This is a genomic window from Hymenobacter armeniacus (assembly GCF_014699055.1).
GTDB classification, from domain to species: Bacteria; Bacteroidota; Bacteroidia; order Cytophagales; family Hymenobacteraceae; genus Hymenobacter; species Hymenobacter armeniacus.
The window spans coordinates 228,721-284,802 of sequence record NZ_JACXAC010000003.1 but is presented as its reverse complement, the minus strand read 5'-3'; the positions used below and the strand labels follow the sequence as shown (position 1 = coordinate 284,802).

Annotated in this window: 51 protein-coding genes and 2 tRNA genes (2 of these 53 cut by a window edge); 37 read left to right on the top strand and 16 right to left on the bottom strand. The window is 64.6% G+C overall.

Features of this window, described 5'->3' with window-relative positions; translation table 11 throughout:
- Both IC234_RS09610 and dinB read right to left on the bottom strand, forming a co-directional pair.
- A protein-coding gene (locus IC234_RS09610; RefSeq protein ID WP_190923890.1) for a carboxy terminal-processing peptidase crosses the window boundary here: on the bottom strand, positions 1 to 1,891 show its 5' portion. It extends 245 nt beyond the left edge of the window; 1,891 of the gene's 2,136 nt are visible here — the first part of the coding sequence; it begins with the start codon at positions 1,889 to 1,891; the stop codon falls past the left edge of the window.
- A gap of 275 nt (positions 1,892 to 2,166) precedes the next feature.
- Positions 2,167 to 3,246 (bottom strand): DNA polymerase IV, encoded by a 1,080-nt coding sequence (dinB, locus tag IC234_RS09605; RefSeq protein WP_190923888.1) that lies wholly within the window; start codon positions 3,244 to 3,246, stop codon positions 2,167 to 2,169.
- A 367-nt stretch (positions 3,247 to 3,613) separates the two neighbouring features.
- On the opposite strand from dinB, the gene IC234_RS09600 reads away from it, so the two are divergent.
- Both IC234_RS09600 and IC234_RS09595 read left to right on the top strand, forming a co-directional pair.
- A tRNA-Asp gene (locus IC234_RS09600) sits at positions 3,614 to 3,689 on the top strand.
- Between the two features lie 143 nt (positions 3,690 to 3,832).
- Positions 3,833 to 4,615, top strand: coding sequence for a GDSL-type esterase/lipase family protein (locus IC234_RS09595; protein ID WP_190923886.1), 783 nt, complete (start codon positions 3,833 to 3,835; stop codon positions 4,613 to 4,615).
- Between the two features lie 51 nt (positions 4,616 to 4,666).
- Here IC234_RS09595 and IC234_RS09590 read toward each other — a convergent pair whose 3' ends face one another.
- A complete protein-coding gene (locus IC234_RS09590) occupies positions 4,667 to 5,302 on the bottom strand; it encodes a sce7726 family protein (protein ID WP_190923884.1) in 636 nt (211 codons plus the stop codon).
- A gap of 250 nt (positions 5,303 to 5,552) precedes the next feature.
- Here IC234_RS09590 and IC234_RS09585 point away from each other — a divergent pair, with 250 nt between their 5' ends.
- The 10 genes from IC234_RS09585 (at position 5,553) to IC234_RS09540 (ending at position 14,655) form a co-directional block, all read left to right on the top strand.
- A complete protein-coding gene (locus tag IC234_RS09585) occupies positions 5,553 to 6,629 on the top strand; it encodes a glycosyltransferase family protein (protein WP_190923882.1) in 1,077 nt (358 codons plus the stop codon).
- A gap of 125 nt (positions 6,630 to 6,754) precedes the next feature.
- Positions 6,755 to 7,561, top strand: a complete 807-nt coding sequence (locus IC234_RS09580; RefSeq protein ID WP_190923880.1) for a cytidylyltransferase domain-containing protein — start codon at positions 6,755 to 6,757, stop codon at positions 7,559 to 7,561.
- 36 nt (positions 7,562 to 7,597) lie between these two features.
- On the top strand, positions 7,598 to 8,455 hold the full coding sequence (locus tag IC234_RS09575) for a transketolase (RefSeq protein ID WP_190923878.1): 858 nt from the start codon (positions 7,598 to 7,600) through the stop codon (positions 8,453 to 8,455).
- Between the two features lie 137 nt (positions 8,456 to 8,592).
- The gene (locus tag IC234_RS09570; protein WP_190923876.1) at positions 8,593 to 9,546 is read left to right on the top strand and encodes a transketolase family protein; all 954 of its coding nucleotides are present in this window, start codon (positions 8,593 to 8,595) and stop codon (positions 9,544 to 9,546) included.
- 127 nt (positions 9,547 to 9,673) lie between these two features.
- The gene (locus tag IC234_RS09565; protein ID WP_190923874.1) at positions 9,674 to 11,008 is read left to right on the top strand and encodes an aminotransferase class III-fold pyridoxal phosphate-dependent enzyme; all 1,335 of its coding nucleotides are present in this window, start codon (positions 9,674 to 9,676) and stop codon (positions 11,006 to 11,008) included.
- Positions 11,009 to 11,011: 3 nt separating this feature from the next.
- Positions 11,012 to 11,818: an SDR family oxidoreductase gene (locus IC234_RS09560; RefSeq protein WP_190923872.1), complete on the top strand. Its 807-nt coding sequence runs from the start codon at positions 11,012 to 11,014 to the stop codon at positions 11,816 to 11,818.
- A gap of 101 nt (positions 11,819 to 11,919) precedes the next feature.
- Positions 11,920 to 12,810 carry an N-acetylneuraminate synthase family protein gene (locus IC234_RS09555; RefSeq protein ID WP_190923869.1) on the top strand — a complete coding sequence of 297 codons (891 nt, stop codon included), beginning with the start codon at positions 11,920 to 11,922 and terminating at the stop codon, positions 12,808 to 12,810.
- A 147-nt stretch (positions 12,811 to 12,957) separates the two neighbouring features.
- The gene (locus IC234_RS09550; protein ID WP_190923867.1) at positions 12,958 to 13,953 is read left to right on the top strand and encodes a sterol desaturase family protein; all 996 of its coding nucleotides are present in this window, start codon (positions 12,958 to 12,960) and stop codon (positions 13,951 to 13,953) included.
- 35 nt (positions 13,954 to 13,988) lie between these two features.
- Positions 13,989 to 14,321 carry a DMT family transporter gene (locus IC234_RS09545; RefSeq protein WP_190923865.1) on the top strand — a complete coding sequence of 111 codons (333 nt, stop codon included), beginning with the start codon at positions 13,989 to 13,991 and terminating at the stop codon, positions 14,319 to 14,321.
- A gap of 97 nt (positions 14,322 to 14,418) precedes the next feature.
- Positions 14,419 to 14,655, top strand: coding sequence for a hypothetical protein (locus tag IC234_RS09540; protein WP_190923862.1), 237 nt, complete (start codon positions 14,419 to 14,421; stop codon positions 14,653 to 14,655).
- A 79-nt stretch (positions 14,656 to 14,734) separates the two neighbouring features.
- Here IC234_RS09540 and IC234_RS09535 read toward each other — a convergent pair whose 3' ends face one another.
- From IC234_RS09535 to IC234_RS09520, 4 genes are all read right to left on the bottom strand, one after another.
- Positions 14,735 to 15,097: a hypothetical protein gene (locus tag IC234_RS09535; RefSeq protein WP_190923860.1), complete on the bottom strand. Its 363-nt coding sequence runs from the start codon at positions 15,095 to 15,097 to the stop codon at positions 14,735 to 14,737.
- A gap of 92 nt (positions 15,098 to 15,189) precedes the next feature.
- Complete coding sequence (locus IC234_RS09530) at positions 15,190 to 15,396, bottom strand: hypothetical protein (protein ID WP_190923857.1); 207 nt, start codon at positions 15,394 to 15,396, stop codon at positions 15,190 to 15,192.
- 416 nt (positions 15,397 to 15,812) lie between these two features.
- Positions 15,813 to 16,163 carry a hypothetical protein gene (locus IC234_RS09525; protein ID WP_190923854.1) on the bottom strand — a complete coding sequence of 117 codons (351 nt, stop codon included), beginning with the start codon at positions 16,161 to 16,163 and terminating at the stop codon, positions 15,813 to 15,815.
- A gap of 511 nt (positions 16,164 to 16,674) precedes the next feature.
- Positions 16,675 to 16,748: transfer RNA gene (locus tag IC234_RS09520), tRNA-Ile, on the bottom strand.
- A gap of 99 nt (positions 16,749 to 16,847) precedes the next feature.
- Between IC234_RS09520 and IC234_RS09515 the strand changes: the two genes are divergently transcribed.
- The 7 genes from IC234_RS09515 to IC234_RS09485 all read left to right on the top strand — a co-directional run bounded on the left by IC234_RS09515 (position 16,848) and on the right by IC234_RS09485 (position 22,246).
- On the top strand, positions 16,848 to 17,507 hold the full coding sequence (locus tag IC234_RS09515; RefSeq protein ID WP_190923851.1) for an HAD family hydrolase: 660 nt from the start codon (positions 16,848 to 16,850) through the stop codon (positions 17,505 to 17,507).
- On the top strand, positions 17,470 to 18,693 hold the full coding sequence (locus tag IC234_RS09510) for a site-2 protease family protein (RefSeq protein WP_317173351.1): 1,224 nt from the start codon (positions 17,470 to 17,472) through the stop codon (positions 18,691 to 18,693). The genes IC234_RS09515 and IC234_RS09510 overlap by 38 nt, the downstream gene beginning before the upstream one ends.
- Before the next feature lie 60 nt (positions 18,694 to 18,753).
- Positions 18,754 to 19,392 (top strand): hypothetical protein, encoded by a 639-nt coding sequence (locus IC234_RS09505; protein WP_190923849.1) that lies wholly within the window; start codon positions 18,754 to 18,756, stop codon positions 19,390 to 19,392.
- Positions 19,393 to 19,472: 80 nt separating this feature from the next.
- The gene (locus IC234_RS09500; protein WP_190923846.1) at positions 19,473 to 19,853 is read left to right on the top strand and encodes a hypothetical protein; all 381 of its coding nucleotides are present in this window, start codon (positions 19,473 to 19,475) and stop codon (positions 19,851 to 19,853) included.
- Positions 19,854 to 19,978: 125 nt separating this feature from the next.
- Positions 19,979 to 20,812: an MbnP family protein gene (locus tag IC234_RS09495; protein ID WP_190923843.1), complete on the top strand. Its 834-nt coding sequence runs from the start codon at positions 19,979 to 19,981 to the stop codon at positions 20,810 to 20,812.
- A gap of 10 nt (positions 20,813 to 20,822) precedes the next feature.
- Positions 20,823 to 21,827 (top strand): hypothetical protein, encoded by a 1,005-nt coding sequence (locus tag IC234_RS09490; protein ID WP_190923841.1) that lies wholly within the window; start codon positions 20,823 to 20,825, stop codon positions 21,825 to 21,827.
- A 68-nt stretch (positions 21,828 to 21,895) separates the two neighbouring features.
- The gene (locus IC234_RS09485; RefSeq protein ID WP_190923838.1) at positions 21,896 to 22,246 is read left to right on the top strand and encodes a hypothetical protein; all 351 of its coding nucleotides are present in this window, start codon (positions 21,896 to 21,898) and stop codon (positions 22,244 to 22,246) included.
- A 90-nt stretch (positions 22,247 to 22,336) separates the two neighbouring features.
- On the opposite strand, the gene IC234_RS09480 is transcribed toward IC234_RS09485, so the two are convergent.
- From IC234_RS09480 to IC234_RS09450, 7 genes are all read right to left on the bottom strand, one after another.
- The gene (locus IC234_RS09480; protein WP_190923835.1) at positions 22,337 to 22,801 is read right to left on the bottom strand and encodes a hypothetical protein; all 465 of its coding nucleotides are present in this window, start codon (positions 22,799 to 22,801) and stop codon (positions 22,337 to 22,339) included.
- 120 nt (positions 22,802 to 22,921) lie between these two features.
- A complete protein-coding gene (locus IC234_RS09475; RefSeq protein ID WP_190923832.1) occupies positions 22,922 to 28,534 on the bottom strand; it encodes an Ig-like domain-containing protein in 5,613 nt (1,870 codons plus the stop codon).
- 85 nt (positions 28,535 to 28,619) lie between these two features.
- Entirely contained in the window at positions 28,620 to 29,321 is a 702-nt protein-coding gene (locus tag IC234_RS09470; RefSeq protein ID WP_223827585.1) for a phage tail protein, read from the bottom strand.
- A gap of 41 nt (positions 29,322 to 29,362) precedes the next feature.
- Entirely contained in the window at positions 29,363 to 30,070 is a 708-nt protein-coding gene (locus IC234_RS09465; RefSeq protein WP_223827584.1) for a phage tail protein, read from the bottom strand.
- Positions 30,071 to 30,118: 48 nt separating this feature from the next.
- A complete protein-coding gene (locus IC234_RS09460) occupies positions 30,119 to 30,841 on the bottom strand; it encodes a phage tail protein (RefSeq protein ID WP_190923830.1) in 723 nt (240 codons plus the stop codon).
- A 233-nt stretch (positions 30,842 to 31,074) separates the two neighbouring features.
- Complete coding sequence (locus tag IC234_RS09455) at positions 31,075 to 32,265, bottom strand: phosphoglycerate kinase (RefSeq protein ID WP_190923828.1); 1,191 nt, start codon at positions 32,263 to 32,265, stop codon at positions 31,075 to 31,077.
- Between the two features lie 168 nt (positions 32,266 to 32,433).
- On the bottom strand, positions 32,434 to 33,291 hold the full coding sequence (locus tag IC234_RS09450) for an N-acetylglucosamine kinase (protein ID WP_190923825.1): 858 nt from the start codon (positions 33,289 to 33,291) through the stop codon (positions 32,434 to 32,436).
- A gap of 69 nt (positions 33,292 to 33,360) precedes the next feature.
- Between IC234_RS09450 and IC234_RS09445 the strand changes: the two genes are divergently transcribed.
- The 5 genes from IC234_RS09445 to IC234_RS09425 all read left to right on the top strand — a co-directional run bounded on the left by IC234_RS09445 (position 33,361) and on the right by IC234_RS09425 (position 40,778).
- The gene (locus IC234_RS09445) at positions 33,361 to 34,377 is read left to right on the top strand and encodes a N(4)-(beta-N-acetylglucosaminyl)-L-asparaginase (RefSeq protein ID WP_190923824.1); all 1,017 of its coding nucleotides are present in this window, start codon (positions 33,361 to 33,363) and stop codon (positions 34,375 to 34,377) included.
- On the top strand, positions 34,374 to 35,081 hold the full coding sequence (locus IC234_RS09440) for a copper homeostasis protein CutC (RefSeq protein WP_190923821.1): 708 nt from the start codon (positions 34,374 to 34,376) through the stop codon (positions 35,079 to 35,081). The genes IC234_RS09445 and IC234_RS09440 overlap by 4 nt, the downstream gene beginning before the upstream one ends.
- 58 nt (positions 35,082 to 35,139) lie before the next feature.
- Complete coding sequence (locus IC234_RS09435) at positions 35,140 to 37,842, top strand: D-alanine--D-alanine ligase family protein (RefSeq protein ID WP_190923818.1); 2,703 nt, start codon at positions 35,140 to 35,142, stop codon at positions 37,840 to 37,842.
- Between the two features lie 137 nt (positions 37,843 to 37,979).
- Complete coding sequence (locus IC234_RS09430) at positions 37,980 to 38,741, top strand: PASTA domain-containing protein (RefSeq protein ID WP_190923816.1); 762 nt, start codon at positions 37,980 to 37,982, stop codon at positions 38,739 to 38,741.
- 72 nt (positions 38,742 to 38,813) lie between these two features.
- The gene (locus IC234_RS09425; protein ID WP_190923813.1) at positions 38,814 to 40,778 is read left to right on the top strand and encodes a hypothetical protein; all 1,965 of its coding nucleotides are present in this window, start codon (positions 38,814 to 38,816) and stop codon (positions 40,776 to 40,778) included.
- 68 nt (positions 40,779 to 40,846) lie between these two features.
- On the opposite strand, the gene IC234_RS09420 is transcribed toward IC234_RS09425, so the two are convergent.
- Complete coding sequence (locus IC234_RS09420) at positions 40,847 to 41,353, bottom strand: fasciclin domain-containing protein (protein ID WP_223827622.1); 507 nt, start codon at positions 41,351 to 41,353, stop codon at positions 40,847 to 40,849.
- A gap of 445 nt (positions 41,354 to 41,798) precedes the next feature.
- Between IC234_RS09420 and IC234_RS09415 the strand changes: the two genes are divergently transcribed.
- Entirely contained in the window at positions 41,799 to 43,409 is a 1,611-nt protein-coding gene (locus tag IC234_RS09415; RefSeq protein ID WP_190923809.1) for a sensor histidine kinase, read from the top strand.
- Positions 43,387 to 44,439, top strand: coding sequence for a response regulator (locus IC234_RS09410; RefSeq protein WP_190923806.1), 1,053 nt, complete (start codon positions 43,387 to 43,389; stop codon positions 44,437 to 44,439). Before IC234_RS09415 ends, IC234_RS09410 begins: the two co-directional genes overlap by 23 nt.
- A 141-nt stretch (positions 44,440 to 44,580) precedes the next feature.
- On the opposite strand, the gene IC234_RS09405 is transcribed toward IC234_RS09410, so the two are convergent.
- Positions 44,581 to 44,970: a group III truncated hemoglobin gene (locus IC234_RS09405; protein WP_190923803.1), complete on the bottom strand. Its 390-nt coding sequence runs from the start codon at positions 44,968 to 44,970 to the stop codon at positions 44,581 to 44,583.
- A gap of 297 nt (positions 44,971 to 45,267) precedes the next feature.
- On the opposite strand from IC234_RS09405, the gene IC234_RS09400 reads away from it, so the two are divergent.
- The 11 genes from IC234_RS09400 to hemF form a co-directional block, all read left to right on the top strand.
- Positions 45,268 to 47,706, top strand: a complete 2,439-nt coding sequence (locus IC234_RS09400; protein WP_317173349.1) for a heavy metal translocating P-type ATPase — start codon at positions 45,268 to 45,270, stop codon at positions 47,704 to 47,706.
- Between the two features lie 132 nt (positions 47,707 to 47,838).
- Positions 47,839 to 48,000: a cbb3-type cytochrome oxidase assembly protein CcoS gene (ccoS, locus tag IC234_RS09395; RefSeq protein ID WP_190923801.1), complete on the top strand. Its 162-nt coding sequence runs from the start codon at positions 47,839 to 47,841 to the stop codon at positions 47,998 to 48,000.
- Between the two features lie 90 nt (positions 48,001 to 48,090).
- A complete protein-coding gene (gene ccoN, locus IC234_RS09390) occupies positions 48,091 to 50,313 on the top strand; it encodes a cytochrome-c oxidase, cbb3-type subunit I (protein WP_190923798.1) in 2,223 nt (740 codons plus the stop codon).
- 156 nt (positions 50,314 to 50,469) lie between these two features.
- Positions 50,470 to 50,673, top strand: a complete 204-nt coding sequence (locus IC234_RS09385; protein ID WP_190923796.1) for a cbb3-type cytochrome oxidase subunit 3 — start codon at positions 50,470 to 50,472, stop codon at positions 50,671 to 50,673.
- Complete coding sequence (locus IC234_RS09380) at positions 50,667 to 50,993, top strand: hypothetical protein (protein WP_190923793.1); 327 nt, start codon at positions 50,667 to 50,669, stop codon at positions 50,991 to 50,993. The genes IC234_RS09385 and IC234_RS09380 overlap by 7 nt, the downstream gene beginning before the upstream one ends.
- Complete coding sequence (locus IC234_RS09375) at positions 50,990 to 51,862, top strand: cbb3-type cytochrome c oxidase N-terminal domain-containing protein (RefSeq protein WP_190923791.1); 873 nt, start codon at positions 50,990 to 50,992, stop codon at positions 51,860 to 51,862. Before IC234_RS09380 ends, IC234_RS09375 begins: the two co-directional genes overlap by 4 nt.
- A 132-nt stretch (positions 51,863 to 51,994) precedes the next feature.
- Positions 51,995 to 53,404: a cytochrome c oxidase accessory protein CcoG gene (gene ccoG / locus IC234_RS09370; protein ID WP_190923788.1), complete on the top strand. Its 1,410-nt coding sequence runs from the start codon at positions 51,995 to 51,997 to the stop codon at positions 53,402 to 53,404.
- Between the two features lie 21 nt (positions 53,405 to 53,425).
- The gene (locus IC234_RS09365) at positions 53,426 to 53,899 is read left to right on the top strand and encodes a FixH family protein (RefSeq protein ID WP_190923786.1); all 474 of its coding nucleotides are present in this window, start codon (positions 53,426 to 53,428) and stop codon (positions 53,897 to 53,899) included.
- Between the two features lie 74 nt (positions 53,900 to 53,973).
- Complete coding sequence (locus IC234_RS09360; RefSeq protein ID WP_190923783.1) at positions 53,974 to 54,699, top strand: sulfite exporter TauE/SafE family protein; 726 nt, start codon at positions 53,974 to 53,976, stop codon at positions 54,697 to 54,699.
- An 89-nt stretch (positions 54,700 to 54,788) separates the two neighbouring features.
- Entirely contained in the window at positions 54,789 to 55,712 is a 924-nt protein-coding gene (locus IC234_RS09355; RefSeq protein ID WP_190923781.1) for a universal stress protein, read from the top strand.
- A gap of 94 nt (positions 55,713 to 55,806) precedes the next feature.
- Positions 55,807 to 56,082: the start of an oxygen-dependent coproporphyrinogen oxidase gene (gene hemF / locus IC234_RS09350; RefSeq protein ID WP_317173348.1), read on the top strand. 693 nt of this gene lie beyond the right edge of the window; the window shows 276 of its 969 coding nt (coding positions 1–276); it begins with the start codon at positions 55,807 to 55,809; its stop codon lies beyond the right edge, outside the window.

Here is a 56,082-nt window from a genome sequence, read left to right as displayed (position 1 = left end):
TTTGCTTGCGGCGCTCGGTGGCCCGCTGGGCGGCCTCGGTGATGAGACGGAAGCCGGGGCTGACGGCCACGCGGGCGGCGCTGGCGGCCTTCAGCTTATCCAGGGCCGGGAGCGAGTTGGTGGGCTGATACGTAGCGGGCGCAATCTCGTCCCACTGCAGCGGGTATTCGGCTTCCTTCTCGCCCTTGGCGTAGGAACTCAGCGCGTCGGGCACGGTGATGTCGGGCGTCACGCCCTTGAACTGGGTCGAGCCACCGTTCACGCGGTAAAACTTCTGAATGGTGAGCTTCACCGAGCCCAGCGGCTTGAGGGCGGCCACTTCCGGCGACACGGCGTTGTCCAGGTCGAACACCTGCTGCACCGTGCCTTTGCCGTAGGTGGGGTTGCCCAGCACCACGGCGCGCTTGTAGTCCTGCATGGCGGCGGCCAGAATCTCCGAGGCCGAGGCGCTGTACTTGTTCACCAGCACCACCAGCGGGCCGGCGTACTGCACCTGCGGGTCTTCGTCGGCCACGGGCTGGGGCTTGCCGCGGTTGGTTTTCACCTGCACCATGGGGCCGCTGGGCACAAACAGGCCGCCCATGTCCACGGCGTCGCGCAGGGAGCCGCCGCCGTTGTAGCGCAGGTCGAGCACCACGCCGGCCACATTTTCCTTGCCCAGCTTGGCCAGCTCGTTCTTCACGTCGGCGGCGCTGCTGCGGCCGCCCTTGCCGCTGAAGTCGGCGTAGAACGTGGGCAGGTGGATGTAGCCGTAGTTCTTGCCGTTTTGCTTGATGACGGCCGACTGGGCGTAGGTTTCCTCAATCACCACCACGTCGCGGATGATGGGGATGACCACCGTGGCGCCGTCGGGCTTGCGCACCGTGAGGCGCACTTCGGTGCCCTTGGGCCCGCGAATGAGCTTCACGGCTTTGTCGAACTTCATGCCTTCCACGCTCACCGGCTCGGCGGCGCCCTGGGCCACGCGCAGAATGATGTCGCCCACCTTCAGCTCGCCCTGCCGGGCCGAAGCGGAGCCCGCCACAATGTCGGTCACCTTCAGGTGGCCTTCTTCGGCTTGCAGCAGCGCGCCCGTGCCCTCCAGCCGCCCCGACATGGTGATGTCGAAGTTTTCGCGCACGATGGGGGCGAAATAGTCGGTGTGCGGGTCGTAGGTGTTGGCAATGACGTTGGCAAACTCGGCCAGGCGGTCATTGGCGTCGGTTTTCAGCTGGTCGTCGAAGTACTCGTCGTAGTATTTCAGCACGCGTTTGCGGGCCTCGGCCTCCAGCTCCGTGGCCGTGCGGGGCCGGTCGGAAGTGGTAGAGGCCGCGGCGCCGGCTTTGGTGGCGGCCAGGGGCTTGTCCTTTTTGCGGGCTTCCTCGTCCATCAGCTCCGAAAGCTGGGCCAGGGTCTGGTACTTCAGCAGCTTGCGCCACTGCTCGCGCTGGGCGGCCGGGGTGGCGGCGTAGGTGGCCTTGGCGGGGTCGGTTTCCCAAGTTTCCTGCACCGAAAAGTCGAAGGGCTTGGCCAGCAGCTGGCGGTACAGGCTTTGAATTTCGAGGGTGCGCTTGCTCAGCAGCTGGCTGGTGGCGTCCAGAAACTCGTGGGTGCCGCCGCGCAGCTCGTCGTCAATCTTGGTTTGGTACTGGCGCAGGTTGGCCACTTCCGGCGCCAGCAGAAACTGCTTGTTCACGTCCACGCGCTTGAGGTAGAGGTCGAACACGCGCTGCGAAAACTGGTCGTCAATCTTTTCGGGCTGGAAGTGCAGCTGCGACAGGCCCTGCAGCATCACGCCCAGCACCACCTGGTCGCGCGGGGGCGTGCCCTGGTACACCGAGAAAGAAGCCAGCCCCAGCAGGGCCAGCACCGAAGTGGAATACACTCCAAGCTTAAAGCGGGAAAAATTCATGCGAGGGAGATGGTTAGAAGTCAGGTAGGGTTGCCCGGACCAGCCAAAAAGCGGCCCGGTGCGCGAAAGAAGGCCAGAACCTTGCCAAAATCAAGCTGGCCAAGCGGCTAAGGTCGGCAAGGTAATCGGTTGGGTTGCGGAAATGAATACCGCCACGGGTAGAAAGCGCGACTATATTTTCTACTACAATTTTTTTGGGCTTTTGAGTCACTTTTCCAGCACTTGCCGCACAAAAACCCAATGCACAACCCCGCACGTGGCGTGCTCCAGCCTTCTCAAAAGCTCAGCGTGAGCTGGCGCCCGGCGGCGGGCTGGCCCGTGTCCAGGTTCGAGAGCGTGACGCCCAGCAGCCGCACGCCCTTGGGCAGCGGGAAAAGCCCTTCCACCAGCTCGCGGCAAATGCGCTCCAACACGCCCTGGTTGGGGATGGGCCCCACGGCGCTGCGGCTGCGCGTGATTTGCTGGAAGTCGGCAAACTTCACTTTCACCGTCACGGTGCGGCCCAGAATGCCCGAGCGCTGGCAGTACTCCCACACTTCCTCAATGGAAGGGCGCAGGCCGTCGAGCAGGTCGGCGAAGGCGGTGAGGTCGCTGGCAAAGGTGGTTTCGGAACCCACCGACTTGCGCAGGCGGTCGGCCTCCACCGGCCGGTGGTCTTCGGCGCGGGCAATGGCGTGGTAGTAGCGCCCGGCTTTGCCAAAGTGCTGCTGCAAAAACTCCACGGGCTGGGCCCGCAAATCGGCCCCGGTGAAAATGCCCAGCTGGTTCATCTTGGCCGCCGTGACCGGCCCCACGCCGTGAAACTGCCCCACCGCCAGCCCCTCCACAAAGGCCAGCCCCTGCTCGGGCCGCACCACAAACTGGCCGTTGGGCTTGCGGTAATCGGAGGCCAGCTTGGCCAGGAACTTATTGTAGGAAATGCCCGCCGAGGCCGTAAGCTGGGTTTCAGCCAAAATTTTGGCCCGGATTTCGCGCGCAATCTGGGTGGCCGAATCCAGCCGCTTGAGGTTGTGCGTCACGTCGAGGTAGGCCTCGTCCAACGACACGGGCTCGATGAGCGGCGTGTATTCGGCAAAAATGGCCCGAATCTGGCGCGACACCTCTTTATACACCGCGAAGCGGGGCGGCACAAACAGGAGTTCCGGGCACTTGCGCAAGGCCGTGACCGAGGGCATGGCCGAGCGCACCCCAAACGCGCGAGCTTCGTAGCTGGCCGCCGCTACCACGCCCCGCTCCCGGGCCCCGCCCACGGCCACGGGCCGGCCGCGCAGCTCGGGGTTGTCGCGCTGCTCCACCGAGGCATAAAACGCATCCATGTCAAGATGGATGATTTTACGGAGGGGAAAGGTGCTCATCGACGGGCGGCTTTTTGGGCCCGCGAAGATACCAACCGCTCCCGCCGGCGGCCCACACTCGTTTTCGCCAAACCCGGCAAACTTGTTTATTGAACATATCACGCAAAGGATTTTGTCTTTTCAAGAAAAACAAAATTGGGGGTGCTTTGCAGAAATGCTACTTTTGGCCTTAGTCCGAATGAAAAACAACAATGACGCTGCGCCGGGCTTAATGTTGGATTCGGACTAAATAGCGGGGTTTGCGCCGCTGAAAAACGAAGCCGTTTTACTCGCATTTTTACAAGATGCGTGAGTACTCACAAAAATTTATTTCAGCCAACTATTTGCCTTTCAACCAATTATTGCCTTAAATTTGCATCGTCAACACTGTGGGGTGGCGGAATTGGCAGACGCGCTAGCCTATCTCGCTAGTACAATTAGAGGTTCGAGTCCTCTCTTCACAGCCTGAGTCCCGGTCGATTACGACCGGGACTTTTTGTTTTGGCCCAGCAGGCCAGCGGCCGCATCGTGTGTTGTGGCTTGTGCTTGGCCGCAATGACAATTAGGCCCCGAATGCTAGTTTCGGGCAGTTCAACACCACGTACCCATGCCTTCCTTCACTGCGTCCCTGCCGGCCTGGCTGCTGGCGGCCGCCCTGCTGTTGCCCTTGGCCGCCCGTGCCCAGCAGCCCGCCGCCCCCGATGCGGCCAAAAAAGCGGCCGACGAGGCCTACGCCCGCCAGCAGGACTACCTGCTGCGCAACGACTGGGCCTACCTGCAGCGCTACGCCGCGGCCAACCAGCGCCTGCCCGCGCCCACGCCCGGCGTGCCCCGCGTGGTCATCATCGGCAATTCCATCACCGAAGGCTGGGTGAAGGCCGACTCGGCTTTTTTTGGCGGCAAGCCCTATGAGTACGTGGGGCGCGGCATCAGCGGGCAAACCTCGAGCAAGCTGCTGGTGCGCTTCCGGGCCGACGTGCTGAACCTGCGCCCGGCCGTGGTGGTCATCTTGGGCGGCATCAACGACGTGGCCGAAAACAGCGGCCCCTACTCCCCGCAAACCACCCTCAACAACCTCATGACCATGGCCGAGCTGGCCCGGGCCCACGGCGTTCGGGTGGTGCTGGCCTCGGTGACGCCGGCCGCCGACTTCTGGTGGCGCAAAGGCCTGCAGCCGGCCCCAAAAATCGTGGCCCTCAACCGGCAAATCAAAGCCTACGCCGACCAGCAACGGTTTGTGTACCTGGATTTTCACACCGCCCTTGCCGATGAGGCCCAGGGCCTGAAAAAAGCCTACGGCCCCGACGGCGTGCATCCTAACCTGGCCGGCTACCGCGTGATGGAGCCCCTGCTGAACCAGGCCGTGGCCGCCGCCCTGAAAAAGAAGTAGCCAGGGCCACCGCGACGGCGGTTCGCCGGGTCCTGCCGGCAGCTCGCGGGGCTACACGGCGCGGGCTTTTTTCTTGGCGGCCGGCTTTTTGCGCCGGGCTTTGGGCTTGCGGCGCGGGGGCAGGCGCTCGCGCTCGGCCTTGCGCTCGGCGCGCATGAGCAGGCGCTCGGGCAGGCGGGCCATGAGGCGCTCGCGCACGTACTGCGCCAGCGCCGAGAGCGGCACCAGGTTGGTGGTGCGCAAAAACCGGCCGATTTCGGCCCCGCGCAGGGTGCTGGCCCCGGCCAGGCCCCGCGCCAGCAGAAACTGCTTCACTTCCTCCAGCAAAATCAGCTTCGCGAGCGGGGCCGGGGCCACCGTGGCGTTGTAGCAGGCGGCCCGGTGCACGCGCAAGCCCCCGGGCGCGGCCACGTGCACGCCCACCCACTCGGGCAGCAGCGGCAGCAGCTTGGCCAGGTGCTTTTCGGTGACGATGAAGGTGACAAAATCGTAGACTTCGCCGTAGCAGCGCAGCTGGTTGGCCACGCGCTGCAGGGTGTCGCCGTCGCCCTTCACCTCGTAGCCGTGCATGAAATGCTCGGTGATGTGCACCACGTCGGCCCGGGTGGTGCCGGTGGGCAGCTCGTTGATGTGCACGCCCCCCGTGAGGAGCGGGTAGAGCAGGGCGCGGATTTCCGGGTCGTTCATGGCAACTTCAAAGATAAACCCGCCCCCGAGCCCGCCAAAGCAAGGACGACTTGCCGCTGCAATTGCGTCGGCAAAACCGCTTCTGGTCGTCACGGGCGCGCACTTATTTTGCCTCCGGCGCTGTACCTTGCCTCGTCCCTGTTTCGGCCGCTACGCGGCAAATTGCCCTTCGGAACCGGCTGCCCCGGGCCCGGCCGCCGGGCGTGGGCGGGGGCATGGTACCGGTTTGGCCGCTTCATCTGTTTCCTGCATGTCCCGAAAAAAAGCGTTGTTCCTCATCGGCTCGCCCAACCAAACCACGCAGATGCATCAAATTGCGCAGCTGCTGGACGACGAGTTCGACCCCTACTTCAGCCAGCTGTACTACGACGGCTGGCAGCGCCCTTTCTACAAGTTTCTGCTCTGGACGGGCGGGCTCGATAAAACCATCGTCACGGGCAAAATCAAGGACAAGGCCGATAAGTACCTGGCCGAGCACGGCCTGAAAAACGATTTTGAGGCCCGCGTCTTCCACAACCAGTACGACCTCGTCGTGTGCTGCTCCGACGTGATTGTGCCCTGGCCCCTGATTCGGCGCACCAAAACCGTGTTTGTGCAGGAGGGCATGACCGACCCGCTCAACGTGTGGGCCCGGCTGGTGAAGCGCTTCACGCGCTACCCCATTCTGGCCATCGGCACGGCCCTGAACGGCATGAACAACTGCTGCGACATTTACTGCGTGGCGTCGGAAGGCTATGCCAAACACTTCGAGCGCGTGGGCGTGGACCGCGGCAAGCTCGTGGTGACGGGCATTCCCAATTTCGACAACATCGAACAGGTGCGCCAGAATGACTTTCCGCACCGCGGCTACGTGCTGGTGGCCACCTCCGACCTGCGCGAAACCTTCACGCCCGAAAACCGGCCCAAGTTCATTCGGGAGTGCGCCCGCATCGCCAACGGCCGCCCGCTGGCCTTCAAGCTGCACCCCAACGAGGAACTGCCCCGCGCCGTGGATGAAATCAAGGAGCACGCCCCGCCCGGCACGCTCATCTTCACCGACGGCAACACCGACCACATGATTGCCAACTGCGTGGAGCTCATCACCCAATACTCGACCGTGGTGTACGTGGGCCTGGCCCTGGGCAAGCCCGTGCACTCCTACTTTGACGTGGACGACCTCCGGCGCAAGCTGCCCTGGCAGAACGGCGGCACCTCGGCCCGGCGCATTGCGGCCATTTGCCGGGGCTTTAGCCGGTTTGAAGGCAGCGGGCCGGCCTTTCTGCGGCAGCACGATGCCGAGGCCTTTGCCGCCACCGCGCCGGCGGCGGCCTCCCCGGTAGCGGGCTAGGCACGGGCGGCACTATTTTAATATTTTATTAGCCAAGCACTTGCCCGGACGGGCGCATTTTGTCCGGCTAATTTTAGCGTATTTCCGTTTGCTGACCGCCTACGCGGTAGCGTAACTGCTGTTCTATGCCCCTTCCCAAAATTCTGACCGTCGTACAGGCCCGCATGGGCTCGTCGCGCTTGCCAGGCAAGGTGCTGCTGCCGCTGGCCGGCGAGCCGCTGCTGCTGCGCATGGTGCAGCGGGTGCAGCGCGCCCGCCTGGCCGGCACCGTGGCAGTGGCCACCACCGCCGATGCCGCCGACGATGCCATTGCCGAGCTGTGCGCCGCCCACGGCCTGGAGTGCTTCCGCGGCGACGCGCTGGATTTGCTCGACCGCCACTACCAGGCCGCCCGCCACTACGGCGCCGACGTGGTGCTGAAAGTGCCGTCGGACTGTCCCCTCATCGACCCGGCCGTGATTGACGAAGTGGTGGGCTTCTACCTTGATTTCACTGAGCGCTACGACTTTGTGAGCAACCTGCACCCGGCTACTTTCCCCGATGGCAACGACGTGGAGGTGATGCCCATGACCGTGCTCGAAACCGCCTGGCGCGAGGCCCAGCGGCCGCTGGAGCGCGAGCACACCACCCCGTTTATGTGGGAAAACTCCGGGCGGTTTAGCGTCGGCAACGTGGAATGGGACGCCGGCCTCGACTACTCGATGAGCCACCGCTGGACCATTGACTACCCGGAAGATTACGATTTCATAAAGGCCGTGTACGAAGCGCTGTACCCCACAAACCCGACCTTTGGCCTGTCGGATATTCTGGCCCTGCTGGAAAAACGGCCCGACATCGCCCAGCTCAATGCCCGCTACGCCGGCGTGAACTGGTACCGCAACCATTTAGATGAGCTGAAAACCGTGGACTCCTCACAAACCCGAACCCTGTAGCACTTGCTTCGGCTTGAGCTGCTCCCAATGCCCCTTATGACTCCCGAGACCCAACAGAAACTAGAGAAAATGGCCCTCAAGGTGCGCGAGCACATCGTGCGCCTGAGCACCGACGGCGGCTGCTTCACCGGTGCTTCGCTGAGCTGCGCCGATTTGCTGGTCTACCTCTACAGCGAGTTTTTGAACGTGCGGCCCGACAACCTGCAGGACCCCACGCGCGACTACCTGTTCCTGAGCAAGGGCCACGACGTGCCGGCCCTCTACGGCACCTTCGTGGAGCTCGGCTTCCTCGACAAGGTCCGCCTCGACCAGCACCTGAGCACCGACGACCACATTTACTGGCACCCCAACCGCCACGTGCCGGGCGTGGAATTCCATTCGGGCTCGCTGGGCCACCTGCCCAGCGTGGCCCTGGGCGTGGCCATGGACTGCCGGATGCGCGGCCAAGCCAACAAGGTCATTGTCATCACCGGCGACGGCGAGTTGAACGAGGGCACCGTGTGGGAAAGCCTGCTGGTGGCCAGCGCGCACAAAATCAACAACCTCACGCTGGTGGTCGACCGCAACCACTTCCAGGCCAACGTGGCCACCGAAGACCTCATCCCGCTGGAGCCCATGGCGCCCAAGTTTGAGGCCTTCGGCTGCGAAGTGCGCCGGATTGATGGCCACGATTTCGCGCAGTTGGAAGACGCCTTCTCGGCCCTCCCCTTCTCGGGCTCTAAGCCCTCGGTCATCATCTGCGACACGGTGCGCGGCCGCGGCCTGCCCAGCATCGAAGCCCGCGCCGACCGGTGGTTCTGCAATTTCTCTTCGGAGGAAGTGGAGGAGCTGCTGCGCGAGCTGCACAGCCAGGTGGCCACGACTTTGACGAGCGAAACGCTGACTGTCCGTTAATATCAAGAACGTCATGCAGAGCGCAGCGAAGCGTCTTGCCCGCTTCGTTATGGTAGTTATATTAATTGATTACTTCCCCGAGCAAGATGCTTCGCTGCGCTCTGCATGACCGTTAAACGAATCAGGCAAATCAGACAATGAACTACGAAGAACTAATCAAGCAAACCGCCCTGGCCGATGAGCGCATTGTGGTGATGACGGCCGAAAACCGCGCCCTCATCCGCAACCTGCCCGCTGTACTCGGTCCGCGCTTCATCGACACCGGCATCACGGAACAAACGCTGATTGGCGCCGCTGCCGGACTGGCTCTGCGCGGGCGGGTGCCGGTGGTGCACGCCTTGGCCACTTTCCTCACGCTGCGGGCGTTCGAATTCATCCGCACCGATGTGGGCATCGGCCAGCTGCCGGTGAAGCTGAGCGGTTTCGTGCCCGGCTTCCTGTCCGATGGCAACGGCCCTACGCACCAGGCCATTGAGGACGTGAGCCTGATGCGCGGCATCCCCGGCATGACGGTTTTCGCCCCGGCCGACGAGCAGGACATGCTGGCCATGCTGCCCGCCATCTGGGCCTCGCCCCAGCCGGCTTACGTGCGCGTTAACACCCGTCCCGCCACCTACGAGCACGCTCCTTTTGAAATGGGCAAAGCTGAAATCGTGGCTGAGGGCACCGACATCACCATTCTCACCTACGGCATGCTCTTCGAGCAAACGCTGGTGGCCCGCGAGCTGCTGCAGGCCCAGGGCAAGTCGGTGGGCCTCATTAACCTGCGTAGCCTCAAGCCGGTAGACGAAGCGGCCCTGCTGGAGGTGGTGCGCCGCGGCTCGCTCATCGTGACGGTGGAAGACCATTTCGTCACTGGTGGCCTCTACTCCATTCTGGCCGAGGTACTGCTGCGTAACCAGCTCACGGCCCGCGTGCTGCCGCTGGCTCTGGAGGAGCGCTGGTACCGCCCCGGCCGCCTGAGCGCGGTGCTGGAATACGAGGGTTTCACCGGCCACCACATCGCGCGCCGCATTACGGAGTATCTGGGCGAGTCGGCCAATACCATTGCCGAAGGCCCGGCCGTGCTCGAAAACGAGTTTGCGGAGTAGAGACGCAATATTTTGCGTCTCGTCGTTGAACGACCGGAATCACACCGAACCACACGATACTTCGCAGCCCAAACACCATCAGCAACGACGAGACGCAAAATATTGCGTCTCTACATCCTTCTAAACCATGCCCAACACCGTTTCTTTCAACGAGAATTACCCCAACATCACGAAGTCGGACGAGCTGTATGCCCGCGCCCAGCGCATCATGACGCCCGTGACGCAGACCCTCGCCAAAGGCCCCGGCCAGTACACCAAAGGCGTGAGCCCCAAGTACGTGAAGCGCGCCAAAGGCTCCCATATTTGGGACGTCGACGGCAACGAATACATTGACTTTCAAATGGGTATCGGCCCGATTTCGCTCGGCTATGCTCATCCAAAAGTTGATGATGCTATTCGCGCCCAGTTGGAAGACGGCATCACCTTCTCGATGATGCACGAGCTGGAAGTGGAGCTGTCGGAGCTGATTCACGAGATTATTCCCAATGCTGAAAGCATCCGCATCAGCAAGACTGGCGCCGACGTGTGCTCGGCGGCGGTGCGCGTGTCGCGGGCCTTCACGGGGCGCAACAAGGTGCTGTGCTGCGGCTACCACGGCTGGCACGACTGGTACATCGGCACCACCAGCCGCGACAAGGGCATTCCGCAGGAAAGCAAGGACTTGGTGGCCGCTTTCGAGTACAACAGCCTCGATTCGCTGAAGGCCCTGCTCGATGAGGATGTGGCCTGCGTGATTCTGGAACCATTCATTTTCGACGCGCCCAAGGACAACTTCCTGCACGAGGTGGCCCGGCTGTGCAAAGAGAACGGCACGCTCCTGATTTTCGATGAGATGTGGACCGGCTTCCGCATTGCCGTGGGCGGCGCGCAGGAGTATTTCGGCATCACGCCCGATTTGGCGGTGTATTCCAAGGCGTTTGCCAACGGCATGCCCATTGCCCTGCTCACCGGCCGGCGCGACGTGATGCAGCTGTTTGAGCAGGATGTGTTCTTCTTCACCACCTTCGGAGGCGAAGCGCTGAGCCTGGCCGCGGCCGTGGCCACCATCACCGAGATGCGCGAGCAGAATGTGCCCGCCCGCCTCGCCGAGCAGGGCAAAAAACTAAAGGACGGCTACAACGAAATTGCCGCCGAGCTGGGCATCAGCCAATACACCAAGTGCTACGGCTACGACTGCCGCACCATCGTCACCTTCGACCCCTCGGCCGGCAACGGCATGGAAATTAAGGCCTTCGTGCAGCAGGAGCTGTTCAAGCGCGGCATTATGTGGGGCGGCTTTCACAACATGTGCTTCTCGCACACCGATGCCGACGTGGCCCACACCCTGGCCGCCTACCGCGAGGTGCTGCCGTTGCTGAAGGAAACCATCGAAGCCGGCGACGTAGCCACGCGCCTCCTGGGCGAACCGGTGGAAGCCGTGTTCCGCAAAGTAACGAATGCCGCGCCAGTTAAAGCGAAGTAGTACATGAGCTTATTTGATTTGACCGGCAAGACGGCCATCGTGACCGGCGCCTGCGGGCTTATCGGCCGCAAGCACTGCGAGGCGCTGGCCCAGGCCGGCGCCAACGTGGTGGTGGCCGACCTCAACGCCGAAGCCTGCGCCGCGGTGGCGGCAGAACTGCCCAGCGGCGTTCACCTGCCGCTGGCCGTGAACGTCACCGACCCGGCCTCCCTAGCCGCCGCGCGCGACCAGATTCTGGCCCAGTTCGGCCACATCGACGTGCTGGTGAACAACGCGGCCATCAACGACATGTTCGAGAATCCCGCGCTGGCGGCCGATTTGAGCAAGTTCGAGAACTTCCCGCTGGCCACGTTTCAGAAAGTATTGGAAGTGAACGTGACGGGGGTGTTTCTGGCGGCGCAGGTGTTTGGCACGCCCATGGCGCAGCAGGGCCACGGCTCCATCATCAACGTGGCCAGCACCTACGGCCTCGTGGGGCCCGACCAGAGCATCTACCGCAACGAGGCCGGCGAGCAAACATTCTATAAGTCCCCTTCCTACCCCATGACCAAGGGCGCGGTGGTGAATTTCACGCGCTACCTGGCAGCCTATTGGGGCCAGGCCGGCGTGCGCGTGAATACGCTCTCGCCCGGCGGCGTGGAGAACAGCCAGGACGCGTTTTTCATCAAACAATACAGCGCCAAAACGCCGCTGGGCCGCATGGCTGCGGCCACCGACTACCAGGGCGCCGTGGTATTTCTGGCCTCGGATGCATCGGCCTACATGACCGGGGCCAACCTGGTGGTGGACGGCGGCTGGACGGCTATTTAATCTAGTTGTCAGTTGCTCGTTGTCAGTTGTTAGTCTCAGACATTCAACTCAACGACCTAATAACTGACAACGAGCAACTAACAACTAAAACCAAACATCTTATGCAAGCTGTTGAAATTCGCAAAAACCGATTCATTGGCGCGGGACACCCGGCCTACATCATTGCCGAAATCGGCATCAACCACAACGGCTCGCTCGACCTGGCCAAGCAGCTCATCTCCGAGGCCGCCAAGGCTGGCTGCGACGCCGTGAAGTTCCAGAAGCGCACGCCCGAGCTGTGCGTGCCCAAAGACCAGTGGGAAAAGCAGCGCGACACCCCCTGGGGCCGCATGAGCTACATCGACTACAAGCGCAAAACCGAGTTCGGCCAAGCCGAATACACGGCCATTGATGACTACTGCCGCGCGCTGGGCATCGACTGGTTTGCCTCGTGCTGGGACGAGCCGTCGGTGGATTTTATGGAGCAATTCCAGCCCGTGCTCTACAAAATGGCTTCGGCCTCCCTCACCGACAAGCCCTTGCTCGACCGCGTGCGTGCCACCGGCCGCCCGCTCATGCTGAGCACCGGCATGAGCACGCTCGATGAAATCAATCAGGCCGTGAAATGGGTGGGGCTGGATAAGCTAATGATTGCGCACTCCACCTCTTCCTACCCCTGCCCGCCGGCCGAGCTGAACCTGCGCATGGTGCCCGTGCTGCAAGGCATGTTCCCTGGCACGCCCATCGGCTACTCGGGCCACGAAACCGGCCTGGCCACCACCGTGGCCGCCGTAACGCTGGGCGCCAGCTTCGTGGAGCGCCACTTCACGCTGGACCGCGCCATGTGGGGCTCCGACCACGCCGCTTCGGTGGAACCCGGCGGCATGGCCAAGCTCGTGCGCGACATCCGCGATGTAGAAGAGGGCCTCGGCGATGGTGTGAAGCGCGTGTACGACTCCGAGCTGGAGCCCCGCGCCCGCCTGCGCCGCGAGCTGACGCCGAACAACGAATAGCCGATTTGGTTGTTTTTTGCGTCTGTCATCCAGAGCGCAGCGAAGGACCTTCTCACGTCTGAGTGTTGTCGTATCCAAACGGCGCGGACGTGAGAAGGTCCTTCGCTGCGCTCAGGATGACAAGATTTTCCTAATTCCACACCAACCATGCATCACGTCGAACTCATCACCACGGCTATCCTGCTGATTTGGGTGGCCATCGTGATTACGCTGGAGCGCATCATCCCCTACCGCAAGGGGCTGCCGTTTTTCCGCGAGGGTTTCTGGACCGACCTCGTGCTCTACACCTTCGTGCAGAGCTATGCGCTGAAAATCGTCATTTTCGATTACATCATTCAGCCGCTCGACCAGCATTTCGGGTTCTCGAAGCTGCATTTCGTGACGGGCTGGCCCATTTGGGTGCAGGTGCTGTTTTTTGTGGTGACGCACGATTTCTACATCTACTGGTTTCACCGGTTTCAGCACAGCAGCCCGCTGTTTTGGCGCACCCACGAGGCGCACCACTCGGGCAAGCAGGTGGACTGGCTGGCCGGCTCCCGCTCGCACGCCCTGGAAATCATCATCAACCAAACCATTGAGTTTGCGCCCATCGTCCTGCTCGGCGCCGACCCCATGGTGGTGCCCATCAAGGCCTGCATCGATGCCGTGTGGGGCATCTGGATTCACTGCAACGTGGACGTGCGCTCGGGCTGGCTGCAGTACTTCATCAACGGCCCCGAAATGCACCTCTGGCACCACGCCGACCACGAGGAAGTATTCTACGCCAACTTCTCGACCAAATTCGCCTTCTGGGACTGGATGTTCGGCACCGCCTACCGCCCCGACCACAAGCCGCTGAAATGGGGCCTGCCCTACGCTTTTCCGAAGGATTACTTCAGCCAGCACGTCTTCTCGGTGGCCCGGTTCGATGAGGAGGAATTGGCGCGGCGCTCGCGGCTGTTTCGCGCTTACCACGGCATCCGGGTGCGCTTGCTGACCAAGCTCACCGAGCGCCTGCCGGCCCTGAAACCCCTGCACGGCTGGCCCGTGCCCGAGCCCTACACCGAAACCATTCGGGCGCAGCGCCCGGGCGGTAATTTTGGCCAGCCGCCGGCTCCGGCCGCTTCTCCCCTTCCTCCCACTGCCGCCGCTTCGTCCCGTTGATTAATCCCTGGTTTTCGCTGTTTCTGGCCTCTTTCATGGAGGTTTGCTGGACGTATAGCCTCAAGGCGCTGAGCATGCAGCGCATCAAAGAAATTGCCTGGGTGCACAGCCTAGGGCAGCCGGCGCTGCTGCTGCCGGTGCTGCCGCTGCTGGCCTACGTGGGCTTTGGGCTGGCCAATGTCTGGTTTCTGTCGCTGGCCATGCGCGACATTCCCACCGCCACCGCCTATTCGGCGTGGATGGCCCTGGCCGTGGTGGGCATTAAGCTCGTCGATACCCTCTACCTGAAACAGCCGTTTTCGTGGCTGAGCGTGCTGTATACCAGCCTGATTATCATTGGCGTGCTGGGTTTGCGGCGGCTGGATTGATTCTCATTTGCGCCGGCGGACAAGAGCTGACTGCCCGGCGCGGGCGCGCCAGGCAGAACCCTGCCGGAAGGCGGCCGTTGTAGGGTAAACCCTCGTTATGAAATTAGTATCCTTCGCCCTGCTGCTCGCGGCCGCAGGCGCGCTTGTGGCTTGCAATGGCTCGCCCGTGAACAACCAGCCGGCCACCGGCGCGCTGCCGGCGCCCGCACCCGCCACTCCCGATACCACTCGTCCGGCCCGCGCAGGCCGCGCGGTGCCGTTCGTGCCGCCCACCAAAGTAGGCCGCGTGCTGGGCAATGGCACGCCTTCGCCGCCCAATAGCCGCACCCGCTGAAGGCGCGGAAGCCCTCCTTTGCCAACGAACGGTAGCCGTTCAAGTCAGTCATCACGAAGCCTTTGGCCACGCCCAGGCCTTAATCCGCTTGGCACGTGGACTCATTGGTACTCCGCGACGCGACAAGCAGGGCAAAGCTCGCCGTGATGGCCACGACCAGTAGCATTCCCCATCCGCCTTGGAGGCATGCCACCCTGCAAAGACCCACAGCCAAGCCCGCCATCATCCAGACAAAAACCGACACCAACAACACCGGGCCCACGGCAACCACGTGCAGCGGCCGTAAGCGCCAGAAAACCCCATACACCGCTCCCCCAATGAGAAGCGGCGGCCCCAGCACGAACAGAAATACGGCCCAATCCCGCAGCCCAGCCCGTGCTAGCGGCGACAGCACCACCGCAAGCAGGAAACCGGGCGAATAGCGTTGGATGCGGCGAAGCAAAGGCGGCAAGGAAGTAAATGTTGACCAAGCGTCCACGCCCAGAAACGCGGACTCGTGAGTTGGGAGCTTCAATAATCAACGCAAGCGCGGAGCTATTTTTTCTCCCAGGCGGCGAGAAACTGCTCTTTGCTGTAGTAGCTATAAAGCCGGGACACCGGGTTGATGACCACAATTTCGGCGTTGGGCTGCTCTTCGGACGGCGCCGTGGGGGCCAGCTCCAACTCGTATTCTTTCCCGTTGCGGAAGCCCGCGTAGCCGTCCATGCCGCGGAACGTGTATTTCTTTTTGGTAAATTCCATGCCGCGAAAGTAGCACGTCGCCCGCTGCTCCTTACGCGGCGACCAACCGCTTGCTCGGCCAGCCGCACACCACCGAACGTATTTGCCCCAGCAGGGCGGCTAGCCGTACCTCGCCATCTGGTTCGACGACTGTTTGCACAAGATTGTGGGCTGGGACCTGCGCGACACCATGCCGGAGGCCCGCCGTCGAGCCGGCGCACGATTTCCCGCCGCACCGAGCGGGCGGTGGCGGGAAGTAACAGCCCGAACCTTTACCACAATCAGCGCAACCCCAATCCCAACCGGTTCAACCCCGAATACGCGTGGGATAGCCGTGATTTGGTAAGCCTCGCCGGATTATTGAAACGGTGTAGACTGCCTGAACTGGGTTTGTGCTAAGGCCCAAAGCGAGTCGCCAGACAACGGCCAGCGGCTTATTAATGCAGCGCCACAACGCTACGCCGACGCGCCGGACGGAGCTGGACGGACGAGGATTGCGGGGGCGAATTCCAAGCGCGCTCGCGGGCAGCAGCGACCGCGCGTGCCGGGTCGTTCCCGATGGCAGCCACCTCGGCCAAGCACGCTGCCAACCAGGCAGCAAAGGCCTCGGCCGACGCCACCGGCCGGTAGCGCGTGGAAAAGACTTGGCGGGTAAAGCCGGGGCGCTCAGCATACACCTCCACACCAAAAGCTCCGGTGACGTATTCGAGCCGCACGGCCCAGCCCAGAATTGGCTCAGCCAAAAGAGCCCGGCGCAACCCGTTTTTAAGTTCTGCGACGGTGCTCATTCGCTAACGGTGGCTGAATGTGTCACGGTCCGATTGGCAGGGCGGCTTTTCGCCCCGTTGGTGGTGTGCAGGACTGTTCTCCTCATTGCGCCGCAAAGGTCGGGGCCCGCCCCGCGGGCCGCGGCCGCGTTTAGCACCAACGGCAAGAAATCGTCGGCCAATGGCGGCGCCCGCTCGGCCGTGCGTTTTACGCAGGTTCCGGACTTGAAAAAGGGCGTTGACGTTGCTTTTACCCGTGTCGTCCGTTCACCCCGACAAAGAAGCCGCTTGGCACTTGGCAAAGGGTCACCGCTTGGGGGTAGTTGTCCCAATGCCTAGCAATGGGCGCCTTGACTACAGATGTTGTCAAGCCAGGCTTTTTTGGAGGGCTGGGCACGCCGGCAACGTAACAGCGTCGTGCAAGTAGAACGCCGGCAAAGAATGCATTCCACCAGCAAACTTTATAAACTATTATTCAGAGCGTTGGTCATCAACAAAAAACCCTCTCCACTGTGCGTAGAGAGGGTTTTCGTGGGCCCACTTGGAATCGAACCAAGGACCTACTGATTATGAGTCAGTTGCTCTAACCGATTGAGCTATAGGCCCGGTGCCGGAGGCAGTCATCTTTCACCTCAACCCTTGCCGTTGCCGGCCCTCCAACGGTGCAAAAGTACGACCTTCGCCCACGGAAAACCAAGCTTGATTATGTTACCCCACTTGCTCTTCGATTTTGGCGGCGTCATCATCGACATCGACTACGACGCCACCCCGGCCGCCATGCGCCGCCTGAGCCGGGCCGGCAGCGCCATTGCCTTCTCGCAGGCCCAGCAGGCCGAACTGTTCGATAAGTTCGAAACCGGCCACCTCTCCCCCGCCGAGTTTCGGGCCGGACTGCGCGAGGCCTACGACCTCGACGCGACCGATGCGGAGCTCGACGCCGCTTGGCACGCCATGCTGCTCGACGTGCCCGCCGAGCGTCTGGCCCTCATTGGCGAGCTGCGCCGGCAGGGCCACCAAACGGCCCTGCTCAGCAACACCAACACGCTGCACATTGCCGAAATCAACCAGCGCCTGGCCACCAAATACGGCTTCACCCACGGCATTGCCGACGTGCTCGACCGCGTGTTTTACTCCCAGGAAGTGGGCCTGCGCAAGCCGGGCGAGGAAATATTCCGGCACGCGCTGCGCGAAATGAACTGGCAGCCCGAAGACGTGTTGTTCATCGAGGACAGCCCGCAGCACGTGGCCACGGCCCGTCGGCTGGGGCTGCGGGTGCTGCACCTGGCCCCGCCCCTCACCCTCACCACCGCCCTGCTCGAAGCCCTCCGTGTCTTTCCCCGAGAATACGCCCCCGCCCACTCCTGAGCCCGAGCCATTCGGCTTCCCGGCCGACGTGGCCGCCCCGCCGGTCCCCGCCTTCGACCCCGCCGAGCCCCGGGCCCGGCTGCTGGCGGCGCGGGCGCTGTTTCGGCGCTTCGAGCGGCCCGAGCCGTCGCCGGCGCGCACGGCGGCGCTGCACATTGGGCTGTTTCTTCTCACGCTTGTTACCACCACGCTGGCCGGCATTCAGCTCACGCGCGGTGCCTTGGCGATGCTGCCGCTGGAGGTGTTCGGGCTGCGCGGGGCCGCGCTGTGGGCGGAGCTGAAGCGGGGGCTGTGGTTTGCGCTGCCTTTTCTGGGCGTGCTCACGGTGCACGAGTTCGGGCACTACTTCACGGCGCGACACAACCGGGTGCGGGCTTCGCTGCCGTATTACATCCCGTTTCCGATGGGGCTGGGCACGTTTGGGGCCGTCATTCGCATTCGGGAGCGGATTTTTTCGCGACGCGAATTCTTTGATATCGGGCTGGCCGGTCCGCTGGCGGGCTTTCTGGTGGCGGTGCCCTTGCTCATTTATGGGTTTACGCACCTTAGTCCGGCTGTGGGCGGGCCGATTGTGTACGAGCAAACTCTGGAAGTAGCTCAGCCGCTGCTATTTCAGCTGTTAGCCCGTCTTTTTGCCGACCCGGCATTGGTGCCGCCGGCCAATGAATTACTGCACTACCCCGTGCTGCTGGCGGGCTCGCTCAGCTTGTTTTTCACGGCCCTCAACCTGCTGCCCCTGGGCCAGCTCGACGGTGGCCACATCCTCTACGGCCTGTTGGGGCCCGGGCGGTTCAATCGGCTGGCGCTGTACCTGTTCATTGGGTTCATTTTCTACGCGGGGCTGGGGCTGTTTACGCTGCGCGACGACTGGCAAACCTGGCTCTATGGCGGGCCGGTGTATGCGGGCTACTTGGCGCTGATATTCTGGCGGGTGCTGCCGGCGCCGCGCCAGGGGCTGCTGCTGGCGGCGGGCATCTGGGCGGCGCAGCTGGGGTGCGCGGCGGCCTTTCCGGGCCTGGTGGGCAACCCCGGCTGGCTGGTGTTTGGGCTGCTGCTGGGCCGTTTCACCGGCATCTACCACCCGCCCGCGCCCGACGAGCGGCCCCTGAGCCCCGGCCGCAAGGTGCTGGGCTGGGTGATGGTGGCTATTTTTGTGCTGTGCTTCACGCCGAGCCCGTTTCAGTAGGCCCGCGTTTTCTGTTTCCGATTTTTCGCCGCTTCGTCGGCCGTCCACCGCATTTCTGGAATGATTTTCACCCAAAAACAACTTTTTCTGGGCACCACCCACATTGCCCTGCGGGCCGAAAGCCTGTACGTGTGCAAGCGCAACCCGCAGGGCGTGGCCACGCTCGAAACCGAGATTCCCTACGAAGAAATTCTGCCCGTGAAAGCGGCCGAGCAGCGCCACGTGCCCGTCAACCAACTGCTGCTCACGGGCCTGCTGCTGGTGTTTATGGGCTACGGGCCGTGGCGCGCGTGGCTGGCCACGGGCCAGGCCGGGCTGTCGCTGGCGGTGTGGTGGCTGGTGTTTGGCTTCAATGCGGTGTCGCTGTGGCTGCGGTTTGAGCAGCAGTGGTTCACGTTTCGGCTGCAAACGGCGCACCTGGTGCTCACGCTGGCCGGCCGGCCGTGGCAGCGCAAGCAGTTCCTGGCCCTTGTAATGGAGCTGGAGCGCCGCAGCAAAACCTACCTGCGCGACGAATACGGCCAGGTGAACCCGCTGGGCTTCATCGAGCCGCAGCTGCGCCGGGTGGCCTGGCTGCACGAGCTTGACGTGCTGAGCGCCCGCGAAGCCCAGGCCCTGAGCACGCGCCTCACCGGCCGGCGCAGCACCGCCCCGCTCAAAAGCATGGGCCAGGAGCTGGAGTCGCCGTATCTTAACTAGCCCTTGCCGCATCGGCCCGCCTCCTTTTGCGGGCCACTGCGGGCTACCTTTGGTGCAATCTTTGCTCCGCCGTTTCGCTCATGAACCGACTGCTGGCCTGTTTCTTCGCTGCCCTCATGCTGCTCCAGACCCTGGGGCCGGAGGCGGTGGTGCTGAGCTACCAGCTCAACAAGGCCCGCATCACGGCGCTGTATTGCGTGAACAAAGCCCGCCCCCAGTTGCGCTGCAACGGCAAGTGCCACCTGGCCCAGCAGCTGCGCAAAGCCGATGGGGCCGAGAAAAAAGCCCCGGCCGGCGCCACGGTCAAAGTAAAATTTGAGGTGCTGCCCACGGCGGCGTTGGTGCTGCGGGTGCCCCGGCGCTGGCTGGCCCCGGCCGGCCGCTACCCCTCCCCGCCGGCGGCGCACTGCGCCGCCGTGCCCACCCCGGACGTGTTTCGCCCGCCCCTGTTGTTGGTCTAATTGCGAGCAGCCGGCATTTCGCTTCTGCAGAAAGCCGTGCTGTTGTTGGCCCCGCCGCGCCCACGGCGGGCCAGTGCGCCTGAGCGCACCCCTTCACCCACAATCAGTTACCGATTCACTTTCCGATGAAATTTTCCGCTTTATCGGCGCTGGCCAGCGCTGTTGCTTTGGTTGCCATCAGCCTGACGGGCTGCAAGAAAGACGACGTCGAAGCTTCCTCCCCTACCGAGTTCACGCTGCACATGGACAACGGCGTGACCATGCCGGACCCCGCGAGCAACAACGCGCCGAAGTTCTTTTCGCTGGTGCTGGGCTCGGGCAACTACAAAAATGCCTACGGCGACAACTTCACCGTAAGCACGCTTAAATACTACATTTCCAACGTGAAGCTGAACAAGGCCGACGGCAGCAGCTACGCCGTGCCCGACAGCTACTTCCTGGTCGACCAGACCGACCCCGCCTCCCAGGACCTCACCATGACCGGGGCGCCCGAGGGCGAGTACAGCAGCGTGAGCTTCATTGTGGGCGTGGACAGCGCCCGCACCAAGGCGGGCAGCTACGGCGGCGGCGTGCTCAACGCCGGCAAAGGCATGTTTTGGGACATGAACGGGCCCGAATTCATCAACTTCAAGCTGGAAGGCAATTCGCCGCAGGCCCCCCACGCGCCGGCCGCGGCCACGGGCGCGCTGGTGTTCCACATTGCCGGCTACAAGCACTCCACCACCAATACCATCCGGACGGTGACGGTGCCGTTCACCACGTCCAAGCTCATCATTGCCCGCGACCACAAGCCCGAGGTGCACATGCTGGTGGAAGTGGCCAACATGTTTGGCAAAGCCCCGGGCCCGCTGGTGAGCTTTGCCAGCACCTACAACGTGATGGGCGGCACCACGGCCGCCCGCATCGCCGACAACATTCAGGCAAACGTGTTTTCGGTGGGGCACATCCACGCCAACTAGGGCCGGCGGCATGAAACGTTTTTTCCTGCTAGTGGCGGGCGCCACCTTGCTGGCGCCCGCTCTGGGCCGCGCGTGCGACATCTGCGGGTGCTTCATGGGCATCACGCCCTACGACAACCAGAGCAGCCTGAGCCTGATGCACCGCTACCGCGTCTTCAACGGCTACCGGCAATACGGGCAGTCGCCGCAGTTTTTTCCGGCCGGGGCGCGGCCGTTTTTCCCCTCGCCGGCCAACGGCGACGACGGCTACGCGCACAACCACAACGGCAACCCGAACGATTTTGAGGTCTTCCGGGTGGCCGAGCTGCGCGGCAAATACTTTCTGGCGCAGCGCGTGGAGCTCAATGCCTTTGTGCCTTACGTGATGAACACCTCGCAGATAAATGGCCGGCAGCTCAACGCTTCCGGGCTGGGCGACGTGACGGTGTTTGCCGGCTACCACCTCATCCGGGCCATCGAAACGGCCGGGGTGCAGAGCCGGCTCATCGTGGGCGGCGGCGCGAAGCTGCCCACCGGCGAGTTCACCCGCCAGAACGCCCAGGGCCGGCGCTACCCGCTGCTCAACCAGGTGGGCACCGGCACCACCGACGGCTTTGTGTACGCCAACTACATTGGCAGCTACCGCAGCCTGGGGCTGAGCGTGAACAGCAGCTACCGCCTTTCGACGGAAAACCGGTTCCGGAACAGCCTGGCGCCCAGCACGGCCACGTTTGCCAACCTGTTCTACCGCCTGCCGCTGGGCGAAAACTGGCAGGTGTACCCCTCAGCGCAGTTTTTCTATGAGAAAACCGACGGCGAGATGCTCGATGGCCGCCTCACCGGCGAGCACGCCATGAACAACGCCCTGCTGGGCCCTGGGCTGGATTTCTATTACAAAAACCTGTCGCTGAATACCAGCTTCCAACTGCCCGTGTACACCGCCGAAACCGACCACCCGGCCAGCGCCGGGCGCATGGTGCTGTCGGTGGGCTACAGCTTCAACCAAACCAAGTACCTCATTCACGGCAAAAGCTGAGCACTGGGAACCCCACCGAAGGCGGTGCGTAGGAAAGTGCATCTTCTCACCTCCTTTCCCCGCCAGCTATGAGCACCTCCCTCAATCCCCAGGCTGTGGCCTACGCCCGCCGCCTCATTCAGGACGGCAAAATCAAGAACGACGCAGGCCATTGGAGCCAGCACAACCCCGACACGTCTAAGGAAAACGCCTTTCTCGCAAAACACGAGATGGAAGAGTACGCCAACTGGCACCTGGGCCTCGACACCAGCAAGGGCGCCGACACCAAAGGCCGCTACCACTTCCCCTACGGCGACTTCAAAACCGTGCACCGCGACGGCCTGATTGCCGCCAAGGAACGCGCCGCCCAGCAAGGCTACCGCGACATCGAAAACGCCGCCGACGAGCTGCTGCAGCTGCTGGAGAAAGAAGCCAAATAAGTAACCGAACCAACAGGAAAGCCCCGGCAGCGCGTGCAGCCGGGGCTTTTTCTATCCGATTGGCTGAGATGCGGCGCTCCGCCTGCGGTATCAGGGGTTGACTCCGCAAACGGCCGTTCTCGATGGCACCCGCTCGTACACACCGTTGATGGCGCAGCCGCCGCCGGTGGTGAGCTCCATGTTGGTGGCCGTGAGGGAGGTGATGATTTCTTGGTGTTCGAAGGCCTGACCGTCAGGCGAATTGGTTGACTTCATGAACAGCACCTTTTCGGCGGGGCCGTCGGGGCTGCGCTGCCCAGTGCGCAGCTCGTAGGTATTTCGTTCTAGCAGCAGGCCGTTGTAGTACCGGGCGTAGTGGTGGTCGGCCTCCAATACTAGCCGAGTATCCTGGGTGGGCGGCAACGCCGCCATTTTGCCGGTGATGCCCCCACCACTCACGGTCAGCCGCCATTCGCCTACCTCTGAAACGGGCGCAACGTCGTCGTTGCGCTGGCAGGCGCTGAAGCTGCTGAGGGCCAAAGTAAACAATGTGGCAAGACGTAATCCAGAGAACATATCGAGGGCTAGTTAAGGTGGATATGCGCTAGACCGGCCAGCCTCCCTGCCGGTTGCACAGCACCACAAAAAAGCCCCGGCATGGAAGGCCGGGGCTTTTTTTAAACAATTCTCAGCGGCTTATTCCACCACCAGCTTCTTCACTACCACGCCTGCCTCCGTTTGCAGGCGCAGCGAGTACACGCCGCTGGCCAGGCCGGTGAGCGGCAAGGTGTGGGTGGTGGCGCCGGCGGGCAGGGCCTGCGTGAGCACCACGCGGCCCACGGCATCGAGCAGCGCGGCCGTGGTGGCGGTGCGGCGCAGGCTGGCGGGCAGCTCTACAAACACAGCTTTGTTGGCCGGGTTGGGGAACAAGGCCACCTGGGCGGCCAGTGCGCCCGGCGCCGTGCCGAGCACCTGCTGGGCCCCGAAGACGAGCTCGAAGCGCGGGGGGGTGGCGGCCGCGTTCTGGGTGAAGGTGTAGGCGGGCGTCAGGCTCAGGTCGGTGAGGGTGCCCAGCTGCAAATCGCGCAGGAAAGGCTGGGCGCCGGCCGGGAAGTTGAGCACCTGCGCCGCGCGCAGCGTGTAGGTGCCCGGGGCCGGCACGGCCACGGTGAGCGGCACAGTCAGCGCCGCGGCGTTGGGATACGGCAGGCCGTTGATGGCCAGCGGCGTGCCGGCGGCCACCGAGGCCAGGTTCAGGCCGGTGGTGTTGGGCAGCTTCACGGCGTCGTATTGCGGGTCGATGCCGGCCGTGGCGCCGGCCTCGAAGTACACGTACGCCTCGTCGGACGCCGCGCCCGTGGCCCCGCGCAGCGTCAGTTGCACCAGCGGCCGGGTTTCTGAGGTGCCGCGGCGCACGGGCGTCGCGTCGAAGCTGGTGAGGCGCTGGCTGTTGCGGAACGTGAGCGTGCCGCTGGTCTGGCCGGCGCTCACGCGGGCAAAGAAGCCCTGGCCCGCGGGTATGACGGGGTTGCCGCCCACGCCGTTCACGTAGCTGCGGTACTGGCCCGCGTACTGCGCCGTGCTTTCAAACACGTACACGGCCGCGTCGAGGTTGGTGCGGTCGGCCGGGGCCACCAGCGAGTAGTCGAGCGGGGCCGGGTACGGGTTGCCCAGCAGCTGCCAACCGGCATCGGTGGCCGTGGGCCCGGCGTTGCGGCTCAGGGCCAGCGGCAAGTTGCCGTTGTTGAGCGTGCCCACAAAGTCCACCAGCTGCGAGGCCCCGATGTTGACCGTGTAGCCCCGGCCCACAGCCAGAGGGTCGCTCAGCGTGCCGGGCGAGAAGAAGCCCTTGTCGAAGGCGCTGAGGGTGTTGCTCAGCGTGAGGCGGCTCTGGTCGTAGCCAAACACGGTGGGGAAAGGCGTCTCGAGCGTGGGCGTGGCCGAGGTATTGTACACCGAGTTCACCACCGGCGCGAAGCCGCTGGTGGCCAGGTCGGCTACCGTCGAGTTGCTCACCGGGGCCGAGTAATGGCGGTAGCCCAGGCCGGCGTTCAGGCTCGGGTCGATGTAGCGCTGCACGGTGGCCGTGCCCGTCACCACCCCGCCGCTGTTCACCACCAGGGCCATGCCGGCGGCGCTTGAGAGCAGCGTGAGCGCCTGCCCACCGGTGGCCAAGCTGCCCGTCAGAGTGAGCACGCGCTGCACGGCGGCCGGGCCGCTCAGGCTGGCGCCGCTGGCGCCCACGCTCAGGTTCCAGAAGGTGCTCAGGGCGCTGCCGCCCACGGCTTGGCTGGCGGCGCCGGTCAGCGCGAAGGTGCCGCCGGTAGCCGTCAACGTGCCGTTGTTTACGAAGTTGCCTTTCAGGTCGAGGGTGCCGCCGCCGTGGGCCAGGCTGGCGCCGGCGGCCAGGGTCAGGGTTTTGGCGGTGGCAGTGCCGGCCGTGATGAGCGGGTAGCGTAGGGCGCCGGCCGGAATCAGGGCGTCGAGGATGGCCGTGGGCAGGCCGCCGGTCCAGTTGGCGGCCGTGTACCAGTCGGTGCTCACGCTGCCGTTCCACACCACCTGCGTGATGGGGGCGTAGGTGATGCTGAACGTCGGGGCCGCCGTATTGCCGGTGTTGTTGGCGTCCTGGGCCACGTTGGCGGGCACGTTCACCGTCACCAAGCCCGCGGCGGCCGGCGTCACATTGAAGGTGTAAGTAGTGCCCGAGCCGCTAAAGCCCGAGACAGTGCCGTTGGCCACCGTCACGCCGGCCGCCGAGAAGCCCGTCACGCTCTGCGAGAACGTCACCGTGACGGGAATGGGCGAAATGGCCGTGGGGCTGGTTGCCGTGCTGCTGATGCTCGTCGTGAGCGACGGCGCCGTCACGTTGAAGCTGCTCGAGGTGAAAGTGGTGTAGCCGCCGGTGTTGGTGGGCTGAATAGTGCCCACGAATACGCCGTTGATGTACACGTTCACCACTTGGTCCTGCGTCGAGCAGCACACCCGCTGGCTGGTCTGGAAGCTGACCTGGTAGGTGCCCGTGGGCACGGCCAGGGCCTGGCGGGCTTCGCTGCCGGCGTTCTGCAGGAAAGCCACGGCGCTGCCGTCCGGGGCGGTGGGCGCACCGAAAGCGCTGCCATTCAAGGCAATGCCTGACCCGTTGAGGAATGTCCAGACGGCCCCGGTGGGATTGTAGCCATAGTTGCCGAAGTTGAGGCTGCCGTAGGTCTCGAAGCTGCTGTTCAGGAGGGCGTTGGCCCGGGGCGTGCCGCCCTGCAGCACCTGCACCTGGTCGACGAAAGCCGTCACGTCGGTGCCGGCGCCGCCCGTGCCCTGGATGCTGAGCACCGGGCTGGTGAAGTTTTTCTGGATGGTGTAGGTGGCGCCGGTGGTGAAGGGCACGTTGGTGACGGTAGGGCTGATGCCCGCCGCGCTGCTCACGTCCAGGCGCAGGGTGCCGTCGCCGGTACCTGTGTTCACCACCACCGTGTAGGTGGTGCCCGAGCCGCTCACGCTGGCAAGCGAGGCACCGGAAACCCCGGCGGTCGTCAGCGCGAAATTCGACACGCTTACGCCCGTCACGCTGCCCGAGAACGTCACCCGGTAGCTCACCTGGGCCGTGGCCGTGGGCGAGGGCGTGAGGCGCGTCACGGACACGACCGTGGCCGTCGGCAAGTTGTAGGTGATGCTGAACTGGGGCGCGGCCGTGTTGCCGTTGCCGGCTGCGTCCTGGGCGGCGTTGGCCGGCACGTTCACCGTCACCAAGCCCGCGGCGGCCGGCGTCACATTGAAGGTATAAGTTGTGCCGCTGCCGCTAAAGCCCGAGACGGTGCCGTTGGCCACCGTCACGCCGGCCGCCGAGAAGCCCGTCACGCTTTCCGAGAACGTCACCGTGACGGGGATGGGCGAGGTAGTAGTCGGGTTACTGGCCGTGCTGCTGATGGTCACCGTGGGCGACGTCAGGTCCACGATGAACGTGTTGGTGTTGCTGTCAACGCTGCTGTTGCCAACGGCGTCGCTGGCCCGGGCTTTCACGGTGTGGCTGCCTTGGGCCAGGGCCGTGGGCTGCGTGAAGGCCCAGGTGCCCGCGCCCGAAGCCGTGGTGCTGCCCACCGCGCTGCCGTCCACCAGCACCGTCACGGTGCTGGTGGCCTCGGCCGTGCCGCTGTAGGTGGGCGTTGTGGTGCTCACCTGGCTGCCGTTGGCCGGCGCCAGTACGACGGGGGCGGCCGGCGGCACGGTGTCCACCGTGAAATTGTTAGTGGCGCTGCTGGGGCTGTTGGTGCCGGCCGCGGCGGCCACGGCCCGCACCGTGTGGCTGCCTTGCGCAAGACCCGACGGCTGCACCAGCGTCCAGCCACCGCCCGCCGAAGCCGTGGCCGTGCCCACGGCGCTGCCGTCGACGAACACCGTGACCGTGGTGCCGGCCGGTGCCGTGCCGCTGTAAGTGGGCGTGGCGGTGCCGATGGTGCTGCCATTGGCCGGTGTGCTCACCACCGGGGCGGCCACCACCAGCGTGAAGGATACCGCTATGAAGGCCGTGTTGCTGCCGCTGCTGCCGTCGTTCACGGTAAACGTGACCGTGCGGTTAGCGGTGTTTGGGATGTTGGCCGAGTTGACGTAGGTGACGGAGCGCAGCACGCTCTGCCACTGGGCCACGGTGGCCGTGGCTCCGGCCGAGGTCAGGCTCAGCACGCCCGTGCCGGCGCTGTAGCTGCCCACCACGTTGCCATACACGGCCGCGTTGGTGTTAGCAAAGGCCAGCAGGTCCTCGGCCGACTGGAAGTTGCCCGAGATAGTGACCGTCGCGGTGGCCAGCGTGGTGTTATCGGCGTCGCTCACGGTCACGTTGGGGTCCACGGCCACCGGCGTCGAAGGTCCGGGGATGTTGTGCGTATACACCGTGGTGGTAACGCCGGTGAGCACAATCGGGCTATCGTTCACGGCCTGTACGCTCACGGCTCTGGTGGCCGCGGTGCTGCTCAGTCCGCCATCGCTGACCACGAAGCTCACCGTGCGCGTGGCCGTGTTGGGCGTGTTGGAAGAGTTGGTGTAAGTGACGGAGCGCAGCACGCTCTGCCACTGGGCCACGGTGGCCGTGGCTCCGGCCGAGGTCAGGCTCAGCACGCCCGTGCCGGCGCTGTAGCTGCCCACCACGTTGCCATACACGGCCGCGTTGGTGTTAGCAAAGGCTAGCAGGTCCTCGGCCGACTGGAAGTTGCCGGTGATGGCCACCGTGGCCGAGGCCAGCGTGGTGTTGTCGGCGTCGCTCACGGTCACCCCGGCATCGACGACCACGGGGGTCGACGTTACGTTATTTCCTTCCACGAAGGTCGCGGTTCCCCCGCTGGTCGTTACCACCGGCGCGGCACTGGCGGGGGCCAGGGCCAGGCCATTGTAGGTGGCCCCGGCCGTGGGCGCCACCAGCACCGTGCGCCCAGCGCCCGCAGTGGTGAAGCGCAGGATGCCGCCCGTGCCCACGTACTGGTCGGCCACGTAGAGCAACCCGCCGGTCGCGTCCAGCGCCACGTCGGTTGGTTGGGTGAAGTTGGCCGCGCCCGACGCCAGCTGCGTCACGGCCGAAGTCCCCAGGTTTACCACCTTCAGCGCGTCCAGCGCGGCCGTGGCGCTGCCCTGGGTGAAGAACAGGCGGTTGCCGGCCACGTCCAGGGCCAGGCCGTTGTAATCAGCGTTGGCCAGGCCAGGCACCACCACCGTGCGGCCGGTGCCGCTGGTGGTGAAGCGCAGGATACCGCCCGTGCCCACGTACTGGTCGGCCACGTAAAGCAGCCCGCCGGCCGCATCCAGCGCCAAATCCGTGGGCTGCGTGAAGCTAGATGGTCCCGAGGCCAAGACGGTCACGGCCAAAGTCCCCAGGTTTACCACCTTCAGCGCGTCCAGCGCGGAGTTGGTGGCGCTGCCTTGGGTGAAGTACAGGCGGTTGCCGGCCACGTCCAGGGCCAGGCCGTTGTAGGTGGCTCCGGCGGTCGGCGGCACTATCACCGTGCGGCCGGTGCCGCTGGTGGTGAAGCGCAGGATGCCCCCCGAGCCCACGTACTGGTCGGCCACGTAGATGTAGCCGTTAATCCTGTCCACTGCAACGTCGGTGGGCTGCGAGAAGTTGCTGGCGGCCGTGGCCAGCGTGGCGCCCGCGGTGCCGTCGGCGTTCACGGCCTTGGCCGCATCAAGCGCGGCCGTGCCGCTGCCCTGCGTATAATAGAGCCGGGGCCCCTGCGCCCACGCGCCGCCGGAAGCCATCAGCACCAGCAAAAAAAGCAGCCCGACGCGCCGCAGCCGACCGGAAACCAAAGTATAGCGTTGTTTCATTGCTGAAGGCATAGAAAAACAAAATCAAACAATCCCGGCCGCGGCACGCCGCACCGGCCTCAGCCCTGCGCCAGGGCAACCTCCCCTATTGCTGCGAGGGATAAACGCCGAACAGGGAAATGCAGTAGTTCATGGCCAGCGACGGGGGCATGATGCCGATGGGCTGGCCGCCCCCCGCCGGCTGCACCTGCACGAAGCTGGCGTTGGCGAGCGAGGCCGCCGGACCGTAGCCCAGTGCGTTTACGGCCTCTCCGTTCACGTCCGTAGCGGCCAGGGCCGCCGAAAAAGCCCCCACCGGCGACGCCGTGGTGGCCGTCGTGCTGGCCGGCCCTTGGTGCGAGTGGGCCGGCATCTGCGCCGTGGTCATCGTGACACTTTCAACGCCCGCCGTTTGCCCGATGACGTACGTCGACAGGCCCGGCCCCGTGCCCTGGTGCCGGGGCGCGCGGCCCCGCAGGTCGGGCACGCCGAAGGTGTTCACCCCATCGCCGCCGTAGGTGGTGCCGATGAGACTAAACAAGGCATCATACACTGCAATCGGCAGCAGACTGCCGTCGCAGAAGGCCCACCCCTGCGGGGCAAAATTGCCCGCAAACAGCATAATTTCGCCAATGTAGGGCTGCGACCCCGTCACCTGCCGGGGCGATGCGGCCAGGGCCGGGGCAGCCACGGCCGTACCCGTGAGCACCGCGCCCAAGCGCTTCAACCAGTTGCGGCGGGCCGGTTCGGCCGGCACCGGGCGAGGCGAAATGGGCACCAGCCCAGCCGCAGAAGCTCGTAAACGCATAAGAAAGTAAAAATTAAGCGGTAAAAAAGGCACCTGCCGGGCTAGCGCGGCGGAAACGTCCCCTGCAAGGCAATGCAGTAGTTGAGCACCAGGTAGGGCGACTGCAGGCTCACGGGCGTGCCGCTACCGGCGCCTCCCACGGCACCGGCCGCACCGGTGGCGTTGGCGGTGGCGGCCCGGTTCTGCACGGCCACGGGCTCGCCGCTGGCGTTGCTGGCCGTGGCTTCGGCGGGCACGGTGCCGGCGGGGGTGCTGCTGGTCGCCGGGGCATTGCTCACCTGCGCCACGTGGGTGTGCGGGGGCAGCTGCGAAACCAACACGGTGGCGGTTTCGCTCCCAATTTGCTCGCCCAGTACCCGGGGGGTAAGGCCGGGCCCGTTGCCCTGGCCAATGGGCGTGTGGCCCTGCAGGTTGGGCAGCGCAAACGTGGTTTGGCCGTTGCCGCCGTAGGTGGTGCCCAGTATCGAGAACAAGGCCGTGTTCTGGGCAATGGATAGCACCTGGCCGTTGCAGAACGCGTAGCCGCGCGGCGCAAAATTGCAGGCCAGCATAATAATCTCCCCCACAAACACGTCGCCGCCGGCGAGTGCGCTGTCGGGGTGGGCCGGGCGGGCGGCGGTGGGCGTGGCCAGGGCCGCGCCACTCAGCATGGCCCCCAGGCGCTTGAGCCAGCTGCGCCGGGCGGGCTCAGCCGCGGGGGTAGCCGCTTCGTCGGAAACAGGGCCGTCGGGAGTAAAGAGTGAAGCCATATCGAGGAGGCAAAAACCAAAAAATTGAATACATATGCTTGCGAAAGCTTACGTTGGCGACGGAAAAATCCCCCCCAGCGCAATGCAGAAGTTCAGCGTTTCGTAGGGCGCAATGCGGCCGATGGGCTGCGAGCCGCCGGTGTTGGCCAGGGCGCTCGGGCTTAGGCCGGTGTCGGGGGTGGGCGCGTAGGCCAGCACGGCCACGGCTTCGCCGTTGAGGTCGGTGCCGGGGGGCACCACGGCGGCGGCGGTGCCAACGGGCGCCGTACCGGTGGCGTTCTGGCTGCTCACCTGGGCCTGGTAGCCGTGGGCGTGCAGGGGCAGGTTGGCGGCTGTCAGGGCCAGGGTTTCGGTGCCCGCGGCCTGGCCTATGTTATACGACCCGCCCAACGGACTCTGGCCGAAATGCACGGGGGTGCGGCTGCGCATGTCGGGCAGGGCAAATGTGGTTTGGCCATTGCCCCCAAACTGGGTGCCCAGCAGCGAAAACAGGGCCTGGTTCTGGTTGATGGGCAACAGCTGCCCGTTGCACTGCGCCCAGCCGCGCGGGGTAAATCCAAAAGCAAAAATCTGAATCTCGCCCAAGAAGGGCGTGAAGCTTTCCACCTGTTTGACCGAGGCCGGGCCGGCCGTGGCGGCGCGGCTCAGAAACAGGCCGCCCAGCAACGCCCCCAGCCCTTTGAGCCAGCCGCGCCGGGTGGGCTCTGCTTGGTGAGGCGCCTCGGAAAGGCTCGTTGCAACGGGCCCGTCGGGAGTAAAAGGTGTTTCCATAAAACGCAACAAGAGTGCAAAAAGTACCACCAAACCAGCCCGCAACGGCTCATGGCATGAATGCTCAAACTTACCATTTTGTAATGATTTACCAAATTAGTATTTTAAAATTTATATGTTATGTAATTAATAGGCATAAAATAGTGAGGGCAAGCCCCTTCATCACAGCTGATGAAAGAGCTTGCCCTCAAATAAAAGCCGGAATACAAGCGGTTCCGGGGCCGTGACCCGGCCTAGCCCAGCGCCGCCACGCCGGGCAGCTCCTTGCCTTCCATGTACTCGAGCAGCGCGCCGCCGCCGGTGCTGATGTAGCTCACCTGCTCGCCGAAGCCCAGCTGCTGCACGGCCGCAGCCGAGTCGCCGCCCCCGATGAGCGAGTAGGCGCCCCGGGCCGTGGCCTCGGCAATGGCGCGGGCCACGTCTTCGGTGCCTTTGGCAAAGTTGGGCATCTCGAACACGCCCATGGGGCCGTTCCAGAGAATGGTTTTGCTGTCGCGGATGATGGCGGCGAAGGCCGTGCGGCTCTCGGGGCCCAGGTCGAGGCCCATCCAGCCGTCGGGGATGTCGTGGTTGGTGGCCACCTTCACGTTGGCGTCGTTGGCGAATTTGTCGGCAATGAGCGAGTCCTGGGGCAGCACCAAGTTCACGCCCTTGGCTTTGGCTTTCTGAATGAGCTCACGGGCCAGGTCCACCTTGTCGGCTTCGAGCAGGGAGCTGCCCACGTGGCCGCCCTCGGCCACCGCAAACGTGTAGGCCATGCCGCCGCCAATGAGCAGGTTGTCCACCTTATCGAGCAGCTTTTCGATGATGAGGATTTTGTCGGAAATCTTGGCGCCGCCCATGATGGCGGTGAAGGGCCGCTCGGCCTGCTCCAGCACCTTTTTGGCGTTGTCGATTTCGGACTGCAGCAGGTAGCCGCCCACCCGGTCCTGGGGCGCGAAGGAATCGGCCATCACGGCCGTGGAGGAGTGGGCGCGGTGTGCCGTGCCGAAGGCGTCGTTGACGTACACATTGCCCAGCTTGGCCAGCTTGGCGGCAAAGTCATGGTCGCCGCCTTCCTCTTCTTTGTGAAAGCGCACATTGTCGAGCAGCAGCACCTGACCGGGCTGCAGGGCAGCTGCTTTCTGGGCGGCCTCCTCCCCCAGCACGTCGCCGCCGAACTGCACGTCGCGGCCGTATTCCTGCGACAGGCGCGGCACGAGGTGCTCCAGCGAAAACTTCGACTCGTAGCCGCCCTTGGGCCGGCCCAGGTGCGAAAGCAGCACCACCGAGCCGCCGTCGTTCAGGATTTTCACCACCGAGCGGGTGGCCATGCGAATGCGGGTGTCGTCGGTAATCTGCAGGTCCTTGTCGAGGGGCACGTTGAAGTCGACGCGCATCACGGCGCGCTTGCCGGCGAAATTGTAGGTGTCGAGGGTGTTCATGAAAGAGAGTGAAACGGTGGAAGTGTGTGGTTAGTCAGGGTGCAAAAGTGGGGCTCTTTTGCAGATTATTAGTTGCTGGCCGAATTGTAGAGACGCGACACTTCGCGTCTTGGCGTTCGCGCCGTTCGAACAGCGTCGTTCAATGAAGAGACGCGAAGTGTCGCGTCGCTACACGCCGGTTACACTCTCATGATACCGCACCAGCGCCTCTATGGGCTCGCGCAGAATCTGGCCCACCTCCATGCCGCGGCGGGCGGCCACTTCGGCGAGCTTGTCGCGGAAGTGGTAGCCCACCGAGCCCACGCAGTTGAAGGCCTGGTGCTGGTAGTCGGGGTAGTGCGTCACGATTTGCTCGAAAAAAGCTTCAAACGCCCGCTCCACCACTTGCTGGCAGTAGGGCTCATGGTAGTGCTCGCCGGCAAAGCGCGCAAAGCTGGCCAGGAAGCGGTTGGGCAGGGGCTGGTTATACAGCCGGTCGAGCACCTCGCTCACGTCGCCAAGGCGGTACTGCTCCTGCAGCGCCCCGGCCAGGTGCGCGGGCAGGCGGCCGCGGAGGTAGTCGCGCAGCACCAGCCGGCCAATGGATGTGCCCGAACCCTCGTCGCCGAGGGAATAGCCCAACGACTCGATGACCTGCGTAATGCGCTGGCCATCATACAGACAGGAATCGGTGCCCGTGCCCAGGATGGCCGCAAAGCCGGCTTCGTGACCCAGCAGCGCCCGGGCCGCGGCCAATAAATCCTCGGCCACGTCGACCTGCCGGGCCTGCGGAAACGCCTGCCGCAGCGCCCCGGCCACCACTGCCGCCTTGGCGGCCGAGAGTACCCCGGAGCCATAGTAGTGAATGGCTTCGACGGGGGCTTCGCGCACGGCGGGCGGCACGCTGCGCGCCAGCGAGGCGGCAATGGCCGGCGTGTCCCAGAAGTAGGGGTTGTAGCCTTCGGTGCTGAAATACTGAGGGGGCCGGCCCGCGCCCAGCAGGCACCAGCTGCAGGTGGTGGAGCCGCCGTCGGCAATGAGTTTCATAGGCAGCGAAAGTACGCGGAACTGGCGCACGGCAGTATCTTTCGCCGGCACTCACTTTCGCTATATTCCATGCCGTCTCGCCGCAAATTTCTGCACTCATCTGCTGCCGGGTTGGCCGGGTTGGCTGCGGCCCCGCTGGCCGCCGCGGCACTTCCTGCCCCTGCGGCCGCGGGCAAGCCCATCGTCATTTCGACCTGGGACGCGGGCGTGAATGCCAACCAGGGCGCCTGGAAAATCATTGGCCCGGGCGGCTACGCCCTCGACGCGGTGGAAGCCGGCGTGATGGTAACGGAGTCGGAACAAGGCTGCTGCGTGGGCCTGGGCGGCAACCCCGACCGCGACGGCATCGTGACGCTCGACGCCTGCATCATGGACGAGAAATTCAACTGCGGCGGCGTGGCCGGGCTCGAGCGCATCAAGCACCCCATCAGCGTGGCTCGCCGTGTGATGGAGCGCACGCCGCACGTGCTGCTGGTGGGCGAAGGCGCGCAGCAGTTTGCCGTGGCCCAGGGCTTTCCGCTCGAACCGCAAAAGCTGAGCGCCGACGCCGAAAAGGCCTACGCGCAGTGGCTCAAAACCAGCCAGTACAAGCCCGTCGTCAACATCGAGAACGCCAAAAGCCGCCCCACCGGCCCCGTGGGCGGCCCCCAAAACCACGATACCATTGCCATGCTTGCGCTGGACGCGCAGGGGCGGATTTGCGGCAGCTGCACCACCAGCGGCATGGCCTTTAAGATGCGTGGCCGGGTGGGCGACTCGCCCCTTATCGGCTCGGGCCTGTTTGTGGACCCCGCGGTGGGCGCCGCCGCGGCCACCGGCCAGGGCGAAGACGTGGTGCGCATTGCCGGCGCCCACACCGTGGTGGAGCTCATGCGCCAGGGCCGCTCGCCCCAGGCCGCTTGCCGGGAGGCCATAGAGCGCATTGCGGCCATCAAAGGCGCCAAGGCCAAAGACATTCAGGTAGCCTTCATTGCCCTGAACAAACAAGGCCAGACCGGCGCCTACGCCCTCCAAAAAGGCTTCAATTTCACCGTGAGCACCACCGATAAGCCGGTGCTGAGCGACAGCGAGTTTCTGCTGAAGTGAGCCGGCAACTGGAAATCTGCGCGGCCTCGCTGCCTTCGGCGCTGGCGGCGCAGGCCGGTGGGGCGCACCGCATCGAGCTGTGCCAGAACCTGGAGCAGGGCGGCATCACGCCCTCCTACGGGCTGATTCGGCAGGTGCTGCAGCGGCTACACATTCCGGTTTTTGTGCTCATCCGGCCCCGGCCCGGCGGTTTTGTGTACTCGGCCGATGAGTTGGCCATCATGCGGGCCGACATTGAGCTGTGCCGGGACCTTGGTGCTGCCGGCGTGGTGCTGGGCGCGCTAGATGCCACCGGGCGCGTCGACGCGGCGGCCTGCCGGGCGCTCATCGAACCAGCCGGCGGCCTGCAAATCACCTTCCACCGCGCCTTCGATGCCTGCCGCAACCAAGCCGAGGCGCTGGAAGAAATCATCGGCCTGGGCTGCCAGCGGGTGCTCACCTCCGGCGGGCAGCCCACGGCGAAGGCCGGGCAACACCAGCTGGCCGCACTGGTGCAGCAGGCGGCCGGCCGCATCAGCATCATGCCCGGGGCGGGCGTTTCGGCGGCCACTGTTCGGGCTCTGGCGGCGCGCACCGGAGCCCACGAATTCCATACCAGCGCCAAGCGCCGGGTGCCGGCCACCCCGGCCGATGGATTGTTTGCGGCCGAACGTTTTGAGACCGATGTCGCTTTGGTGGCAGAGTTGGCCGCGCTGCTGAAATAGGCCAAACCGCGCCGGGCGCGCCACGACGCGCGACGGCCTTCTTACCTTTGCAGGACTTATGAAAATTGGCATTTTTTTCGGGGGCACTTCGCGCGAGCGGGAAATTTCTTTCGCCGGCGGCCGCACCGTCTTTGATAACCTGGACAAGGCGCTGTTTCAGCCCGTGCCCATCTTCATCGACAGCCTGGGGCAATTCATTCTGCTCGACTGGCAGTACATCTATAAAGGCACCATCCGGGATTTCTACCCGCCGGTGAGCTCGCAGCCGCCGTCCCTGCACCATTTGCAGGTGTACATCGAGAGCCTGGGCGAGCTCGACCACGAAGCCCGCTTCCACGCCATTGCCAAGGTGGGCCGCGAGGTGAAAGCCGAGGAGCTGCCTCAGCTGATGGATTTCGCCTTTCTGGCCCTGCACGGGCCGGGCGGCGAGGACGGCGCCATTCAGGGCATGCTGGAGTGGCTGGGCATCCCCTACTCCGGCTCGGGCATTCTGCCCTCGGCCTTCGGCATCGACAAGATTGCGCAGAAGAACCTGCTGCACGCCCTGGGCCGCCCCACGCCCACGTTCCGCGTCATCAAAGCCGAGGAATGGGACAGCACCGACCACGCCGCCACCCTCGCCTACCTGGTGCGCGAGCTGGGCCTGCCGCTGGTGCTGAAGGCGCCGCGCCAGGGCTCCAGCATCGGCGTGAGCATTCTGAAGGACGACAGCCTGCCCAAGTTCGAGGCCGCCATGGAGCGCAGCCTCTTCCGCAAAGTTGTGACGCGCGACGAGTGGCAGCGCTTGGGCGAGCAGGACCGGCTGGCCTGGGTGCAGCACCTCACCGACATCCGCGAAGGCATCGGCCTGCCCGTGGTGTTCGACGACGAAACGGCGCCCATCTACCACCCCGAAACCCTGCTCTTCGCCCTCACCGAGCGGCTGGAAACGGCCGAGCAGGTGCGCCTGACCAACATCGACGGCGAAACCCAGGTGCTGGTGGAAAGCTTCGTGGCGGGCCGCGAGTTCAGCTGCATTGTGGTAGAAGACCCCACCGGTCTGCCGCTGGCGCTGCCGCCCACCGAGATTGTGAAGGGCGAGGAGATGTTCGACTACCGCTCGAAGTACCTGCCCGGCCTGGCCCGCAAGGTCACGCCCATCGATTTGCCCGAAGACCAGATTCAGGAAATCCGCAAGGCCTGCGAGGAGATGTTCCGCACGTTCGGCTTCCAGGTGTACGCGCGTTTGGATGGCTTCGTGGCCCACGACGGCCGGCTGTTTCTCAACGACCCGAACACGACCTCGGGCATGCTGCCGGCTTCGTTCTTCTTCCACCAGGCCGCCGAAATCGGGCTCAACCCGTCGCAGTTTCTCACCTACCTCATCCGCACCTCGCTGGCCGCCCGGCGCCGGGCCGGCCTGCGCCCCGTGAAGCTGGCGCAGCTGCTCGGGCGCCTGGACACAGCCGTGGCCGGCCGCCAGCACGAAGCCACCGAGCGCATTCGCGTGGCCGTGATTATGGGCGGCTACTCGTCGGAGCGCCACATTTCGGTGGAAAGCGGGCGCAACATCTACGAGAAGCTCAGCTCCTCGGCCAAGTACGCGCCGGTGCCGGTGTTCCTCACGGGCTCCGCCGACGAGCACAAGCTCTACGTGCTGCCCGTGAACGTGATGCTGAAAGACAACGCCGACGACATCCGCGAGAAGATTGAGCACGCCGAAGCCGGCGAAGCCCCGCACCCCATTCTGGCCCGCATTCGGCAGGAAGCCAGCGTGATTACCAGCACCTACGCCGGGCAGGCGCTGGCCCAGCCGCGCCGCATCTCGTTTGAGGAGCTGGCCCAGCTGGCCGACGAGGTGTTCATCGCCCTGCACGGCCGCCCCGGCGAGGACGGCGCCCTGCAGCAGCAACTGGAGAAGTACGGCCTGCCCTACAACGGCTCGGGCGTGGCCAGCAGCAGCGTCACCATCAACAAGTTTGAAACCAACCAGCGCCTGCGCGACGCCGGCCTGCGCGTGGCCGACCACCGCATGGCCCACAAGCTGGAGTGGCAGGCCGACGCCGAAAGCTTCTACCGCAGCCTCGAAACGCAGTTCCCCTACCCTTTCATTGCCAAGCCCGCCGACGACGGCTGCTCTTCGGCGGTGAAGAAGATTAAGAACCGCGCAGAGCTGGAAGCCTTCAGCCAGCTCATCTTCCGGAGCGAGGAAGACCTGATGCCCGGCCCGGCCGAAGTGCTGAGCCTGGGCTTCAAAGAGGAATTTCCGCGCAAGGATGCCTTCCTGGTCGAAACGCTGATTGGCCGCGACGGCGCCGCGCATTTCCTGGAAATCACGGGCGGCCTGCTCACGAGCTATGACGAAGACGGCCAGCTCGACATCGAAGTGTTTGAGGCCAGCGAGGCCCTGGCCACCGGCGAGGTGCTGAGCCTGGAAGAGAAGTTCCTGGCCGGCGAAGGCCAGAACATCACCCCCGCCCGCTACGACGCCGACCCCGTGGAGCGCCAGCGCATCTCCAACGAGGTGAAGGCCGTGCTGCGCCGCGTGGCCGAAGTGCTCGATATTCAGGGCTACGCCCGCATCGATGCCTTCGTGCGCGTGCGCCAGGAAGGTGAAGTGGAGGTGCTCATCATCGAAGTCAACTCGCTGCCCGGCATGACGCCCGCCACCTGCATTTTCCACCAAACGGCGCTGGCCGGCTACACGCCCTACCAGTTCATCGACCGCATTCTGGAGTTTGGCAAGGCGCGGGCGGCCAGGGCCGTGCCGGCAACTCATTAGTCACAAATTGAACGTCATGCTGAGCTTGTCGAAGCAGCTCTACCGCGAGAGTAAACATTTACTACTGCGGTAGAGATGCTTCGACAAGCTCAGCATGACGTTCTTTGGGTTGTAAAACTGTTTCTCTGCTATTCCCAATGTCTTTCTTTTCTTCTGATTCTCCGCTCGACGTGGTGAAGCACCTGGTGCTGATTGGCGTGGTGGGCCTGCTGCTGGTGCTAGGCTTTTTCTACGTGTACCTGCCCATGAGCACGCACCACGGCGAAACCATTACGGTGCCCAAGGTAACGGGCATGAACGTGGCCGACCTGGAAAAATACCTCGACGACCGCAAGCTGGCCTACTTCGTGGACGACTCCAGCTACAGCGCCAACGTGCGCCCCTTCACCGTGCTGGTGCAGGACCCGCTGCCGGGCGAAAAGGTGAAGGAGGGCCGCAAAATCTACCTGCAGGTGAGCATGAAAAACCCGCCGGTGATTAAAATGCCCACCCTCACGGGCATTTCCTCCAAAACGGCCATGCTGATTTTGAAGAGCTACGACTTGGTGGCCGGCCAGATTCAGCTGGTGCCTGATTTGGCGTCGGGCCAGGTGCTGAAGCAGCTGGTGAACGGCAAGGAAATCAAGCCCGGCGCGCCCGTGACCAAAGGCACCACCGTGGACCTGGTGGTGGGCGACGGCCAGGGCAACCAAACCTTTGCCGTGCCCAACCTCATCAACATGCCCGTCGACGAAGCCCTCACGCTGCTCGACGGCCAGGGCCTGCAGAAAGGCGAGGTGTTTGAGCAGCCCGCCGAAGAAGGCCAGGTGGCCGGCACCGTGGTGCGCCAGCGCCCCGTGCCCGGCCCCGACGCCACCATCCGCACGGGCCAGATTGTGGACATCTGGGTGGCGAAATAAGCTGGCCCTCACGCACTTTTTTCGGGCACCCGGGCGTTGGCGTTGAGACTGCAACCCACTTTTCCTACTGGTATGATGACACCCTTCCGCACGTACTGCCGCTCGTTGTTGCCGGCGTTTCTTTTGGTTTCGGCAGCGGCGTCGGGCCAGGTCATTGCGCCTTCCGGGCCGCTCTCGGCCGACCCCGCCCGGGCGGCTTTCATTCCGGCCAAGGCCCCGGCGGCGCTGCAGCGCACCGCCGCCCTGCCGCTGCCCTTCTTCGACGACTTCACCTCGCCCCTCGAAGGCCCGCCCAACGCAACGAACTGGGATTCTCGGGGCGGCGCCTACGTGAGCAACCGCCTGGCCCTGGCGCCGCTTACCCGCGGCGCCGCCACCCTCGACGGGCTCAAGGCCAACGGCCTGAGCTACAGCGGCAGCATCGGCGTGAGCTACGGCACGCTGGATTCGCTGAAATCGCAGCCCATCGACCTGAGCGGCCTCACCACCAGCAGCGGCGTGTACCTGAGCTTTGCCTGGCAAGCCGGCAGCATCGGCTCGGCCCCCAACCTGAACACCAGCAGCACGCCGGTGAAGCTGGAGCTGTTTCTGAAAAATACCTCCGGCACCTGGGTGCCGGCCTGGAGCTACAACAGCCAGCGCGTGCGCACGGGCTTCCGCCAGCAGCTCATCAACCTGAATAACACCCAATACCTGCACGGCGGCTTCCAGTTCATGTTCGTGGCCACGGGCAATGCTTCCGACAACAGCGACAACTTCAGCATCGACTACGTGGTGCTGGACCGCAACCGCACCGGCGTTCTCGATACCGACACCGTGTTTGTGGACGTGGCCACCGGCGCCGGCCTCGTGAACGGCAACCCCTCGGGCGGCCTGCGCAGCCCCCTGCGGCGCTTCACGGCCATGCCGGTGTGGCAGTTCAACGCGGCCGCTTCGCCCACCAGTGAACTCAACCCCGCGCTGGGCGTGAACCTGACCAACCTCGAAAAAAACCTGCCGCGCCCCATCGACGTGCTGGGCACAGTGCGCGACCTGAGCACCGGCGCCACCGTGGGCACTTGGCTGCAAAGCCAGTCGCCGATTCCGGCCCGGCAGCGGCAGTACCCGCAGGTGGGCCCGGCCACGGCCCAGCCCATTCCCAACACGGCCGCCGCCAAGCGCCTGCGCTACACCCTGGCCCTGAACTCGCGCGACATTCCGCGGGCCCTGCCCAACGATACCATCTCGCGCGACGTGGAGCTGAACAACTATTACGCCTACGACGACGGCACCGCCGAGCGCTTCATAAGCCTGCCGGCGTTGCCATCCGGGCAGGCGGTGTCCTACGCTTACCGAATCGACCTCAACCAGCCCGACCACGTGGGGGGCCTGCGCCTGTACCCCGTTTACCCTGGCAACAATTTCATTACGGGCACGGCGACCCCGGATTTTGGCTCCCGCTCCGTCACCATTGGGGTGTGGGACGACAACGGCGGCAAACCTGCCGCCACGCCGCGGGCCACCAAGACCGTTACCATCCCGGCCGTTGCGCCCACCACCGCTGCGCTCGACTATTTCCAGATAAACTTTGACCAGCCCGTCCCGGTCAGTGGCACCGTTTACGTGGGCTACCTGCAGCCGCCGGGGTCGCGCGACTTGCCTTACGGACTGGACGTTAACAACTCCTTTCCGCCCGGCTACCTCTGGAACCGGAGCAGCGTAGGGGTCTGGGACTCGGTGCGCTTGGCGCCCCGCCGCGGCGCCCTCATGATGCGCCCGGTGATGACTAACACTGTGACCACCGCTTCGGCCTCGGCCCGCGAAGCCGCGGCCTACAGCCTCTACCCCAACCCGGCCCACGGCCCGGTGAGCATTGCCGGTCCCGGCTTTGCGCGCGCCGCCGTGCTCGATGCCGTGGGCCGCACCGTGTGGGAGCAGCCCGCCGCCCAGGCCGGCCAGCCCACGCTGCCGCTGCCGCCCCTGGCCCCGGGCGTGTACACGGTGCGCCTCACCCTGGCCGATGGCCGCACGGTGGGCCGCCGGTTGATGATTGAATAAAGAGAAGCGAGAACACAAAAAAGCCCCGCCGTGTAGCACGGCGGGGCTTTTTTGTGGGCTTGTTCCCGTTACTTGGCGGGCATCAGCACGGTGTCGATGACGTGGGTCACGCCGTTGCTCGAAATCACGTTGGGGATGGTGACGGTGGCCATGCCGCCTTTGGCGTCTTTCAGCATCACGCTGCTGCCGCTTTTCATCACGGTCAGCTGCTCGCCTTCCACGGTGGTCAGCACCTGGCCGTTCGAGAGCTGGTCGGCGGTGAGGCGGCCGGGCACCACGTGGTAGGTCAGAATTTTGGTGAGCGTGGGCTTCATTTCGGGCGTCACCAGCGAGTTCACGGTGCCGGCGGGCAGCTTGTCGAAGGCCGAGTTGGAGGGCGCAAACACGGTGAAGGGGCCGGAGCCTTTCAGCGTTTCCACCAGGCCGGCGGCTTTCACGGCGGCCACCAGCGTGGTGTGGTCGGCGCTGCCCACGGCGTTGTCCACGATGTCCTTATCGGGGGTCATCATGGCGCCGCCCACCATCACGCCGGAGGTGGAGGTGGAGGTCGTAGTGGTCGACATGCTGCCGCCCATGGCGTCGCCCTGGCGGGGCTTGGTTTTGGCCTTCATCTTGTCGCCGGCGTCGGATTTGCCTTTGACCTTCATCTTGCCATCGTCGGCCATCTTGGTTTTGGTGGTCATGCCATCGGCCGTGGTCTTGGTCTTTTCGGCGTCGCTTTTGGACTTGCCATCCTGGGCGAAGGCTGGAGCTGCGAGGGCACCGGTCAGGGCCAATGCCGCGAAGAAAGTTTTCGTAATCATGGTGTTAGAGTTTAGGGTGAGAGATGGTAATGCTGCGCTATACGAACTGAATCAACCTTAAGATTCCAAGCGTGGGACATCCTTGGAATAATGGAAATAATTATGGCAAGCCTACCGCAGAGGCCGCGCGCATGTAGTGGGAACCAGCACTTGGGCGCGGGGTTTTCAAATGTTTTCGGAAATTGCCGCTGGCCCAGGCACCTGCCGGCCCCGCTGTATGCCCGCCACGCTGTATCGAAATCCCCTGACTGACATTCTTTTTGAGCAGGCCAAGGAGTTTGTGGGCCTCTACCACGTGGAGCAGGGCTGGTTTACGCACGTGAACACGGCGGGCTACCAGCTGCTGGGCTACCCCTCGGCCGAGGCGCTGTACGCCGACCCCAACCGCACCCTCCGCTCGGAACGGCTCTCGGCCGCGGGGTGGGCCGAGCTGCGCGACCGGGTGCTGCGCGAGGGCTACCACGAATACGAAGTCGAAATCAGGCGGGTATCGGGCGAAACATTCTGGGCGCGGGTCGAGCTCACCAGCCTGACGGTGGAAACCCACCCGTATTTCCTCGTGCGCCTCACCAACATCGACCCCCTGCACCACGCCGAGCAGCGCCTGGCCCAAAGCGTGGGCCGCTTCGAGGCGGTGGTGAGCCACGCCACCATCGGCATCATCATGTGCAACCGGGCCGGCGATATTGTGCTCGCCAACGAGAAGGCCCGCCAGTTGTTTGGCTACCCCGACGGGGAACTGCTGGGCGAGCGCATCGAGGTGCTGGTGCCCCGCGCCGTGAGCGGCTACCACGAGAAGCTGCGCAACTCCTTCAACGCCCACCCCGCGGCCCGCGCCATGGGCCACAACCGCGACCTGCTGGCCCGCCGCAAGGACGGCTCGGTGTTTCCGGTCGAAATCAGCCTGAGCTATTTCCGGCTCGACGAGGAGCTCTTCGCGGTGGCCTACATCATCGACGTCACCTTCAAGAAAGAAGCCGAGCGCGAGCTGCTGGCCCAGCACCAGCAGGTGGCCGCCCTCAACGCCGAGCTGGAGCAGAAGGTGGCCGAGCGCACGCGCGACCTCGAAACCACCCTGGCCCAGCTGGAGCGCCGCACCCGCGAGCTGAGCCAGGCCCTGGCCGCCGAGCAGGAGCTGGGCGAGCTCAAGTCGCGCTTCGTGAGCATGGCCTCGCACGAATTCCGGACGCCGCTCACGGCGGTGCTCACCTCGGCCACGCTCATCGAGAAATACCCCGCCGCCGAGCAGCAGGACAAGCGCCAGCGCCACCTCGACCGCATCCGGACGTCGGTGAAGCACCTCACCGACATTTTGGAAGAATTCCTGTCGGTGGGCAAACTGGAGGACGGGCGCATCGAGGCCCACCCCGCGCGCGTGGACCTGCCCGCGCTGCTGCGCGAAGCCATTGCCGACGCCGAAGGCCTGCGCAAGCCCGGCCAGCGCATCGAGCCCGAGTTTCACGGCGTGACGCCGCTCTGGACCGACGCCTCGCTGCTGCGCAAGGTGCTGGTGAACCTGCTGAGCAACGCCCTGAAATACTCCGGCGAGCACACCACCGTGACCGTGCGCGCCACCACCCAGGACCATTGGCTCACGCTCAGCGTGCAGGACCGGGGCGTGGGCATCTCGGCCGAAGACCAGGAGCACCTGTTTGAGCGGTTTTTTCGGGCCCGCAACGCGGCCAACCTGCCCGGCACCGGCCTGGGCCTCTATATTGTGGCCCGGTACCTGGAGCTACTGGGCGGCACCGTGGCCTTGCACAGCGAATTGAACGTGGGTACCACCGTCACCATCACCCTGCCCCATGGAAATAATTCTGCTGATTGAGGACAGCGACCTGATTCGCGAAAACACGGCCGAAATTCTGGAGCTGGCCGGCTACGAGGTGCTGACCGCCGAAAACGGCAAAATCGGCGTGGAAAAGGCCCTGGCCACCCGGCCCGACCTGGTGGTGTGCGACATCATGATGCCCGTGCTCGACGGCTACGGCGTGCTGCACATCTTCACCCAGAACCCCCAGCTCAAGGGCGTGCCCTTCATCTTCCTCACCGCCAAAACCGAGCGCGCCGACTTGCGCCGCGGCATGGACCTGGGCGCCGACGACTACCTCACCAAGCCCTTTGAGGAAACCGAGCTGCTGAGCGCCGTGCGCAGCCGCCTGGCCCGCTTCCACCAGCTGCGGCCCGACTACGACCTGCAGCAGCCCGGCGGCCTGCACCAGTTCCTGGACGACGCCACGGCCGTGGGCCACCTCACCGGCCTCACCGCCGACCGCAAACCCCACGCCCTGCGCAAAAAGCAGGAGCTCTACGGCGAGGGCGACGAGGCCACGCGCCTGTACTTCGTGCAGAGCGGCCGGGTGAAAACCGTGCGCCGCAGCGCCAGCGGCAAGGAATTGATAACGGGCGTGTACGGCCCGGGCGAGTTTCTGGGCTACCTGCCGCTGCTGGAGCAGCGCCCGCACGCCGACTCGGCGGTGGTGCTCGACGACGCGGTGCTGCTCTACATTCCGCAAGAGGACTTTACGCAATTGCTGCACCGCCATCCGGCCGTGGGCCAGCAGTTTGTGCGCCTGTTGGCCGGCCGCGTGAACGAGCGGGAACAGCAGCTGCTGGGCATGGCCTACGACTCGTTGCGCCGCCGCGTGGCCACCACCCTGCTGCGCCTGCACGAGCAGGCCAACGGCGCCGAAGTGGCCGTGCAGCTCTCGCGCGACGACCTGGCCGCCGTGGTGGGCATCGCGCCGGAGTCGCTCATTCGCACCCTGACCGAATTCAAGCAGGACGGGCTGATTGAGCAAACTGGCCAGGGCATTCGGGTGCTGCAGCCCGACAAGCTGCGCCAACCCAACTGGTAGGCGCCGCGGCGCTTATAGAAACCCAGTTTGCCAACGCCCGCGGGCAGTTGTCAGGGCGTCTATCCAGAGCGTCATGCTTCGACTTCGCTCAGCATGACGCTCTTTTTCTTGTCATCCACACGTCCTTACCGCCCACACGGCCTACAGCACCGAAAGCGGGCCCCGCGCGCGCAGCCGCGCTTCGAACACCTGCGCGATGGCTTGGCCGCGCAGTTTGGCTTCTTCGGCGGTGGGGCCGGCAAACAACTCGTCGACGGTCATCAGAAATAAGGCTACCCAGCGCTGGAAGTGGCTGGCGTCGATGGGCAGCGGCACGTGCTTGGGAAACGGGCGGCCCCGGTAGCGGCCGGTGCCCAGCAGCAGGCCGCTCCAGAAATCGTACATGTTGGGCAGGTGCCGGGGCCAGTCGACTTGGGCAAAACCGTTGAAAATGGGGTCGAGCAGGGCGTCCTGGTTGACCTTGGCGTAGAAGGTATCGACGAGCCGCTTCACGTCGGCTTCGGTGGTGATGTCGGGGCGGGTGGGCGTCATAGCGAGGGCGGGAATGCGGGATTAATCAGGCCAACTGGTGCTGCGGATGAGCGAGGGACGGCTCCAGGTGGCCCACTGGCAGGCTCAGGAGCCGGGAGACTGAGTGCGCGGTAGCATATAAGGCAACAAGGTGAAGCCGAAGTTCGGCTGCACCCCCACCTTCGGCAACAATGCCGCAAAGGTGGGGGTGCCCCCGGCCAGGCCGGCTGAAAAATATCAGGACCGGGGCTGACGTTGGTCAGCCTGGCCGGAAGCGGGCGGCCGGAGCTTTGCGGTTGCCCATTTTCCTGCCTGTCCGTGCCCACTCTCGCCCCTGCGCCTGCCCTCCCCCTGCCCCGTACCGCCTGCGCCCACTGCGGCGACGCCTGCCCCGACGAGCCCATCAAGCTAACCCAGGAGCCAGCGCTAAGCTTCTGCTGCCAGGGCTGCCGGGCCGTGTATGAGCTACTGGCCGCCAGCAACCTGTGCACCTATTACCGCCTCGACGAGCATGCCGGCCAGAAGGTGCTGGCAGTGGAGCTGCCCGGCCGCTTCGACTACCTCGACTCGGAAAGCGTGCAGGCCCAGTTGCTGGCGTTTCGCTCGCCCACGCTGGCGCGCCTCACGCTCAGCATCCCGCAGATGCACTGCGCTTCGTGCATCTGGCTGCTGGAGAATCTGTTCAAGCTCAATGCCGGCATCACGGCGTCGCGGGTCAATTTTCTGCGCAAAGAGCTTAGCATCAGCTACCAGCCAGAGGCCACGTCCCTGAAGGAAGTGGTGAAGCTGCTGGCCGCCATCAACTACGAGCCGCAGATTACGCTGGCCGAGCTGGGCGCGCAGCCCCACCGCGGCAACCGCCTGCTGTACTACCAGCTGGGCGTGGCAGCCTTCGCCTTCGGCAACGTGATGCTGCTGGCGCTGCCGAAGTATTTTTCCTTCACCCAGCAGCTGCAAAGCACGTTTGGGCGCTTTTTTGGCTGGCTGAGCCTGTTGCTGGCGCTGCCGGTGCTGCTGCTCAGCGCGCGGGGCTTCTACCAGTCGGCCTGGCAGGGCTTGCGGCAGCGCTACATCAACCTCGACTTCCCCATCAGCCTGGGCCTGACGGCGCTGTTTGTGACCAGCGTGTTTGAGGTCGTGACGCAGCGCGGGCCGGGCTATTTCGACTCGTTCACGGGGCTGGTGTTCTTCATGCTGATTGGCAAATGGGTGCAGCAGCGCAGCTACGACGCCCTGCGCTTCGACCGCGACTTCGCCTCTTACTTCCCCGTGGCCGTGACGCTGCTCACCAAAGCCAGCGAGCAGTCGGTGTCGGTGAAGGAGCTAAAGGCCGGCCAGCGCATTCGGGTGCGCCACCAGGAAATCATTCCGGCCGATGCCATTTTGCTGCGCGGCCAGGGCCAGATTGACTACAGCTTTGTGTCGGGCGAGAGCGTACCCGTGGCCAAGGCAGCCGGCGAAACCGTGTACGCCGGCGGCCGGCAGATGGGCGAGGCCGTGGAGCTGGAAGTGGTGCGCGAGGTGTCGCAGGGCTACCTCACCCAGCTCTGGAACAACCCGGCTTTTCAGAAGGAAGAAAAGGCTTCGCTGGAAACCTACGCCAACAACGTGGGCCGCTACTTCGTGGCGCTCACGCTGCTGCTGGCCCTGGGCGCGGTGGCTTACTGGTACCCGCGCGACCCGCACATGGCCCTGCGCGCCTTCACGTCGGTGCTGGTCATTGCCTGCCCGTGCGCGCTGTCGCTGGCCACGCCGTTTGCGCTGGGCGCGGCGCTGCGGGTGCTGGGCCGCCACAAATTCTACCTCAAGAACTCCGCCGTGGTCGAAACCCTGGGCCGCGCCGATACCCTCGTATTCGACAAAACCGGCACGCTCACCGACGTGAAACGCTCAGCGGTGGAATACGTGGGGCCGGCCCTCTTCCCTAGCCATGAGGAAGCCGTGGCCGCCGTAGTGCGCCACTCCACCCACCCGCTCAGCCAGCGGCTGGCGGCGGAGCTGCCCGCCAACGCCCTGGCTGTGACTGATTTTGCCGAAGTGCCCGGCCAGGGCCTGCGCGGTTTCGTGGGCGGCCGGGAGGTGCGCGTGGGCTCCGCGGCCTTCGTGGGCGCGGCCCCCACAACAGAAAATTCCGAACCTGCGGCTGCGCTGCAGTCTAAGGTGTTTGTGCGTGTTGAAGATGGTCCCGCGGGCTGCTACGTTTTCCGCAACGTGTACCGCAACGACTTGCGCAGCGTGCTTTCTGCCCTCGGCCAGCATTACCGCCTCGCCGTGCTCTCGGGCGACAACGACGCCGAAGCCGCCCGCCTGCGCGGCCTGTTCGGCCCGCACGCCGAGCTGCACTTCCACCAAACGCCCGGGCAGAAGCTCGACTACATCGCCCGGCTCAAGCAGCAGGGCCGCACCGTGGTGATGGTGGGCGACGGCCTGAACGACGCCGGCGCCCTGCAGCAGGCCGACGCCGGCATTGCCCTCACCGACACGCTCAGCAACTTCTCCCCCGCCTGCGACGGCATCCTGGAAGCCGGCAGCTTCGGGCAGCTGGCCACCACTCTCCATTTCTCGAAAGACTGCCTGCACGTGGTGCTGGCCACGTTTGTGCTGTCGTTTTGCTACAACGGCATCGGGCTGGGGCTGGCCGTGCAGGGCAAGTTCACGCCCATCGTGTCGGCCATTCTCATGCCCATCAGCTCCTTGAGCGTGATGGTGTTTGCCACCCTGCTGGTGCGCCTGGCCGCCTGGCGGCGCGGCCTGTGACCAACTGAACGAGGTAGAGACGCAATATTTTGCGTCTCCTCGTTGAACGACCGTTACTGCGCAGAATAAACAACATCAGCAACGCAGAGACGCAAAATATTGCGTCTCGGCACGTTTAACGCAATCCAACTCATGACCATCATCTTCCTGCTTATCGGCATCAGCCTCTGCGTGGCGCTCACGTTCCTGGGAGCCTTTCTGTGGGCGGTGCGCTCCGGGCAATATGAGGATGACTACACGCCCTCCGTGCGCGTGCTCTTTGACGACGAAGCGACGCCGGACGAGACTGCCTGACAACAATCAGACGACGGTCTGATTTAGCTCAGCTTATCGAAAAAGCCCCGCCAGGACCTTTGGAGCAGTAAATAACTCACTTCTCCGACGATGCAGGCCGAACCGTTAGCTCCCCCCGCCGCGCTCCAACAACCGCTGATTCCACCCACTTCCCGACCAGCAGTCGACACCTTTTTCTACGACAACAAGATTGTTCGGGACTTCGGCATTGCCACCGTCTTCTGGGGCATCATCGGCATGCTGGTGGGCGTGCTGGCGGCCTTTCAGCTGGCCCGGCCCGAGCTGAACATGGGCACGGCCTTCACCACGTTCGGCCGCATTCGCCCGCTGCACACCAACGCCGTGATTTTCGCCTTCGTTGGCAACGGCATTTTTACGGGCGTTTATTACTCCCTGCAGCGCCTGTGCAAAACCCGGATGTACTCCGACCTGCTGGGCAAGCTGCACTTCTGGGGCTGGCAGCTCGTCATTGTGAGCGCCGTGGCCACGCTGCCGCTGGGCTTTACCACTTCCAAAGAATACGCCGAGCTGGAATGGCCCATCGACATCGCCATCACGCTGGTGTGGGTGGTGTTTGGCTGGAACATGTTCGGCACCATTGCCCGGCGGCGCGAGCGGCACCTCTACGTGGGCATCTGGTTCTACATCGCCACGTTCCTCACGGTGGCCGTGCTGCACATCGTCAACTCCATAGAGCTGCCGGTGAGCTTCCTGAAAAGCTACTCCCTCTACGCCGGCGTGCAGGACGCCCTGGTGCAATGGTGGTACGGCCACAACGCGGTGGCCTTCTTCCTCACCACGCCCTACCTGGGCCTGATGTACTACTTCCTGCCCAAGGCCGCCGGCCGGCCGGTGTATTCCTACCGCCTGAGCATCATTCACTTCTGGTCGTTGATTTTTATTTACATCTGGGCCGGCCCGCACCACTTGCTCTACACCGCCCTGCCCGACTGGGCCCAGAGCCTGGGCGTGGCCTTTTCCGTGATGCTGATTGCCCCGAGCTGGGGCGGCATGATAAACGGCCTGCTCACCCTGCGCGGTGCCTGGGACAAAGTGCGCGAAGAACCCGTGCTCAAGTTCATGGTGGTGGCCATCACGGCCTACGGCATGGCCACCTTCGAGGGCCCGATGCTCTCGCTCAAGAACGTGAACGCCATTGCGCACTTCACCGACTGGATTGTGGCGCACGTGCACGTGGGCGCCCTGGGCTGGAACGGCTTCCTGACCTTCGCCATGCTCTACTGGCTGTGGCCCCGCCTCTACAAAACCGAGCTGTACTCGAAGAAGCTGGCCACCACGCACTTCTGGCTGGGCACGCTGGGCATCGTGTTCTACGCCATTCCCATGTACTGGGCCGGCTTCACCCAGGGGCTGATGTGGAAGCAGTTTAATGCCGAGGGGATGCTGCAATACCCCAACTTCCTGGAGACCGTGTTGCAGCTGGTGCCCATGTACTACCTGCGCGGCATCGGCGGGCTGCTCTACGTGAGCGGCGTGTTTCTGCTGATGTACAACCTCTACAAAACCGCCCAGGCCGGCACGCTGGTGGCCAACGAGAAAGCCCAGGCCCCTGCCCTGGTGCCCGAAGCCGAAGACCCGCACGTGCAGGCCGGCCACTGGCACCGCTGGCTGGAGCGCCGCCCCTTCCAGCTGGCCGTGGGCGCCACGGTGGCCATCCTCATCGGCGGCGCCGTGGAAATGATTCCCACCTTTCTGGTGAAGTCGAACGTGCCCACCATTGCCTCGGTGAAGCCCTACCGGCCGCTGGAGCTGCAGGGCCGCGACCTCTACATCCGCGAGGGCTGCTCGAACTGCCACACCCAGATGGTGCGCCCCTTCCGCTCCGAAACCGAGCGCTACGGCGAGTACTCCAAAGCCGGCGAGTACGTGTATGACCGGCCCTTCCTGTGGGGCAGCAAGCGCACCGGGCCCGATTTGCAGCGCGTGGGCCAGAAGTACCCCCACTCCTGGCACTACAACCACATGCTGGACCCCACCAGCATGTCGCCGGGCTCCATCATGCCGCCCTACCCCTGGCTGTTCGAGCAGAAAATCGACTACAGCATCCTGCCCGCCAAGATTAAGGTGCTGCGCAACCTGGGCACGCCCTACCCCGCCGGCTTCGACCAGGTGGCCGTGGACGATGCCCGGCAACAAGCCCAGGGCATTGTGGCCGATTTGAAAAAGGAGGAAATCGAGGTGATGCCCGACAAGGAAATCGTGGCCCTGATTGCCTACCTCCAGCGCCTGGGTACTGACATCAAAGTGAAGCCGGAGCAGACGGCCACCGCTGCCACAGCCGCCGCGCAGTAGCAGCCAAAGGCCCGTCATGCAGAGCGCAGCGAAGCATCTCGCGTGCCACCACTAATTCTATCCTCCGATTGGATTACTACCACACGCGAGATGCTTCGCTGCGCTCTGCATGACGGCTGATAAATCCCGAAGACAAGCATTAACCACCCAACCACCATGGACAAGAACGTCTTGCAATCCATCGCCGGGGTCGAAATCTATCCGATAATCTCCCTGGTCATTTTCGGCCTCTTCTTTCTGGGCCTGCTGGTGTACGTGCTGCTGAGCAGCCGCCAGCACATCGATGCCATGAGCCAGCTGCCGCTGCTCGACGACGAAGCAAACTTCAAATCCAACCTCAACCACGACGTAATATGCTAACCCTCCGCTCCCTCTCGCTGACTTTCCTCGGCCTGCTCACCGGCTTTGCGGCCGCTGCTCAATCTGCTGCTTCGGGCCCCCAGGGCACCACCGTGCTGAGCTGGGTGGTGTGGTGGCTGGCCGGCGTGGTGCTGCTGATGGCCGTGATGACCGGCGCCTCGGTGACCTCGGCCGCCCAGCGCCGCTACGAGGCCCAGCAGGCCGATGCCCCTGCCCCGGAAGCCGCCGCTCCTGCTTCGGCACCGGCCGCTGCTCCCCGCGCCGCCGTGGCCGAAGCCGCTCCTGCACAAGTTGCCACCCAGGAAGAAGTGTACGCATGAGCCGCTCCCGCTTAGCCTACTCCTTGGCCGGCGCGGCCCTGCTGGCCGCGCGCCCGGCCCTGGCGCAAGCGGCCGACACCGGCGCCGCCTCCGCCACCGACGCCCAGCGCACCATGCTTTGGTTTGTGCTCACCACGCTGGTGCTGGTGCTCATGGTGTTTCTGCTGCTGGTTGTGGCCCTCATCAACTGGATGCGGCCGCAGCTGCGCCAGCTCTACGACCTGCCCACCGTGCACGACACCTGGAGCGGCCGCGTGCTGGGCCTGCTGGTGGGCGACGCCCGCCTGGTGCAGGGGGAGGTGCGCGACGAACTGCTCGACCACGATTACGACGGCATCCACGAGTTCGACAACGACCTGCCGCCGTGGTGGAAATACGGCTTCTACGCCACCATCGTCTTCGCCATCGGCTACGTGACCTACTACCACGTGCTCAAAACCGGCCAGCTGCAGGGCGCCGAGTACGCGGCGGAGATGCAGCAGGCCGCCCTGCTCATCGCCGCCACCCCCGACGACCCCAACCAGGTAACCACCTACACGGCCCTCACGGCTCCGGCCGAGCTCAGCAGCGGCAAAAGCCTGTTTATGACCAATTGCGCCCCCTGCCACGGCGCCAGCGGCGAAGGCAAAGTGGGCCCCAACCTGACCGACGAGTACTGGCTGCACGGCGGCGAAGTGAACCACGTGTACAAAACCATCAAGTACGGCGTGAACGGCAAGGGCATGGTGGCCTGGAAAGGCAAGCTCTCCGGCAAGCAGATGCTGCAGGTGGCCTCCTACGTGCTCAGCCTGCAAGGCACCAAACCGGCCAACGCCAAGCCGCCGCAGGGCGAGAAAGAAGCCCCGGCAAAGGCCGTGGCCAGCCGGTAAACTAACCCATCTACCCGTCATGCAGAGCGCAGCGAAGCATCTCGCGTGCTCAACTAACTAAACCGATTGAATTGCTACCACAAGCGAGATGCTTCGCTGCGCTCTGCATGACGTTCAACTTACTCTAAAGCCATGTCCGCCACCCAATTCAAACCTGATGACTCCTACCGCGACTCTATCGCCACGATAGACGCGGCCGGCGAGCGGGTGTGGCTTTATCCCAGGCAGCCCAGCGGCCGCCTTTACCGTTACCGCAAGCTGCTCAGCTACGGGTTTCTGGCGCTGCTGTTTGGCGGGCCGTGGCTGCGCATCCACGACTTGCCGGTGCTGCTGCTCAACCTGCCGGCGCGGAAATTCATCATCTTCGGGCAGATATTCTGGCCGCAGGATTTCTTCATTCTGCTGCTGGCCTCGCTCACCTTTCTGGTGTTCGTCATTGTGTTTACGGTGGTGTATGGGCGGGCCTTTTGCGGCTGGGTGTGCCCTCAGACTATCTTTCTGGAAATGGTGTTTCGCCGCATCGAGTACTGGCTCGAAGGCGACGCGCCCCAGCAAAAGGCCCTCGACCGCTCGGAGCTGAACTGGAACAAGCTCTGGCGCAAAACCACCAAGCACTTGCTGTTTCTGGCCGTGTCGTTTCTGATTGCCAACACCTTCCTGGCCTACATCATCGGCACGGAGGAGCTGCTGAAGATTATGACCGATTCGCCCGCGGAGCACCTGGGCGGCCTGGCTTCGATGGTGGTGTTCACGGGCGTGTTCTACGCCGTGTTTGCCCGGTTTCGGGAGCAGGTGTGCACCATTGTGTGCCCCTATGGCCGCTTGCAGGGCGTTTTACTTGATAAAGACAGCCTGGTGGTGGCCTATGACTACCCGCGCGGCGAGCCCCGCGAGAAGCTGCGCAAAAACCAGCTACGCACCGCCGGCGACTGCATCGACTGCCACCAGTGCGTGCAGGTGTGCCCCACGGGCATCGACATCCGCAACGGCGCCACGCAGCTCGAATGCACCAACTGCACGGCCTGCATCGACGCCTGCAACAGCATCATGGCGCTGATAAACAAACCGGAAGGCCTCATTCGCCACGCCTCCGTCAACGGCATTGCCACCGGCACCACGTTCCGGCTCACGGGCCGCGTGAAGGCCCTTTCGGGCGTGCTGGCCTTCTTGCTGCTGGTGCTCACCGGGCTGCTGGTCTCGCGCTCCAACGTGGCGGCCACGGTGCTGCGCACGCCGGGCCAGCTCTTCCAGAAGACCAGCCACGGCACCATCACCAACCTCTACAACATCTCGGTCATCAACAAAACCAACCGGCCCTACCCCATCACGCTGCGCATTCTGGAGCCGGCGCAGGGCCAGGTTTCCCTCGTCGGCACCGCTTCCCTCACGCTGCCCGCCCAAGGCATTGCCGAGGGCGTGTTTTTTGCCGAGCTGCCCCGCGCCGCCCTGCACCGCACCAACCAACCACTCCGCATCGGCCTGTTCAGCAACGGCAAGATGATAGCGGAAACCAGCACCAAGTTTCTCGGGCCGGCGCAGTAGCCCCGGCCCCAATTCCCAACCATGGTTACCTCTCCTCCCAAACCCCGCACCCTCTGGCCCCACGCCATCGTTGCCGTGTTCGTGCTCTTTGCCGGCTACATCGGCTTCATGGTGCAGCAGGCCATGCGCACTACCGTCGACCTGGTCAGCCCCGACTACTACCAGCAGGAGCTGGCCTTTCAGCAGCGCATGGAAACCGTGGCCCGCACCGCCGCCCTGCCCGCGCCGGTGGAGCTGCGCTACGACGCCGCCGCGCGCCTGCTCACGCTGCAGCTGCCCGCCGACATGCGCGGCCAGCGCATTCAGGGCCAGATTCATTTCTTCCGTCCCTCCAACCAGCGCCTCGATTTCACGCTGCCCCTGCAGCCCGGCGCCGACCTGCAGCAGCACCTCAGCACCGCCCGGATGCGGCCGGGCCTGTGGCGGGTGCGCATGGACTTTACCGCCGATAAGCACAACTATTTCGTGGAGGAAAAAATCATCCTTCACCCCTGATTTTCGTCAGGTTTTTTCTTTTCAGGCCCGCGGTATTTGCGGCCCAATTAGAACCTCTTTTGAACCCTTTCCCCATGCTCTGGGCTGGTTTTTTGTTTGGCTTGCTGGGCAGCTTTCATTGCGTGGGCATGTGCGGGGCCATTGCCCTGGCGCTGCCCGGGCAGCCCGGCGGGGCCGGCTGGCGCTTTGGCGGCGGGCGGCTGCTGTATAACCTGGGCCGGGTGAGCACCTACGCCACGCTGGGCGCCGGGGCCGGCCTGCTGGGCCAGAGCCTGCGCCTGGCCGGCCTGCAGCAAAGCCTCTCCATTGCCTCGGGCGTGCTGATTCTGCTGCTGGTGGCCGTGCCCGAGCGCTACTCCGCCCGCTTGGCCGGCACGCTGGGCCTGGGCCGGCCACTGGCCTGGGTGAAAACCACCCTGGCGCGGCTGTTTCAGCAAGTTTCGCCGGGGGCGCTCTACGCCACCGGCCTGCTCAACGGCCTGCTGCCCTGCGGCCTGGTGTACCTGGCGCTGGCGGGTGCGCTGAGTGCGCCGGGCGTGGCGGGCGCGGCGGCCTACATGGCCTGCTTTGGGCTGGGCACGCTGCCGCTCATGCTGGGCCTGAGCCTGAGCGGGCAACTGGTGCCGCTGGGCTGGCGCATCCGCATGCGGCAGGCCGTGCCCTACGCGGCCGCGGTGCTGGCGGCGCTGTTCATCGTGCGGGGGCTGGGGCTGGGCATCCCCTACCTGAGCCCGCAGCTGGGCGCGGGGCCGGCCACGGCTGCCGCGGCCCAGCCCCACACCGTGCACTACTGCCACTGAAAAATGAGATATGAGAGGTGAGACATGAGAAATCAGCTCTCATCACTCATTCCGCTTTCCCTCTCCCCACCTCCCCTTCTCCCCTCAACATGAAAACCCTGCTTGTTCCCCTCGACCACACCGCGGCCGCCGAACACACCCTGGCCTATGCCAACAAGCTGGCCGTGCGCTGGCCGGCCGAAGTGGTGGTGCTCTACTGCCACCCCGGCGGCGACGCCCCGGTGCCGGCCGGGCAGCTGGCCGAAGAGGAGCAGCGCCTGCGCAGCCTGGTGGAGCGCCTGCGCTACCAGCAGCTCACCCGCCACGACGGCCGCCGCATTCGGTACCGCTACCGCGTGCTGGCCGGCTGCCTGCACGACCACGTGCGCCAGGAGGCCGTGCGTTGCGCCGCCGACCTCGTGCTCATGGGCCTGGAGCACATCGACTGCGGCCGGCAGGAAGCCCCCGGCAACCACGCCGCGGCCATTGCCCAGCTGGTGAGCTGCCCGCTGCTGGTGGTGCCGCCCGGCCGCCGCTCCCTGCCCAACCGCCTGGTGTTTGCCGCCGATTTTCGCACCTTGGGGCTGCACATTCTGCCCCGGCTGGCGGCGCTGGAAGGCGCCTTTCCGGCCCCGCTCGACCTGGTGCAGTTCTACGCCCCCGCCGAGCGCCCCCTGCGCCGCCAACTGAAACAGGCCCTGAGCAAGGCCGCCGCCCACCTGGCCTGGCACTTCACCACGCCGCATTTGCTCGAAGACGACGCGCCGCTCGAAGGCAGCAGCGAATTCTGCGCCCACGTGCACGCCCAGCTGCTGGTGGTGGCCCCCAGCAGCCCCGCCCAATTGCTCCAATACTTCGACGCCTGCTACGCCACCACCCGCGCCTACCACACCCAGATTCCGGTGCTGGTGCTGCCCTCCCCGGCCGAGCGCCAGGCCAGCGTGGCCTGCTGCGACCGGTGCGCCGCTCAGCTAGCCCAAGAACAGTCCCGCAGCAGCCAGCCCACCGACCACCACGCGGTGCGCTGGGCCTAGGCATGTACCCCCAAGCTGTGCTTGGGCCCGGTATAACACCGCTCCGGCCCAAGCACAGCTTGGGGGAACGCCCCCTTCATCTACAGTTTTTTAAATGTCCGACTTCATGCTCGTTTCGCCCAACCCCACCGTTGCCTCCAGCCCTGCTTTTATTCCCGTAGCCCCGCAGCGCGCCGTGGCGGAGGGCTGGATGCGCCAGTTCCAAGACTGGCTGTGCCACCGCCTGGAAGCCGCCGATGGCAGCGGCCGGCATTTCAGCCGCGACGAGTGGCAGCACGGCGGCGGCGGGGGCGGCTGCACGCGCGTGTTTCAGCAGGGCGACGTGCTGGAAAAAGGCGGCGTGGCCTTCTCGGCGGTGTGGGGCGAAATG

What these genes read in the sequence shown, in the direction of transcription:
- dinB (WP_190923888.1), bottom strand. Translation starts at nt 3,246, where the DNA reads ATGAGCACCTTTCCCCTCCGTAAAATCATCCATCTTGACATGGATGCG.
- IC234_RS09595 (WP_190923886.1), top strand. Translation starts at nt 3,833, where the DNA reads ATGCCTTCCTTCACTGCGTCCCTGCCGGCCTGGCTGCTGGCGGCCGCC.
- IC234_RS09590 (WP_190923884.1), bottom strand. Translation starts at nt 5,302, where the DNA reads ATGAACGACCCGGAAATCCGCGCCCTGCTCTACCCGCTCCTCACGGGG.
- IC234_RS09585 (WP_190923882.1), top strand. Translation starts at nt 5,553, where the DNA reads ATGTCCCGAAAAAAAGCGTTGTTCCTCATCGGCTCGCCCAACCAAACC.
- IC234_RS09580 (WP_190923880.1), top strand. Translation starts at nt 6,755, where the DNA reads ATGCCCCTTCCCAAAATTCTGACCGTCGTACAGGCCCGCATGGGCTCG.
- IC234_RS09575 (WP_190923878.1), top strand. Translation starts at nt 7,598, where the DNA reads ATGACTCCCGAGACCCAACAGAAACTAGAGAAAATGGCCCTCAAGGTG.
- IC234_RS09570 (WP_190923876.1), top strand. Translation starts at nt 8,593, where the DNA reads ATGAACTACGAAGAACTAATCAAGCAAACCGCCCTGGCCGATGAGCGC.
- IC234_RS09565 (WP_190923874.1), top strand. Translation starts at nt 9,674, where the DNA reads ATGCCCAACACCGTTTCTTTCAACGAGAATTACCCCAACATCACGAAG.
- IC234_RS09560 (WP_190923872.1), top strand. Translation starts at nt 11,012, where the DNA reads ATGAGCTTATTTGATTTGACCGGCAAGACGGCCATCGTGACCGGCGCC.
- IC234_RS09555 (WP_190923869.1), top strand. Translation starts at nt 11,920, where the DNA reads ATGCAAGCTGTTGAAATTCGCAAAAACCGATTCATTGGCGCGGGACAC.
- IC234_RS09550 (WP_190923867.1), top strand. Translation starts at nt 12,958, where the DNA reads ATGCATCACGTCGAACTCATCACCACGGCTATCCTGCTGATTTGGGTG.
- IC234_RS09545 (WP_190923865.1), top strand. Translation starts at nt 13,989, where the DNA reads ATGGAGGTTTGCTGGACGTATAGCCTCAAGGCGCTGAGCATGCAGCGC.
- IC234_RS09540 (WP_190923862.1), top strand. Translation starts at nt 14,419, where the DNA reads ATGAAATTAGTATCCTTCGCCCTGCTGCTCGCGGCCGCAGGCGCGCTT.
- IC234_RS09530 (WP_190923857.1), bottom strand. Translation starts at nt 15,396, where the DNA reads ATGGAATTTACCAAAAAGAAATACACGTTCCGCGGCATGGACGGCTAC.
- IC234_RS09525 (WP_190923854.1), bottom strand. Translation starts at nt 16,163, where the DNA reads ATGAGCACCGTCGCAGAACTTAAAAACGGGTTGCGCCGGGCTCTTTTG.
- IC234_RS09515 (WP_190923851.1), top strand. Translation starts at nt 16,848, where the DNA reads ATGTTACCCCACTTGCTCTTCGATTTTGGCGGCGTCATCATCGACATC.
- IC234_RS09505 (WP_190923849.1), top strand. Translation starts at nt 18,754, where the DNA reads ATGATTTTCACCCAAAAACAACTTTTTCTGGGCACCACCCACATTGCC.
- IC234_RS09500 (WP_190923846.1), top strand. Translation starts at nt 19,473, where the DNA reads ATGAACCGACTGCTGGCCTGTTTCTTCGCTGCCCTCATGCTGCTCCAG.
- IC234_RS09495 (WP_190923843.1), top strand. Translation starts at nt 19,979, where the DNA reads ATGAAATTTTCCGCTTTATCGGCGCTGGCCAGCGCTGTTGCTTTGGTT.
- IC234_RS09490 (WP_190923841.1), top strand. Translation starts at nt 20,823, where the DNA reads ATGAAACGTTTTTTCCTGCTAGTGGCGGGCGCCACCTTGCTGGCGCCC.
- IC234_RS09485 (WP_190923838.1), top strand. Translation starts at nt 21,896, where the DNA reads ATGAGCACCTCCCTCAATCCCCAGGCTGTGGCCTACGCCCGCCGCCTC.
- IC234_RS09480 (WP_190923835.1), bottom strand. Translation starts at nt 22,801, where the DNA reads ATGTTCTCTGGATTACGTCTTGCCACATTGTTTACTTTGGCCCTCAGC.
- IC234_RS09475 (WP_190923832.1), bottom strand. Translation starts at nt 28,534, where the DNA reads ATGAAACAACGCTATACTTTGGTTTCCGGTCGGCTGCGGCGCGTCGGG.
- IC234_RS09470 (WP_223827585.1), bottom strand. Translation starts at nt 29,321, where the DNA reads ATGCGTTTACGAGCTTCTGCGGCTGGGCTGGTGCCCATTTCGCCTCGC.
- IC234_RS09465 (WP_223827584.1), bottom strand. Translation starts at nt 30,070, where the DNA reads ATGGCTTCACTCTTTACTCCCGACGGCCCTGTTTCCGACGAAGCGGCT.
- IC234_RS09460 (WP_190923830.1), bottom strand. Translation starts at nt 30,841, where the DNA reads ATGGAAACACCTTTTACTCCCGACGGGCCCGTTGCAACGAGCCTTTCC.
- IC234_RS09455 (WP_190923828.1), bottom strand. Translation starts at nt 32,265, where the DNA reads ATGAACACCCTCGACACCTACAATTTCGCCGGCAAGCGCGCCGTGATG.
- IC234_RS09450 (WP_190923825.1), bottom strand. Translation starts at nt 33,291, where the DNA reads ATGAAACTCATTGCCGACGGCGGCTCCACCACCTGCAGCTGGTGCCTG.
- IC234_RS09445 (WP_190923824.1), top strand. Translation starts at nt 33,361, where the DNA reads ATGCCGTCTCGCCGCAAATTTCTGCACTCATCTGCTGCCGGGTTGGCC.
- IC234_RS09435 (WP_190923818.1), top strand. Translation starts at nt 35,140, where the DNA reads ATGAAAATTGGCATTTTTTTCGGGGGCACTTCGCGCGAGCGGGAAATT.
- IC234_RS09430 (WP_190923816.1), top strand. Translation starts at nt 37,980, where the DNA reads ATGTCTTTCTTTTCTTCTGATTCTCCGCTCGACGTGGTGAAGCACCTG.
- IC234_RS09425 (WP_190923813.1), top strand. Translation starts at nt 38,814, where the DNA reads ATGATGACACCCTTCCGCACGTACTGCCGCTCGTTGTTGCCGGCGTTT.
- IC234_RS09420 (WP_223827622.1), bottom strand. Translation starts at nt 41,353, where the DNA reads ATGGGCGGCAGCATGTCGACCACTACGACCTCCACCTCCACCTCCGGC.
- IC234_RS09415 (WP_190923809.1), top strand. Translation starts at nt 41,799, where the DNA reads ATGCCCGCCACGCTGTATCGAAATCCCCTGACTGACATTCTTTTTGAG.
- IC234_RS09410 (WP_190923806.1), top strand. Translation starts at nt 43,387, where the DNA reads ATGGAAATAATTCTGCTGATTGAGGACAGCGACCTGATTCGCGAAAAC.
- IC234_RS09405 (WP_190923803.1), bottom strand. Translation starts at nt 44,970, where the DNA reads ATGACGCCCACCCGCCCCGACATCACCACCGAAGCCGACGTGAAGCGG.
- ccoS (WP_190923801.1), top strand. Translation starts at nt 47,839, where the DNA reads ATGACCATCATCTTCCTGCTTATCGGCATCAGCCTCTGCGTGGCGCTC.
- ccoN (WP_190923798.1), top strand. Translation starts at nt 48,091, where the DNA reads ATGCAGGCCGAACCGTTAGCTCCCCCCGCCGCGCTCCAACAACCGCTG.
- IC234_RS09385 (WP_190923796.1), top strand. Translation starts at nt 50,470, where the DNA reads ATGGACAAGAACGTCTTGCAATCCATCGCCGGGGTCGAAATCTATCCG.
- IC234_RS09380 (WP_190923793.1), top strand. Translation starts at nt 50,667, where the DNA reads ATGCTAACCCTCCGCTCCCTCTCGCTGACTTTCCTCGGCCTGCTCACC.
- IC234_RS09375 (WP_190923791.1), top strand. Translation starts at nt 50,990, where the DNA reads ATGAGCCGCTCCCGCTTAGCCTACTCCTTGGCCGGCGCGGCCCTGCTG.
- ccoG (WP_190923788.1), top strand. Translation starts at nt 51,995, where the DNA reads ATGTCCGCCACCCAATTCAAACCTGATGACTCCTACCGCGACTCTATC.
- IC234_RS09365 (WP_190923786.1), top strand. Translation starts at nt 53,426, where the DNA reads ATGGTTACCTCTCCTCCCAAACCCCGCACCCTCTGGCCCCACGCCATC.
- IC234_RS09360 (WP_190923783.1), top strand. Translation starts at nt 53,974, where the DNA reads ATGCTCTGGGCTGGTTTTTTGTTTGGCTTGCTGGGCAGCTTTCATTGC.
- IC234_RS09355 (WP_190923781.1), top strand. Translation starts at nt 54,789, where the DNA reads ATGAAAACCCTGCTTGTTCCCCTCGACCACACCGCGGCCGCCGAACAC.